This window comes from Streptomyces sp. NPDC091377, assembly GCF_044757045.1.
GTDB lineage: Bacteria > Actinomycetota > Actinomycetes > Streptomycetales > Streptomycetaceae > Streptomyces.
In genome coordinates this window covers 113892-171122 of sequence record NZ_JBIVUE010000015.1, presented here as the reverse complement: position 1 = coordinate 171122, position 57231 = coordinate 113892, and the positions used below count along the sequence as shown (strand labels likewise).

General features: G+C 74.6%; 45 protein-coding genes (2 of these 45 running past the window's edge). 13 read left to right on the top strand and 32 right to left on the bottom strand.

The features are described from left to right. From ACIQNG_RS28725 to ACIQNG_RS28715, 3 genes are all read left to right on the top strand, one after another. Positions 1-705, top strand: the 3' portion of a protein-coding gene (locus tag ACIQNG_RS28725) for a hypothetical protein (RefSeq protein WP_401489031.1). Its footprint begins 171 nt before the window's first position; 705 of the gene's 876 nt are visible here — the last part of the coding sequence; its start codon lies beyond the left edge, outside the window; the stop codon is at positions 703-705. 167 nt (positions 706-872) lie between these two features. Then, positions 873-2324 (top strand): carotenoid oxygenase family protein, encoded by a 1452-nt coding sequence (locus ACIQNG_RS28720; protein ID WP_401489029.1) that lies wholly within the window; start codon positions 873-875, stop codon positions 2322-2324. 68 nt (positions 2325-2392) lie between these two features. Continuing rightward, positions 2393-4852, top strand: coding sequence for an FUSC family protein (locus ACIQNG_RS28715; RefSeq protein WP_401489027.1), 2460 nt, complete (start codon positions 2393-2395; stop codon positions 4850-4852). Here the strand turns inward: ACIQNG_RS28715 and ACIQNG_RS28710 are convergent. The 4 genes from ACIQNG_RS28710 to ACIQNG_RS28695 all read right to left on the bottom strand — a co-directional run bounded on the left by ACIQNG_RS28710 (position 4806) and on the right by ACIQNG_RS28695 (position 7864). Then, a complete protein-coding gene (locus ACIQNG_RS28710) occupies positions 4806-5834 on the bottom strand; it encodes an NlpC/P60 family protein (RefSeq protein WP_401438279.1) in 1029 nt (342 codons plus the stop codon). The two genes, ACIQNG_RS28715 and ACIQNG_RS28710, sit on opposite strands and share 47 nt — an antisense overlap. Positions 5835-5948: 114 nt before the next feature. After that, complete coding sequence (locus tag ACIQNG_RS28705; RefSeq protein WP_401489026.1) at positions 5949-6977, bottom strand: M56 family metallopeptidase; 1029 nt, start codon at positions 6975-6977, stop codon at positions 5949-5951. Further along, the gene (locus tag ACIQNG_RS28700) at positions 6974-7342 is read right to left on the bottom strand and encodes a BlaI/MecI/CopY family transcriptional regulator (RefSeq protein WP_401438274.1); all 369 of its coding nucleotides are present in this window, start codon (positions 7340-7342) and stop codon (positions 6974-6976) included. Before ACIQNG_RS28700 ends, ACIQNG_RS28705 begins: the two co-directional genes overlap by 4 nt. 75 nt (positions 7343-7417) lie before the next feature. Further along, positions 7418-7864 (bottom strand): protein-tyrosine phosphatase family protein, encoded by a 447-nt coding sequence (locus ACIQNG_RS28695; RefSeq protein WP_401489025.1) that lies wholly within the window; start codon positions 7862-7864, stop codon positions 7418-7420. A gap of 111 nt (positions 7865-7975) precedes the next feature. Between ACIQNG_RS28695 and ACIQNG_RS28690 the strand changes: the two genes are divergently transcribed. Both ACIQNG_RS28690 and ACIQNG_RS28685 read left to right on the top strand, forming a co-directional pair. Continuing rightward, on the top strand, positions 7976-8407 hold the full coding sequence (locus ACIQNG_RS28690) for a hypothetical protein (protein WP_401489023.1): 432 nt from the start codon (positions 7976-7978) through the stop codon (positions 8405-8407). Between the two features lie 134 nt (positions 8408-8541). Then, positions 8542-9462: an ankyrin repeat domain-containing protein gene (locus tag ACIQNG_RS28685; RefSeq protein ID WP_401489021.1), complete on the top strand. Its 921-nt coding sequence runs from the start codon at positions 8542-8544 to the stop codon at positions 9460-9462. Between the two features lie 30 nt (positions 9463-9492). Here ACIQNG_RS28685 and ACIQNG_RS28680 read toward each other — a convergent pair whose 3' ends face one another. The 9 genes from ACIQNG_RS28680 to ACIQNG_RS28640 all read right to left on the bottom strand — a co-directional run bounded on the left by ACIQNG_RS28680 (position 9493) and on the right by ACIQNG_RS28640 (position 25808). After that, positions 9493-10908, bottom strand: coding sequence for a GAF domain-containing protein (locus ACIQNG_RS28680; RefSeq protein WP_401489019.1), 1416 nt, complete (start codon positions 10906-10908; stop codon positions 9493-9495). Between the two features lie 3 nt (positions 10909-10911). Further along, positions 10912-11949, bottom strand: coding sequence for a rod shape-determining protein (locus ACIQNG_RS28675; RefSeq protein ID WP_401438262.1), 1038 nt, complete (start codon positions 11947-11949; stop codon positions 10912-10914). Positions 11950-12177: 228 nt separating this feature from the next. Further along, the gene (locus ACIQNG_RS28670) at positions 12178-17025 is read right to left on the bottom strand and encodes an SAV_2336 N-terminal domain-related protein (RefSeq protein WP_401489017.1); all 4848 of its coding nucleotides are present in this window, start codon (positions 17023-17025) and stop codon (positions 12178-12180) included. Next, on the bottom strand, positions 17015-18058 hold the full coding sequence (locus tag ACIQNG_RS28665) for an AAA family ATPase (protein ID WP_401489015.1): 1044 nt from the start codon (positions 18056-18058) through the stop codon (positions 17015-17017). Before ACIQNG_RS28665 ends, ACIQNG_RS28670 begins: the two co-directional genes overlap by 11 nt. Before the next feature lie 58 nt (positions 18059-18116). Beyond that, a complete protein-coding gene (locus tag ACIQNG_RS28660) occupies positions 18117-19778 on the bottom strand; it encodes a trypsin-like peptidase domain-containing protein (protein WP_401489013.1) in 1662 nt (553 codons plus the stop codon). An 18-nt stretch (positions 19779-19796) separates the two neighbouring features. Beyond that, positions 19797-20222, bottom strand: coding sequence for a CU044_2847 family protein (locus ACIQNG_RS28655; protein ID WP_401489011.1), 426 nt, complete (start codon positions 20220-20222; stop codon positions 19797-19799). Positions 20223-20673: 451 nt separating this feature from the next. After that, positions 20674-22077, bottom strand: a complete 1404-nt coding sequence (locus ACIQNG_RS28650; RefSeq protein ID WP_401489009.1) for a carboxyl transferase domain-containing protein — start codon at positions 22075-22077, stop codon at positions 20674-20676. Then, entirely contained in the window at positions 22070-23515 is a 1446-nt protein-coding gene (locus ACIQNG_RS28645) for an acyl-CoA synthetase (protein WP_401489007.1), read from the bottom strand. Before ACIQNG_RS28645 ends, ACIQNG_RS28650 begins: the two co-directional genes overlap by 8 nt. A 160-nt stretch (positions 23516-23675) precedes the next feature. After that, positions 23676-25808, bottom strand: a complete 2133-nt coding sequence (locus ACIQNG_RS28640; protein ID WP_401489005.1) for a tetratricopeptide repeat protein — start codon at positions 25806-25808, stop codon at positions 23676-23678. Between the two features lie 341 nt (positions 25809-26149). Here ACIQNG_RS28640 and ACIQNG_RS28635 point away from each other — a divergent pair, with 341 nt between their 5' ends. Together ACIQNG_RS28635 and ACIQNG_RS28630 are read left to right on the top strand one after the other, a co-directional pair. Continuing rightward, the gene (locus tag ACIQNG_RS28635; protein WP_401489003.1) at positions 26150-26419 is read left to right on the top strand and encodes a hypothetical protein; all 270 of its coding nucleotides are present in this window, start codon (positions 26150-26152) and stop codon (positions 26417-26419) included. Next, the gene (locus ACIQNG_RS28630) at positions 26412-27023 is read left to right on the top strand and encodes a DUF6879 family protein (protein WP_401489002.1); all 612 of its coding nucleotides are present in this window, start codon (positions 26412-26414) and stop codon (positions 27021-27023) included. The genes ACIQNG_RS28635 and ACIQNG_RS28630 overlap by 8 nt, the downstream gene beginning before the upstream one ends. Positions 27024-27082: 59 nt before the next feature. Here the strand turns inward: ACIQNG_RS28630 and ACIQNG_RS28625 are convergent, their stop codons facing one another. Beyond that, a complete protein-coding gene (locus tag ACIQNG_RS28625; protein ID WP_401489093.1) occupies positions 27083-28198 on the bottom strand; it encodes a MerR family transcriptional regulator in 1116 nt (371 codons plus the stop codon). A gap of 158 nt (positions 28199-28356) precedes the next feature. On the opposite strand from ACIQNG_RS28625, the gene ACIQNG_RS28620 reads away from it, so the two are divergent. Continuing rightward, positions 28357-29226 carry a RimK family alpha-L-glutamate ligase gene (locus tag ACIQNG_RS28620; RefSeq protein WP_401489000.1) on the top strand — a complete coding sequence of 290 codons (870 nt, stop codon included), beginning with the start codon at positions 28357-28359 and terminating at the stop codon, positions 29224-29226. Between the two features lie 82 nt (positions 29227-29308). On the opposite strand, the gene ACIQNG_RS28615 is transcribed toward ACIQNG_RS28620, so the two are convergent. From ACIQNG_RS28615 to ACIQNG_RS28570, 10 genes are all read right to left on the bottom strand, one after another. After that, positions 29309-29971 carry a TOPRIM nucleotidyl transferase/hydrolase domain-containing protein gene (locus tag ACIQNG_RS28615; RefSeq protein ID WP_401488998.1) on the bottom strand — a complete coding sequence of 221 codons (663 nt, stop codon included), beginning with the start codon at positions 29969-29971 and terminating at the stop codon, positions 29309-29311. A 71-nt stretch (positions 29972-30042) separates the two neighbouring features. Continuing rightward, the gene (locus tag ACIQNG_RS28610) at positions 30043-30660 is read right to left on the bottom strand and encodes a hypothetical protein (RefSeq protein WP_401488996.1); all 618 of its coding nucleotides are present in this window, start codon (positions 30658-30660) and stop codon (positions 30043-30045) included. Continuing rightward, a complete protein-coding gene (locus tag ACIQNG_RS28605) occupies positions 30623-31468 on the bottom strand; it encodes an FkbM family methyltransferase (protein WP_401488994.1) in 846 nt (281 codons plus the stop codon). The genes ACIQNG_RS28610 and ACIQNG_RS28605 overlap by 38 nt, the downstream gene beginning before the upstream one ends. Beyond that, positions 31465-31692, bottom strand: a complete 228-nt coding sequence (locus ACIQNG_RS28600; RefSeq protein WP_401438233.1) for a Trm112 family protein — start codon at positions 31690-31692, stop codon at positions 31465-31467. Before ACIQNG_RS28600 ends, ACIQNG_RS28605 begins: the two co-directional genes overlap by 4 nt. Then, a complete protein-coding gene (locus ACIQNG_RS28595; protein ID WP_401488992.1) occupies positions 31689-32606 on the bottom strand; it encodes a hypothetical protein in 918 nt (305 codons plus the stop codon). The genes ACIQNG_RS28600 and ACIQNG_RS28595 overlap by 4 nt, the downstream gene beginning before the upstream one ends. Before the next feature lie 22 nt (positions 32607-32628). Next, positions 32629-33387 carry a class I SAM-dependent methyltransferase gene (locus ACIQNG_RS28590; protein ID WP_401488990.1) on the bottom strand — a complete coding sequence of 253 codons (759 nt, stop codon included), beginning with the start codon at positions 33385-33387 and terminating at the stop codon, positions 32629-32631. After that, a complete protein-coding gene (locus ACIQNG_RS28585; protein ID WP_401488989.1) occupies positions 33384-34640 on the bottom strand; it encodes a condensation protein in 1257 nt (418 codons plus the stop codon). Before ACIQNG_RS28585 ends, ACIQNG_RS28590 begins: the two co-directional genes overlap by 4 nt. Continuing rightward, the gene (locus tag ACIQNG_RS28580; RefSeq protein ID WP_401488987.1) at positions 34637-39385 is read right to left on the bottom strand and encodes an alpha-(1->3)-arabinofuranosyltransferase family protein; all 4749 of its coding nucleotides are present in this window, start codon (positions 39383-39385) and stop codon (positions 34637-34639) included. Before ACIQNG_RS28580 ends, ACIQNG_RS28585 begins: the two co-directional genes overlap by 4 nt. Further along, entirely contained in the window at positions 39382-40233 is an 852-nt protein-coding gene (locus tag ACIQNG_RS28575; protein ID WP_401488985.1) for a class I SAM-dependent methyltransferase, read from the bottom strand. Before ACIQNG_RS28575 ends, ACIQNG_RS28580 begins: the two co-directional genes overlap by 4 nt. Next, entirely contained in the window at positions 40217-41383 is a 1167-nt protein-coding gene (locus ACIQNG_RS28570) for a glycosyltransferase family 4 protein (protein ID WP_401438219.1), read from the bottom strand. Before ACIQNG_RS28570 ends, ACIQNG_RS28575 begins: the two co-directional genes overlap by 17 nt. Before the next feature lie 322 nt (positions 41384-41705). On the opposite strand from ACIQNG_RS28570, the gene ACIQNG_RS28565 reads away from it, so the two are divergent. Then, a complete protein-coding gene (locus ACIQNG_RS28565; RefSeq protein ID WP_401488983.1) occupies positions 41706-41858 on the top strand; it encodes a hypothetical protein in 153 nt (50 codons plus the stop codon). Positions 41859-41861: 3 nt separating this feature from the next. Next, positions 41862-43100 carry a helix-turn-helix domain-containing protein gene (locus tag ACIQNG_RS28560; RefSeq protein WP_401488982.1) on the top strand — a complete coding sequence of 413 codons (1239 nt, stop codon included), beginning with the start codon at positions 41862-41864 and terminating at the stop codon, positions 43098-43100. Positions 43101-43524: 424 nt separating this feature from the next. On the opposite strand, the gene ACIQNG_RS28555 is transcribed toward ACIQNG_RS28560, so the two are convergent. From ACIQNG_RS28555 to ACIQNG_RS28535, 5 genes are all read right to left on the bottom strand, one after another. Next, positions 43525-44919, bottom strand: coding sequence for an FAD-dependent oxidoreductase (locus ACIQNG_RS28555; protein WP_401488980.1), 1395 nt, complete (start codon positions 44917-44919; stop codon positions 43525-43527). Beyond that, entirely contained in the window at positions 44916-46187 is a 1272-nt protein-coding gene (locus ACIQNG_RS28550; protein WP_401488977.1) for an MAB_1171c family putative transporter, read from the bottom strand. The genes ACIQNG_RS28555 and ACIQNG_RS28550 overlap by 4 nt, the downstream gene beginning before the upstream one ends. After that, entirely contained in the window at positions 46184-46912 is a 729-nt protein-coding gene (locus ACIQNG_RS28545) for a toxin-antitoxin system, toxin component family protein (RefSeq protein WP_401488975.1), read from the bottom strand. The genes ACIQNG_RS28550 and ACIQNG_RS28545 overlap by 4 nt, the downstream gene beginning before the upstream one ends. 186 nt (positions 46913-47098) lie before the next feature. Continuing rightward, on the bottom strand, positions 47099-47686 hold the full coding sequence (locus ACIQNG_RS28540) for a helix-turn-helix domain-containing protein (RefSeq protein ID WP_401488973.1): 588 nt from the start codon (positions 47684-47686) through the stop codon (positions 47099-47101). A 61-nt stretch (positions 47687-47747) separates the two neighbouring features. Then, positions 47748-48974, bottom strand: coding sequence for a hypothetical protein (locus ACIQNG_RS28535; protein ID WP_401488971.1), 1227 nt, complete (start codon positions 48972-48974; stop codon positions 47748-47750). Between the two features lie 154 nt (positions 48975-49128). Here ACIQNG_RS28535 and ACIQNG_RS28530 point away from each other — a divergent pair, with 154 nt between their 5' ends. Then, the gene (locus ACIQNG_RS28530) at positions 49129-49587 is read left to right on the top strand and encodes an RrF2 family transcriptional regulator (RefSeq protein WP_401488969.1); all 459 of its coding nucleotides are present in this window, start codon (positions 49129-49131) and stop codon (positions 49585-49587) included. A gap of 18 nt (positions 49588-49605) precedes the next feature. Here the strand turns inward: ACIQNG_RS28530 and ACIQNG_RS28525 are convergent, their stop codons facing one another. Next, positions 49606-51030, bottom strand: coding sequence for an SMI1/KNR4 family protein (locus ACIQNG_RS28525; RefSeq protein WP_401488967.1), 1425 nt, complete (start codon positions 51028-51030; stop codon positions 49606-49608). Between the two features lie 125 nt (positions 51031-51155). Here ACIQNG_RS28525 and ACIQNG_RS28520 point away from each other — a divergent pair, with 125 nt between their 5' ends. Continuing rightward, positions 51156-51530 carry a PadR family transcriptional regulator gene (locus ACIQNG_RS28520; RefSeq protein ID WP_401438193.1) on the top strand — a complete coding sequence of 125 codons (375 nt, stop codon included), beginning with the start codon at positions 51156-51158 and terminating at the stop codon, positions 51528-51530. After that, positions 51527-52126 (top strand): HAAS signaling domain-containing protein, encoded by a 600-nt coding sequence (locus ACIQNG_RS28515; RefSeq protein ID WP_401488963.1) that lies wholly within the window; start codon positions 51527-51529, stop codon positions 52124-52126. Before ACIQNG_RS28520 ends, ACIQNG_RS28515 begins: the two co-directional genes overlap by 4 nt. 115 nt (positions 52127-52241) lie before the next feature. Here the strand turns inward: ACIQNG_RS28515 and ACIQNG_RS28510 are convergent, their stop codons facing one another. Then, on the bottom strand, positions 52242-52691 hold the full coding sequence (locus ACIQNG_RS28510) for a hypothetical protein (protein ID WP_401438188.1): 450 nt from the start codon (positions 52689-52691) through the stop codon (positions 52242-52244). 1 nt (position 52692) lies between these two features. Continuing rightward, on the bottom strand, positions 52693-57231 hold the 3' portion of the coding sequence (locus ACIQNG_RS28505) for a DNRLRE domain-containing protein (RefSeq protein ID WP_401488961.1). 81 nt of this gene lie beyond the right edge of the window; the window shows 4539 of its 4620 coding nt (coding positions 82-4620); the start codon falls outside the window, past its right edge; it ends in the stop codon at positions 52693-52695.

The window sequence follows — 57231 nt, the reverse complement described above, 5'->3', positions numbered from 1 at the left end:
GGGCTCCACGCCTCCCACGGCGGGCACACCCTCGACCTCAAGACACCCCGGCTCCCGGCCGGTGAGCGGGTCGCCCTGCGGTTCGGCGTCGTGGTCGACGCGACCGGGGGCCGCCTCACCTCGTACGAACAGCAGCACGGCAAGGAACTGCATCTGATCGTCGCCTCGCGCGATCTCACCGTCTACCGCCATCTCCACCCCGTGCGTGAAGCGGACGGGATCTGGTCGGCCTCACTGGAGGTGCCGAAGGCGGGGGAGTACCGGATCTTCGCCGACTTCAAGCCCGACGGCGGCGAGGCGCTCACCCTCGGTGCCGACCTGGTCGCGGAGGGCGCGGCGGAGCCGGCCGAGTTGCCGCCGGCCGGCGCCGTCGCCGAGGTGGACGGCTACGAGGTGCGTCTCGACGGGAAGCTCAGCCCGGGCCAGGCCGGGGAGCTGACCCTTACCGTGGGCCGCGACGGCACACCCGTCACCGACCTGGAGCCCTACCTCGGCGCCTACGGTCATCTCGTCGCCCTGCGCTCCGGTGACCTCGCCTATCTGCACGTCCACCCCAGCGGCGAGCCCGGCGACGGCCGGACCCTGCCCGGCCCGGAGATCTCTTTCCTGGCCACGGCACCCAGCGCGGGCGCCTACCGGCTCTTCCTGGACTTCCAGCACGAAGGCACGGTCCGCACCGCCGCCTTCACCGTCCAGGCCGGATAGGGCGACCGTCGCCCGGCCGGCCCGTGAGCCGATCCGCCGACCGCTCTCCACGCCGGTGACCCGGTCCGCGACGCCGGGACGATCCGGACGACAGACCCTGAGTGGCGGCCCGGCCGTCGCGGTACTTGACTGGCGGGGTACGGCTCACCCGGCGCCGGGAGGATCCCATGCCCGCACCCACCGCCGCCTTCGACCCGACCCGCGTGGCCCATCTCGGCGGACGGTTCGCCCCCGTCACCGAGGAGGTCGACGCGGTGGACCTGGAGGTCACCGGGGAACTCCCCGACGACCTCGACGGCGTCTACCTCCGCAACGGCCCCAACCCCCGCTTCACCCCGATCGGCAGCTATCTCTTCCCGATCGACGGCGACGGCATGATCCACGGGGTCTGGCTGTCCCAGGGCCGCGCCCGCTACCGCAACCGGTTCGTGCGCACCCCCGCCCTGGCCGCGGAGGAGCGGGCGGGACGGGCCCTGTGGGGCGGCCTGGAGTCCATGATCTCGCCCGGCGCGGACGACGGCGTACCGGACGACCTGGTGGGCACCCTGAAACCGCTGCCCGACATCAACGTCGTCCGGCACGCCGGGCGGCTGCTCGCCCTCGCCGAGTCCGACTGCCCGTTCCGGATGGGCGCGGACCTCGGCACCCTCGCCGAGGAGACCTTCGACGGGCAGTTGCCCGCCGGGATCACCGCCCACCCCAAGATCGACCCGGTCACCGGCGAACTGGCGTTGTTCTGCTACGCCCTCGAACCCCCGTATCTGACCTGGTCGCTCCTCGGCCCCGACGGCCGGCTGCGCCACGGCCCCACCCCCGTGACCGGCGCCGACGAGCCGCGGATGATCCATGACATGGCCCTCACCGGCCGTTACCTGGTCCTGGTGCTGGCGCCCGCCTGCTTCGACCTCGCCGCCGCCATGAACGGCGGCTCCTTCCTCGCCTGGCACCCCGACCGCGGCACCCGGATCGCCCTGGTCCCACGCGACGGCGGCCCCGTCCGGTGGGCCCACGACGACGCGTTCTGGGTCTGGCACACGGTGAACGCCTACGACCGGCCCGAGGACGGACAGGTCGTCCTCGACTACGTCCAGTGGCCCTCCCTCTCCCTCGGCGACACCGACTCCGACTCCGACCTCCACCGCCCCGACGCCGCCCGGCACGGACTGACCCGCGCCGTCATCGACCCGGTGGCGGGCACCGTACGCCGCACCGCGCTGGACGACGCCCGGGTGGAGTTCCCGCGCATCGACGACCGCTCCCTCGCCCGGCCCCACCGGCACCTCGCCGTCGCCGCCGACAGCGGCCGTCACCCCGGTCTGCTCTCCGGCGAGTACGACGCGCTGCGCTGGTACGACCTCGACGGCGGCGGCCACGCCACCGACGTGCTGTGGGACGCCGGGGACCTCTCCGTCGGGGAACCCGTCTTCGCGCCCAGCCCCGGCACGGACGGCACCGACCGCGGCCACTGGCTGACCTTCGCCACCGACCGCACCGACGGCGCCAGTTGGCTCCTCGTGCTGCCCGCAGGGGACCCCGGGCACGGGCCCGTCGCCCGGGTCCGCATCCCCGTCCGCGTCCCCCTCGGCCTGCACGGGAACTGGCTGCCCACCCAGGAATGACCCGCACCGGACCGCGCCCCCCGCGCCGGGACGGGGGCATGAACGGGGGCAGGAACGGGACGTCAGCCATGCCGAAGCCGCCGTCGCTGAGCGCGCTCCTCGGGGCGGGCCGCGGCGCGGTGCGCGTCACCGTGGCGGCCACCGTCGGCTTCTACTCGGCCCTCCACCTTTTCGACCGGCCCGTCGTCGCCGTCTACGCCCTCTTCGCCGCCGTCGCCTTCGGAGTGCTCTCCCCGCTGGCGGGCTCCGGGCGGCGCCGCGCCACCACCGTGCTGCTCGCCCTGCCGGCCGCCGCCGCCCTCATCGCGCTCGGCACCGCGCTCGCCGTGGCGACCTGGTCGGCCGCCGCCGGGATGCTGCTGGTGGCGTTCGCGCTCACCTTCGGCGCGGCCTGCGCGCCCCGGCCGGCCACCACCGTCCCCGCACTCCAGCTCTGCTACATCCTGGCCTGCTTCCCGCCCTACGCGCCGGACACCCTGCCCGACCGGCTGCTCGGCCTCGCCCTCGGCGCGGGCGCCCTCGCCCTGTGCGAACTGCTGCTCCTGCCACAGCCCCGGCAGCCCTCCTACGGCGACCGCCTCGCCGACGCCCTGGACCTCGCCGCCCGCGCGGCACGCCGACCGGCCCGCTCCGGCCCCGCGGACGCCGGAGCGGCCGTACGACTGCGGCGGGCCGGGCAGGAACTCCGGTTCTCGCGGCAGCCGGCCGGCAGCAGGCCCGCCGGGGCCGGACGGTCCGACCGCGCCCTGACCGAGGCCGGATCCGCGGCCCGCCGACTGCTCGACCAACTCGCCGCCCTCGCCGAACTCGCCCCGGCACCGGTGGACGTACCCTCCCGGAGCCTGCTCCACGGCATCGCGGCGAGCTGCGCCGACACGGCCGCAGCGCTGCGCGGCGAACGCCCCGCCCGCCCCGAGGCGATCGAGGAGATGACCGACCGCTTCCTGACCGAGCGCGCCGCCGCCCCGGACCGCCGGACGGGCAGCGCCGACAACACCCTGTACGCGCTGCTGCGCCACCGCTCGACCGTGCTGACCTGCGCCGTCGGGGCCGTCACCGTGAGCACCGCCGTCGCCCTCGCCGCCGACCGCCGCCGCTCGGCGCCCGGACTGCCGCGGGGGCAGTTCTGGTACGCCGGGATCTCGACGGCACGGCTCTGGTACGTGCGGGTCTCCGGCAACCTCACCCCGCGGTCCGTCGTCTTCCAGAACGCCGTCCGTACGGCCCTCGGACTGGCCCTCGCCCGGCTGGTGGCGGGCTCGCTCGACCTCACGCACGGCTTCTGGGTGCTGCTCTCCGTCCTCACCCTGGCCCGCACCACCGCCGGTGCCACCTGGTCCGCCGTCCGCTCGGCCGCCCTCGGCACCCTGCTCGGCGCGGTCGCCGCGGGCGCCCTGTTCGTCGGGGCGGGCGACTCGACCCGGGTCTACGACTATCTGCTGGTGCCGACCATGCTCGTGGCGTTCTCGGTCGGCCCGGTCGGCGGACCGGCGTGGGCGCAGGGGCTGTTCACCCTGGTCGTGTCGACCGCGTTCGCCCAACTCGACCCCGTGACCTGGCGCCTCGCCGAGGCCCGGCTGGTGGATGTGCTGACCGGCAGCGCGATCGGCCTGGTCTGCGGGCTGCTCGCCTGGCCGTCGGGCGCGAGAGCCGAGATCCGCCGGAGCGTCGCCGCGCTGCTCCGCACCGCCGGCCCCCTGGTACAAGCCACCGCCGAGTCCGTCACGGGGGCTGAGTCGGTCGCCGGGTCCGGGCCCCTCCCCGGGCCCCAGGCCGTCACCGGACCCGAGGCCGGCGGCAGTTCCGAGGCCGCACCTGGGCCCCGGGTCCCCACCGCGGCGCGGGCCGCCCCCACCGGCTCCCGGGCCGCTCCTGGTTCGCCGGTCGCCCCCGCCTCCGGGGCCGCCGCTCGTTCCCGGGCTGTCGCCACCGGCTCGGGGGTCGCCGCCACCGGCTCCCAGGCCGTCCTCCCCGGTCCGGGCGCCGTCACCGGCCCGCGCACCGGCGACCGGTCGGCTCCCTCGCGAGGGGTCGGGGTCGGGGTCCTGTGGCCGACCCTGCATCGGCTCCGGATCGCCGAGGCCGCCTACGCGCAGTACCGTGCCGAGCCCGTGCCCCACGAGGGTGACGGTGCCGACTGGCTCGCGGCCCTCAACTTCGGCTCCCGGCTGCTGATCGGCGCGTACTGGCTGCCGCCCCCCGAAGGGCCGCCGCCCTTCCCGGCCGCCGTACGGCACTGGTCCCGCGCGGCAGCCGACGAGATCGCGGCGGCCGGGGCCCGGGCCGCGCGGTCACCGGCCGACCGCCCCCGGATCCGGCTCGCCCCGCTGCCCTGGCCCGTCACCCCCGCCGTCCCGCCCGCGGCGCTCGCCCTGCTGGTCGACATGGACGTGTGGCTGCACGCCCTGGCCGCCGACCTCGACACCACCGGCGGGACGCACGGAGGGACGGACACCGAGGCCCAGGCGCCGCCGGAGCGGGTCAGGGGCGGGTCGCCGCGAAGTACGGCATCGAGTCCAGGTCGGTGATCTCCACGTTCTTGCCGGTGCGCGGGGCGTGGATGGCCTTGCCGTCACCGACGTACATGCCGTTGTGCTGGGTGTTGTTGTACCAGTAGATGATGTCGCCGGGCTGAAGGTCGGCACGGGCGACCTGACGGCCCGCGCTGTACTGCTGGTTCACCGTGCGCGGCAGCGAGACATCCGCGGCGGCCCAGGCGGCGCCGGTCAGTCCGGAGCAGTCGAAGGAGTCCGGGCCGGTCGAGCCCCACTCGTAGGGCTTGCCGAGCTGCGCGTACGCGAATTCGAGCGCCGTACGCGCCCGGCCGCTCGCCGGACCGCCGTACGTCGACTTCTCGTCGCTGCTGCCGGAGGCGCGGTCGGCCTTCTCCTCCTGCGCCTTCAACTCGGCGCGCTCCTCGGCGTCGAGGCTGTTGAGCAGCTTCTGGGCGTCGCGCAGCTTGCCCTGGATCTCGTCCTTCTTCTCGCTCATCCGCTCCTGGGCCTTGCGGGCGGCCTCCAGCTTGCCGACCGCCTCGGCCCGGGTCTGGGCCAGTTCGCGCTGCTTCTGCTGGAGGCTGCCGAGCAGCGTCATCTGCCGCTCGCTCGTGCGGTCCAGGAGCGCGGCCTGCTCCAGAAAGTCGTCGGGGTCGGCGGAGAGGAACAGCCGCACACTCGGGTCGAGTCCGCCGTCGCGGTACTGGGAGGCGGCGATCGGACCCATCTCGGCCCGTATCTCGTTGATCTCCTCCTGCTTCTCCGCCACCTGCTCCCGTGCCGTGTTGGCCTCCTTCTGGAGCTTGCCCTGCTTCTCCTGGGCCGCGTTGTACTCCTCGGTGCTGGCCTCCGAGTCGTGGTACAGCGCCTCGACGTCCTCGCGCACCTTCTCGACCGAGGGCTTCGGCTCGGCCTGGCTCTGGGCCGTGGACAGCAGGGAGAACGCCCCCGCCGAGGCGGCCAGCACGGCCAGCCGGGGACGGGACGGCGGCTTGGGGCGGCGGTGGGTTCCCATGCTGCGACAACTCCTCTGTCCGGTCCTATGCCTGAACAACTTAGTAGCTTCGTAGATGAGGCCGCAATCCCGGGCCCCGTACGGCCGCCGGGAGAGGAAGGACGTCCGGGGGCGTCAGCCGAGCGCCGGGGCCGGCACGCAGCCGAAGAGCAGCGGCAGCACCGGGACCAGCACGGCACCGGCGGCGACCGCGCCGCGCAGCGCGAGCGGGGGGCGGCGCTGCGGGGTGAGCACCCGGCGCAGCCGCAGCAGCGCGGTCGGACCGCCCAGCGCGAACGCCCCCGCCGGGACCGAACGGGCCGCCGCCATCTCGTACATCGCCGTGGCGAGCACCTCGCGGGAGTGCCGGCGCAGCGCCCGGTCGTCGGCGACCATCTCCAGCAGTACGACGGTCTGCTCCCGGGCGTGCCGGGCGAGCGGCAGCCACCGCAGGAGCCGGGCGAACGCCTCCGTCACGGCCAGCGCCAGATGGTGGCGGCCCGCGATGTGCGCCCGCTCGTGTTCCAGTACGGCCCTCAGCTGGACCGGCGTCAGCAGCCGCAGCGCGCCCGCGCTCACCACGATCCTCGGCCGGTGTCCGGGCAGACAGTACGCGGCGGGCCGGTCGTGCTCGACCACGGTGGCGGACAGCTGCGGGGCCCGGCGCCCCACCAGGTCCAGCACGCGGCGGTGCCGGGCGCGGGCCCGGTGGCCGCGCAGCACCTCGCGGGCGAAGCCGCCGAGCGCCAGCAGCAGCACCGAGCCGGGCAGTACGATCGCCAGCCGGTCGGCGATCGTGGGTTCGGCCACCCCGGCCACCCCGGTCACGTCAGCCACCTCGGCCACCCCGGTCACCGCGGCCACGTCAGCTACCCCGGCCACTTCAGCCAGCTCCGTCACCCCCGCCACGTCGGTCGGCCCGGTCAGTCCGGTCAGCCCGCAGGAGTGCAGCAGCCCGATCAGATCGGCGTGCAGATGCCCGGTGGGGTCGGCGAGATGGTGGGCCGCGAGGGCGACGGCGAGGGTGAACGACACGATCAGCCCGAGCCATACGGCCACCGCGAGGGCGGGCGCGCGATGCGGCCAGGCGCTGCGCAGCAGCAGCCGCGGGGCGAGGAGGCCCACGCCCGCCGCGTAACCGAGCAGCACCGGCGCCGCGTTCACGACCCGGCCCGCCGCCCCACCGTGCGCAGTGCCTCGCGCAGGGCGCTGATCTCGTCGGGATCCATCTGCTCCACGAAGTGGGTGAGCGCCACCGGGCGGTCCTCGCTCGCGCCGAGCGCGTCCTCCATCAGCGCCGCCGCGTACTGCTCCCGGCTGCGGACCGGGGTGTACACCCAGGCCCGGCCCTGTTTGCTGCGGTGCAGCCAGCCCTTGTTGTAGAGGATGTTCGCGACGGTCATCACGGTGGTGTAGGCGAGAGGGCGTTCCTCGTTGATGTCGTCCACGATCTCGCGCACCGTCGCCGGGCGCCGCCAGCGCCAGAGACGGTCCATGATCTCCGACTCCAGGTCACCCAGCCGCCGCATGCTCCCGCTCCCTCTCCACCCCGCAGACACGCAGGCGCCATAGTAGAGCGCGCGGTGCGAGGGCGGGGCGCGCTGTCAGAAGCGGCCGACGAATCGGCCGACGTAGCGGCGCTGCCACGGGGTCTCCACGGCGCGCGGGGAGTAGTGGGCGCGGACGTAGGCGACCGCCTCCCCGGCGGGGACCCCGTCGAGCACGGCGAGGCAGGCGAGCGCGGTGCCGGTACGGCCCACCCCGCCGCCGCAGGCCACCTCCACCCGCTCGGACCCGGCGCGGGTCCACGCCTCGCGCAGCGCCTCGGCGGCGGCCTCCCGGTCGGCCGGGAGGCGGAAGTCCGGCCAGCGCACCCAGATGCTGTCCCAGTCGACGGGCGGCGGCCGGCGGCCGAGAAGGTGGAGGGCGAAGGCGGGGCGAGGGCCCTCCGGGAGCGGCTTGCGCAGCCCGCGCCCGCGCACCAGCCGGCCGGAGGGCAGCCGCAGGACACCCGTCGCCAGGGCGTCCCAGAAGGGAGTGGTCTCGGTCATGGGGCGAGCCTAGGGCGGTCGGCGGGCGGGCGGCGGACGTTCGCCCAGGGCTGATCGCGCCGGGCGGGCGGACGGTTGAACGCCGTCCCGGGTACGTCCGTATGAGTCGGCATGTCGCTGGGTGAGCGGATGCGTCGAGGACGGCTCGCGCTGGTCGCGGGGGTGGGCGCGGTCGCGCTGGCCACGGCCTGTAACGCCGGTGCGGGGGAGCGGGCGGACGAGCCGGCCGCGCCCGAGGTGTCGGCGGCCCCCGAGGCCGGGGTGATGGCCCCCGCCAAGGTGGAGGTGATCGCCGCGCTGACCGGGTGCGAACCGAAGATCCGTATCGACGCGGAGGAGTTGCGGCAGGGCGTCTGCCACACCGGACCGGCGGACTATCTGATCACGACCTTCCCGGAGGAACGCCTCAAGGAGACCTGGCTGGACTCCGCGAGGGTGTACGGCGGGAGATATCTGGTCGGCACCCGATGGGTGGTCAGCGCGCGGGCGGAGACGCTCGACGGGTTGCGGGACAGGCTCGGCGGAAGCGTCCGTGAGCTGTGACGCGCCCCGGCCCGCGGGCATCCCTGGACGGTCGGTCCCCCGACGGCCGGCCGGAGCGGTGGCACGTGTCGCCCTCCGGCCGTTCCTGTGACGGGGTTCGATCCGGGAACGTTCGGGTGGGAGGCTGGGTCTCCATGACGACCTTGAACTCCCGTGACCCGCTGGCCGTGGCGGTCACCGAGGCGATCCGCACCGGCGATCTGGCGGCGCTGCGCGCCCTGCTCGCCGAGCACCCCGCACTGGCGTCCGCCGGCATCACCGAGTCCGAGGACCAGGACCGCGCCGGTACCCGCACCCTGCTGCACCTGGTCACCGACTGGCCCGGTCACTACCCGCGCGGCCCCGAGGTCATCGCCACGCTGGTGGCGGCCGGGGCCGATCCCGGCGCCCGGTTCGTGGGCGCGCACGCCGAGACCCCGCTGCACTGGGCGGCGAGCAGCAACGACGTCCCGGCGATCGACGCGCTGCTCAAGGCCGGGGCCGACATCGAGGCGCCGGGCGCGGTGCTCGGCGGCGGCTCCCCGCTCGCCGACGCCTGCGGGTTCGGGCAGTGGCGGGCGGCCCGGCGGCTGGTCGAGCACGGGGCGCACGTCCGGCTGGACGACGCCGCCGCGCTCGGCCTCCTGGACCGGGTCCGGGCGTACGTCGACCAGGACCCGCCCTCCGCCGACGCGCTCGACCTCGCCTTCTGGCACGCCTGCCACGGCGGGCAGGTGGCCGTGGCCCGCTATCTCCACGGGCTCGGCGCCGACCTGGACCGGGTCGGCCCCGACGAGCGGACGCCGCTGGACATCGCCCGCCACCAGGACGCCGACGAGGTGGTGGCCTGGCTCGTGGGGGAGGGGGCCAGGGCGACGAGACGCAGGCCCGCGCCGAGGACCGAGGAGCCGGCCGACCCGGACGGCGGTACGGAACACGCCGAGCACGTCGAGCACGTCGAAGACGCCGAGGACGCCGAGGACGCCGAGGACGCCGAGCACGTCGAGCAGGCCGAGCAGGCCGAGCAGGCCGAGCAGGCCGAGCACGTCGAAGACGCCGAAGAGGCGGCCGGGTAGGCACCGGCGGGGTGGGTGTGGCGGGCCGGGTCACAGCGGGGCCTGCCACCTCACCGTCGTACCGGCCCGCGGGCCCCGGGCGGGGGCGGGGCCGTCGTCGTACACCGTCAGGCTGACGCTCGACCGGCCGTCCGGGAGCCGGGTCGTCGTGTCGACGCCGATGTCGACCCGGGTGACGGACCGGCGGCGGACGATGGCGCCAAGGGCGCCGCGCAGCGCGGTGAGGAGCCGGGCGGCGGTGGGCTCGGGGACCCGGGAGTCGACCGGCCCTGTGAAGCGCACCGAGGGCTGGAAGCCGAGGCGGGCCGCCGCGGTCGCCGTCTCGCGCAGGACCCGGCCGCGCAGGGTCGCCGGGGCCTCGGTCGGGGGCTGCTGAAGGGCGTAGATGGTGGTGCGGACCTCCTGGATCGTGGACTGGAGTTCGTCCACCGCCCGGCCGAGGGTGGCGTGCACGTCCGGCTCGTCCGGTGCCCTGCGCTGGGTGGACTCCAGCATCATCGCCGTCGCGAACAGCCGCTGGACCACGAGGTCGTGCAGATCGCGGGCGATACGGTCGCGGTCCTCGTACACCGCGAGACGCTCGCGGCGGTGCCGGGTGTCGGCGAGCACCAGGGCGACCGCGGCCTGGGAGGCGAACTGGGTCGCCAGCAGCTTCTCCACGTCCGTGTACGGCCGGCCGCCCCGGCGGCGGGGCAGGGCGAGGGTGCCGATCAGCCGGCCCCCGGACTGGAGCGGCAGCATCATGCTGGGGCCGAAGCGGTGGCGGACGTGGGTGGTCATCCGGGGGTCGGTCGCCGAGTCGTCGATGTAGACCGGCTCGCCGCCCAGGAGTTGGACCAGGACCGGGCTGCCCGGCGCGATCGTCGTCCCCACGATGTCCCCCGGGTCGGCCCGGGTGGAGGCGGTGACGATCTCCATGCCGCCCTCCTCGGTGGGCTGGAGGATCACCCCGGCGGCGGCGTCGGCGAGGAGCCGGGCGCGTTCGGCGACCGTCGTCAGGGCGTCGTCCGCGCTCTCCCCGGTGAGCAGCGCGTTGGTGACCGCCGCCGAGCCCTCGATCCACCGCTCGCGCTGCCGGGCCGCCTCGTACAGCCGGGCGTTGCCGATCGCGATGCCCGCCTGCACCGCCAGCAGCCGCAGCAGTTCCTCGTCCCCGGCGGTGAACGGGCCGCCGCCCTGCTTGCCGGACAGCCGCAGCCGGCCGAAGAGTTCGCCCTCGACATGGACGGGGACGTCCAGGGTGCCCGCCCCGGCGGGCGGTTCGGCGGTACGGATCTCCCGCAGCCCGTCCCGCGCCGGGTCGGTCATCGCGAGCGCGGCGTACCGGGCGCCGGTCACCTCGGCGGCCCCCGCCACCAGATGCTGGAGGGTGGTGCCGAGGTCGAGGTCGGCGCCGACGCCGATGACCGCGTCCAGCAGGGGGGACGGCAGCGGCTCGGCCGCCATGGCTCAGCCGCCCAGCGGGTCCAGTGCCAGCGGCTGGATCTGGCCCTCCAGCATCATGCCGAGCCCCTGCACGGCGCAGATGTCGGGCCGCTCGGCGATGTGCACCGGCATCCCGGTGGCCTGCCGCAGCATCTGGTCCAGGCCCGGCAGCAGCGCCGACCCGCCGACCATCATGATCCCCCGGTCCGCGAGGTCGGCCACCAGATCCGGCGGGCAGTCCCGCAGCACCTTGCCGATGCCGTCGAGGATCGCCGTCAGCGGGGTCTGGATGGCGTCCCGCACGGCAGCCGTGTCCACCTGGACGCTGCGGGCCAGGCCGGTGGCGACGTCCCGCCCGTGGATCTCGGTGGACGTCGGCCCCTGCGCGGTCAGCCCGTTGCCGGACAGGGCGAGTTGCAGCGGTCGTACGGACTGGCTGGGCAGCATCAGTTCGTGGGCGTGCCGCAGATGCTGCACGATGGCGTGGTCCACGGCCTCGCCGCCCACCGGGATCCGCTCGGCGGTGACGATGGAGCCCAGCGACAGCACCGCGACCTGGGTGGCCGCCGCCCCGCACACCAGCACCATCGTCGCCTCGGGCTGCTCGACGGGCAGTCCGCAGCCGACGGCGGCGGCGATGAGGGTGTCGACCAGTTCCACGCGCCGGGCGCCGAGGCCGACGAGGGTCTCGATCGTGGCGCGCTGGGCGAGCGGGTCCGAGTCGTGCGGGGTGCAGGCCGCCGCGCGCAGCCGGGGTTTGCGCCGCAGGGTACGGCGGACCTTGTCGCCGAGCAGATGCCGCAGCATCCGCTGGGCCATCTCGATGTCCACCACCGTGCCGCCGGACACCGGGCGCACCACCCGGATGTAGTGCGGGGTGCGGCCCGTCATCTTCTCCGCGAACTCCCCGACCGCGATCAGCGCGCCGGTCCGGGTGTTCACGGCGGCGGCGGACGGCTGGTCCACGACGAGCCCGTCGCCCTTGACGTAGACCCGTGTGCGCGCGGCGCCGAGATCGACGGCGAAGTGGCAGCGGCGCAGCGCCTCCAGACTGGCGGTCATGGCGGATCCTCCCGAGAGCACGGACCGGGCCGCCGGACGGCGGGCCTCTGTTCGCATCGTGCGGTCGGGGCGGGGGCGGCGCCCTTTGTGGGGGGCCGGGTGGGGGGCCGCTGAACGGGCTATTCGTCGTACTTAGCGGGCTCGGGGCGGGCCCCGGGGGCAGGGCGGTTCGGGCGGGTTCGGGTGGGCTTGGGTGGGCTTGCGTGGGCCCGGCTCGCTGATGCGGTGTCACAGACCGCGGGCGGCTTCGAGGAGGGTCGTCATGCCGAGGTCGAGGAAGGGCGCGCCCTCTATCAGCGCCGCCGTCTGCTCGGCCTTAGTGGAGCCGATGACCAGGCAGCGCTCCGGGGGGACCCCCAGCCGGGCGATGGCGCGGTTCAGGAGGGTCGGGTCCGGGGGCAGCGGGGTGCCGCCGGTGTCCCGGCCGTGGACCCCGCCGGTGATCAGCCCCAGCAGCCGCAGCCCGTCGAGGTGGGACTCGGCGGGCTGCGGAGCCGTGCCGGTGACCACGGCCAGCTTCAGCCCCTTGCGGGCGAGGGTGCGGACGCAGGCCACGGCGTCGGGGTAGGGCTTGGCGCCCCGCAGGGCGGCGGCCTCCAGTCCGGCGAGGCGCAGGTGCAGTATCTGGGCGTAGGGGGTGCGGTGGAACGTCCGCAGCAGATCCTGGGGGTGCGGTCGCCCGTCCCGGGTGTGCTCGGCGTCCGCGCGGGGCAGCGGGGCCCCGCCGAGCGCGTCGTCCGGGTTCCGCAACTCGGTGATCAGCCCCACCAGTTCACGGACGGCCCCGGCCTGTTCGCTGCCGCTGTAGAGCCGGGTGAGGGTCCCCTCGAAGCCGAGGACCACGGCGTCCACCCGGCGCAGCGCCTCCACGGCGGTGCGCAGCGGCCCCGAGAGATGGAGGGAGACGTCCCAGCGCACCTCGCAGCCGGGGACGCTGGACGCGGTGAGCGCCTCCACGAGCCCCGTGGTCGTGGGGACGGCCCGGTCCGCCTGCTGCCGCAGCACCTCGGCCAGCCGGGAGCGGAGGGCCGCGTCGACATCGACGCCGGGGTCCCGGACGACATGCCCGGGAACCCGGATCCGCCATGACGCCGCGCCCCGCGCGGTGAGGGCGTCCCGTCCCCGCGCCGGGCGGACGGTCTCCTGGAGCACCGTCCGCCGCTCGCTCAGATCGACCTCGTAGTAGCCCCCGGCGTCGTGGAACACCGTCCGTGTCACCGCCGACGGCTCCGGCAGATACGGCGGGTAGGGGTACGGGCCCCGCACGGCGGGCAGCGGCGGCACGGGCTCCGGGAGGGTGTACAGGAGGGCGCCCCGGGACGCGTCGAGGTGTTCCCGCATCGTCTGCGGGATGACGACGATGCCATGGGCGCCGGTGGGGTCCAGGGCGGTGCGGGCCGCGTCCCACTCCTCCGGGCCCACGCCGTGGACCAGGCACAGCCGGGTCCCGCCCAGCTCCTGGAGGAGGTCGTGGAAGCCGTCGATCGCGGTCAGGAGCACCTCGGGTACGGGGGTGCCGGGACCGGCCGGGAAGGACCAGCCCTCGGTGTGCGCGCGCACCGGGAAGCGGGCCGGGCTGTGGCCGCCCGACGCGAGCAGCCGGGTGAGGGCGCGGCCGAGGAAGGCGTGGGCGTCCGGGTCCGGGGGGTCGTCCGCGAACTCGACGACGATCGTGGCGGCGTCCGACCCGCCGGGCCGCTCCGGTTCCACCGGCCCGTCTCGCTCCTCCGTCTCCTGCGCCTCCTCCGCCTCCTCCGCCTCCTGCGCCTCCTCCGTCCCCTCTGCTCTCTCCGCCCTTTCCGCCGTCTCCGCCCTTTCCGCCCTTTCCGGCCTTTCCGGCCTCTCCGCCCTCTCCGCCCTCTCCGTCTCCTCCGTCTCCTCCGGGAACAGGCTCTCCGGCACCTCGTCGTTCGGCAGGGGGCGTTCCACCGCGTCTGCGTCCTCGGCCTCGGCCTCGTCCTCGGCCTCGAAACGGGAGAACGAGGTGTCCTCGTGGGTGAAGGGATCGTCCTCGGGCGGGCCGCTGCCCCGTTCCGCCTCGTACGGGCCGGGCTGGGGCTGGCCCATGTCCTCGCGGAGTTCATGGCCGAGCGAGAGGAGGTCGGGGCTCCGGCCGCCGGAGAGTTCGTACTCCTCCACTATGTCGAGCGCCTCCTGGAGCAGACCCGAGCGGCGCAGGGCGATCAGATACAGCCGCCGGAAGTCCTCGCGGGCCGGGTGGGAACGGACCAGCCGGCCCAGGTCCTCGGTGGCGCTGTCCAGGTCGTTCAGGTCGAGGTCGAGTTCCGCGCGGGTGCGGCACAGGGCGAGCCGGAGCTGGAGCAGCCGGGTGCGGGCGGTCTCGGCGGCCGGTCCCGGGACACCGTCGAGCGGGGTCTCGCCGCGCCACAGGCCGAGCGCCTCGGCGATCTGCGCGCGGGCCGTCGCCAGGTCGCCCGCCGCGCGGGTCTGCTCGGCCCGCCGTACGAGATCCTCGCACCGGACGACATCCACCCGGTCCTCGCTGGTGTGCAGGGCGTAGCCGTCGGCGCGGGTGGCGACGGCGGCGGTGGGGGCGAGCGCGGTACGCAGCCGGGAGGCCGCGGCGCCGAGGGCGGACAGGGCGTTTTTCGGCTCGTCGGCCGTGTGCCACATGCCCCAGCGCAGTTCGTCGTGGGTGACCGTGCGGCCGGGCTTGAGCAGCAGCATGGCGAGCATGGCCCGGAGGTCGGCAGGCAGGTCGGGGTCGGGGCCGCCGGTGCCGGGGTCGACGCGCAGGGGGCCGAGGAGGCGGTAGTCGCGGGGCCGGTGGCCGCGGCGCGCGGTGTCCCGCGACGCCGGGTCCCGGAGCCGTTCCCGTCCCCGCACCTGGTCGGCCAGTGACGCGGACAGCAGCAGGGTGAGGGTGTCGGCGTACCGGTCCCGCAGCACGGGCGGCAGATGGCGCAGCGCGCCCGGTTCGACGGGGGACTGGACCCGGGGTGTCCCGGACGCCAGGTGCAGCAGCGTCCGGCCCAGCGCCCGCAGATCATCCGAGCGCCCGGCCGGGCCCGAGCTGCGGCCCGGCTGGTACAGGCTGAGCTTGGCGGTGCCGTCGGGCAGCAGCACCACCCGGGACATGCCGACCGAGCCGTGGGACACCCCGGCGCCGTGCAGGGCGGCGAGCCCGCCGGCCAGCTCGGCGCCGAGCCGGACCAGCAGCGGGACGGGCAGCAGGTAGCCGTTGGGCGCGGCCAGGGTGTTGAGCCCGAGGCCGTCGAGCTGCTCCATGACGACGTACCGGGTCTGATCCTCCACACCGAAGTCGAGGACGGCCGTCAGATTCGGGTGCCGCAGCCCTTGGAGCCGCTCGGCGTCCCGCAGGAAGGCATCCGTGCGGGAGCCCACGGCGGTCTTGCTGTGCAGCCGCAGTGCCACCGTCCGCCCGGTCTCGGTGTCCTCCGCCTGCCACAGCGCGCCCGTGACACTGATCCGCCGCACCGGCCGGTAGCGGCGCCGCAGTCCGCGCGGCAGCGACAGCGGCCCGGCGAGCTGGCGGACGCTGTCCTGGCTGACGGTGGCGAACGCCTCCCCGTCCGTCGTCGTCGGGGTGCCGTCCGCCGCCGGGGTCGACGCGGTGAACTCGCCCGGCGCCCGGCCCGCCCGGCTGTCGATCAGCCCGCCCACCCGGTCCAGCAGCTCGGTCGTCCGGCCCCGGGCGGTGCGCGGCAGCCCGCGCAGCAGCACCTCCCGCACCCCCGGCCGGAACGCGTACGAGCCGGGCGGCCCGGCGGTGGCCGTCAGCAGCCCGCCGAGGATCACCTCGGCGAGGTGCTGGGGGCGCGGCTCGGGTTCCAGGGCCGCCTGGACCAGTCGCATCACCGGCAGTTCGGGGCGACCCACCGCCACATGCCCGGCCAGCCGGAACGCCTGCGGCGACGCCGACGCGCGGAAACGCAGCACCAGTTCCTCCGGGCTGAGCCGGGCCAGGTCCGTGCCGCCGGCGCCGTCGGGCGGGGTGCGGCCGAGGAGCGCCACCGCCGCCGGGTACGCGGTGCCGCCGGGCGCCGCCACCAGCGCCGCCCAGTTCGCCAGCCAGCCCGGCTCCGGCTCCAGCACCGGCAGCGGGAACGCGCCGTCGACCACCTCCGGGTCCGGGGCGTCGTACGGGGTGAAGGCCAGGGTCGTCGCCGGGGCCGCCGGGTGGGGCGCGGTGAGGCGGCCGGGTGTGGTCGGCAGGGCCGTGTCCCGCCACAGGTGCTCCGGGAGCGGCTGGATCACGGCGAGCGGCATCCGCCGCGCCCAGCGGCGCAGGGTCGGGTACCAGCGGTCGGCGGCCGGGCCCTTGCGCCACTGGGGGCCCGTGCAGTCGCTGATGAGCAGGGTGACGGTCCGTCCGTCGGCGGGGGCGTGCGCGGCATGGCCCCGGACCGTGCCGTCGGGTTCGGCGCGGTGCAGGGTGACCGTGCGGAAGACCCCGGACTGGGCGAGCGCGCTGTGCAGTTCGCGTACGAGGGGCCGCCACACCGGCATCGTGGGGCCGGTGTCGTGCACCAGGTGCAGCCGCAGCCAGCGTTCCCGGGCGGGGCGCAGCACCGGCAGCCACCAGCGGGGGTCGGCGTCGAGCCGGGCGATGCGCTCGGCGGTGGCCCGCTCGTCCAGTTCCCGGCCCTCCGGGGCGTCGGCCCACCGCTTCAGCGGACGCAGTGCCCGTTGCAGTCCGAGCGGATGCCGCAGCATCGGGGGCGCCGGGGCGAGCAGCGAGGCGTGCCGGGGGCCGGTCGCGGCCGGGGTGGACGCGGGAGCGGGGAGGTGGAGCGGGGCCCGTGGGGGCGCGGGCTTCTCCGGCCGCCCCGGGGGCCCCGGCCGCTCGGGGGCGGGGGGTGGCGCCGGGGGCGGGGCGGTGTCCCGGACGGGGGGTCGCGGGGTGGGCGGCGGTGGTTCGCCTTCCGCCGCGCCGGGCTCCTGCTGCCGCCGCTCGGGTTCCATGTGCCCGGCGAGCCAGAGCAGTTCGGCCAGTTCGCGCGGGGCCGGGCGGTCGCCGGAGGACGCCTCGGCCAGCAGGGCGGCGAGACGGGAGAGCGGTGACGGGTCGTGGCCCGGTGGCTCAGAAGGCATCGGCCTGTGGATCCCGGCCCAGATACGGCATCAGCCGCTCGGCCAGTTCGTCGAGCGACTCGGTGCCCAGGTCAGAGGCGCGGGCCAGGTAGATGGCGTTGAGGAGCTGATCGGTGGCGAGGTCGCCGCCGCCCACCCGGGACAGGAACCGCTCGATCAGCTGCTGCGCGTACGCGTCGGGGGCCCCGAGGTGTGCGCGGACGATGTCCGCGAGATGCCGGTCGTCGGGCTGCCGCAGCCGCAGGGTGACACAGCGGCGCAGGAACGCGGGCGGGAACTCGCGCTCACCGTTGCTGGTCAGCACCACGAACGGGAACGCGGCGCAGCGCACCCGCCCCCGCTGGACGGGCACCCGCGCGTCGGTGCCGTCGGCGAGGACCTGGGCGGTGGGGGTGTCCCGGGCGGCCCGTACCAGCTCGGGGATCTCGTACTGGCCCTCCTCCAGCACGTTCAGCAGGTCGTTGGGGAGGTCGAGGTCGCTCTTGTCGATCTCGTCGATCAGCAGGGCGCGGGGGGTGGCGTGGGGCAGGAGCGCGGTGCCGAGCGGGCCGAGCCGCAGATGGTTCTCGACGTCCGTCCCCGGGGTGTCCGTCGCGGGGGCGTGGCGCTGCTCCGGGGCGGACACGGCCACCGCCCGCCGGGCCGCGTACAGCCGGGACAGCGGGTCGTACTGGTAGAGCCCGTCGTGCAGGGTGCTGCGGCTGGTGATGTTCCAGCGCAGGACCGGGCCGAGCCGCAGCTCCCGGGCGACCGCGTACGCCAGTGAGGACTTGCCGGTGCCGGGCGGTCCGGTGACCAGCAGCGGGCGGCGCAGATAGAGCGCCGCGTTGACCAGTTGCACGGTCTCCGGGGTGGCCTGGTAGGTCTCGGCGCGGTGGGTGCGGTCGGGGGAGCCCGCCGAGGGGTCCTCGGCCTCGTCCGGCGCGTCGAGCAGCGGGCCGCCGTCGAAGGCCCGCCACGGCGGCGGCGGGGGCAGCTTCCCGATGCCGTCGTGCGGCGCGTTCGTACCGGTGTAGACGGGCCACAGGGGCATGGGTCCTTCGTCCTCTTCCTCGCTCGGTCCCCGGCGGTCGGCCGGGTCGGTCTCTCGTTCAGGCCACCGGTGAGTGGCGGCTGGCGGCCGGTTCGGGGAAGCAGCGCGGGTCGTCCCAGAGCAACTGGACGTCGTACGCCCAGTGCCGGTCCGGCCGGTCGGCCGCCTCCGCCGTCTCCCGCAGGTCGAGCACATGGCGGGGGAGCTGCGCGGGCGGCACCTGGGCGACGGAGTCGGCGACCTCGGCCAGGAACGCCCCGCCCTCGCAGGGTCCCGGGTGGCGTATGCCGGTGCAGCCCGCCCTCGGCCACAGCAGCACCGGCACGGGGGCGTTGAGGCCCGCGTCGAAGTGCTCCTTGGCCGCGTCGGGCGCGGTGGCGTACGCGGCCAGGCCGGTGTCCCGGTCCCGCAGCCGTTTGCGCAGGCTCGGCGGGTGCTCGGGGGTGTCGCAGGCGACGGGGTGCGCGGCGGTGCCGTCCTCGCCGTCGAGCCGCTGCCACTTCTTGGCGAGCTGGTGGCGCAGCCGCCCGCTGCGGTGCCGGGCGCGGTCGGCCACCACCAGCGGGTAGGCGGAGCCCAGCGGGGTGGGGTCGTCGTCGCTGCACGCCCAGCGGGCCACCGGCTCGTTCAGCCACTCACGGGGCAGGACGAAGGTGACCAGTTCCTCGGCGTCCGGCGCGAGCTGGGTGAACGCCTCGTCGATACGCTGTTGGACGAACGTCCGCACCTGCCCCCGCGGCAGCCGGTGGGCGCCCACCGGGCGGCGGTGTCCGTCGCGGTAGGCGAAGACCTCCACGGTGACCTGGTCGGCGCCGGCCCCGCTGTGCCCGATCTCCACGACGATCGGCGACCAGGTGCCCGGGGTGCGGGGCGCGGCCGGGGGCGCGGGCCTGAGCAGCGCCTCCAGCCGGTCCGCGAACCGGGTCACCGCCTGCGCGTCCGGCACCTCCAGCTGGACGTACGCCGCCGCCCGCGCCAGCGAGTCGAAGCCGTCCGGGGGCAGGGGCGGCCCGAAGTCCCCGACCGCGTCCACGTACAACTGGTCCGGGCGGTACGGCAGTGCGGCCCGTTCCGCCTCGCGCACCAGGGTGTACAGACGCCGCCGGGTCCCGGTGTCGTGGCCCTCGGTGGGGACCAGTTCGCCCAGCTCGGCCCAGTAGCGGGCCATCACCTCGACGGGCAGCATCCGGCCCACCCGGACGTCCCGGGCGCCGGCGACCGCCGTGACCATCCCGACCACCGTGCCGTCGGCCCGGGCCACCGCCGCCCCGCTGAATCCGGCGGCGAGCGGCTGGCCGTGCGCGGTGAGGGCCTCCAACTGCACCCACTCGTCGGAGATCAGCGGGCCCGGCAGTGCCCGGTAGGAGGCGAGCATGCCCTCGTCGTGGCCCTTGGGGAAGCCGTAGGCGACCAGTTCGGGGCTGCCGTGCTCGGCGCCCGGCGGGGCGAACGCGGCGGGCGTCTGCGGCACTTCGCGGTCCAGTTCCAGCACGGCCAGGTCGCCGGGGTCGGCGGCGCCGCCCCGCCAGCCGCCGTGCACGGCCACGGACGCGGTGATGCCGCCGAGGTCCCGGCGGCCCGGGAAACTCACCGTCACCCCGGTCATCTCACTGGCCTGTACGACATGAGCGCAGGTCAGCAGGTGCCGCGCGGAGACCAGGAAGCCCGCGCCGACCTCTCGGCCGCACTCGATCCTGGCGTGCCAGGCGGTGTTCCTCATACCGTCCTCGCGCCGCCTTCACGCCTGCCCGGCGGACGGCCCGCGCCCGGCGTCCGCGTGCGGTCCCGCCCCCGGCGCTCCGGTGTCCTGCCCGCTGTCCTGCGCCGGGTCCCGCCCGGCGTCCCGTGCCGTCCCCGGTGACCAGCTGAGCCGCACCACGAGATGGCCCTCGGCCGCCCCCTTGGCGATCACCGCGCCGGTCTCCGCGCTCAGCTTCACCCCGAACTCCAGCTCCACCGCGTCGGGTCGCAGCGCCCCGTCGCGGAACACCCGCAGCGCCGACTCGGCCGCCGCCCGCACCCCGCCGAGGGCGCTCTCGAAGGTGCGGGCGGCCTGGGCGGGGCCGTCACCGCGGGAGATGAGCCGCGCGCCGGGGTCGTCGTCCGCGCTCTCCACGACGACCAGCGCGCCGTCCTCCGTCTTGAACTCCAGCAGACTGTCCATGCGCCGCTCGCTCCCCCGTGGTCCAGGTGTCCTGCCGAACTCCATTCTTACGGAGCGGACTTGCGGATGTCGCGTCAATGTGGCGGGACCCGCCGTCACGGGGCGGGGGCGGGGGCGGGGCGGCGGACGGGCCGCGCAACGCGGACGGCGCCGCCCCCCTGGGACGGGGAGGCGGCGCCGCGGGCTCTTCGGACCGTCAGACCAGCCAGCCGACGAAGTGGATGAGGCCGGCGAGGATGTCGGTGAGAAGGTTCATGATCGTGCTTTCTCCTTGCGGTGGCGCCAGGGGTGCGTGGAGCACCCTTGGCACGGTGATGGGACCTGCGCTCCGTCACGGTCTGCAGCCCGTCGCTCGCGCACCGTAAGTATCGTCAATCACATGAGTCGAATGCCACCTCACGGGTGACGATCACCTGTTCCAGGGAACACCTGCTCGTTTGTTCGGTCCCGCTCAAACGGGGGCTGGCCCGCCTGGCTCCGCCTCCACCGCCTCGGCCAGCCCCAGCTCCGCCAAGTCCTGCGGCCGGAGCCGGAGTTGATCCGCCGTGGCCCGTGTCTCCGCCGGTCCCCGCTTCAGGATCTGCGCGGCCAGTTCGGGCGCGATGACCGAGAAGTAGCCGTCCGGGACGACATAGGTGCGCTCGGGCGCCGCCAGCGCCAGTGCCCCGCCCGAACCGCCCTCCCCGATCACCAGCGTGGTCACCAGCGTACGCGCGGCGGCCACCGCCTCGAACACCTCCGCGATGGCCGCGCCCGCTCCCTGCCGCTCCGCCTCCGCGTCGTTCGCCGCGCCCGGTGTGTCCACCAGCGTCAGCACCGGGACGCCCAGCCTTCCCGCGAGCCGGATCAGCCGGGCCGCGGTGCGGTAACCGGCGGGCCGGGTCGCCGCCCCGGTCTGCGCCGCGTACGCGACCGTACGGCCGTCGTGCGCGCCGAAGCCGCACAGCATGCCCTCCGGGTCGGTGCCGCCACAGCGGTCCCCGCTGATCGCCGCCCGCTCGGTGAAGTAGGCGTCCAGATAGCGCCCGGCCCGCGGACGCCCGGCAGCACGGGCCCGCACCACCGCCTCCCACCCGGTGGCGGGCAGACCGCCGGCGCCGAGCGGGACGGGCGGGGGAGCGGGCGGAAGGCACGGGGCGCAGGGCGTGTCGTGCTCGGCGGACGAGGGCGAGGGACGCCGGGAGGACGGTCCCAGCAGGCGCAGCCAGCGCCCGAGGACCGCGCGCAGGGCGTCCGGCGCCACGACGGCGTCCGCCGCTCCCGCCGCCACCTGGGCCTCGGCCGTGTACGCCGCCGGATCCGCGTCCGGTGGACGCACCCGCGAGCCCGCGAAGCCGACCTGGGCGCCCGGCAGCGCCAGGATCACGTCGGCGCCCGCGCCCAGCGTGGCCCAGCCGCCGCCGGTCGTCGGATCGCGCAGCACCGCGATCTGGGGCAGCCCGGCGGCCCGGGTCAGCACCGACTGCCGGGCCACCCGCTGGAGTTGGCTGAGCGCGACCATCCCCTCCTGCATCCGGCTCCCGCCCGTCGCGATCAGCGGTACGACGGGCAGCCGGTGCGCCCGCGCGTACGTGTACGCCGCCTCCAGCCGGTCCCCGGTCCGCGCGCCGAGCGAGCCCCCGAGGAACCCGAACTCGAAGGCGATCAGCACGGCCGGGGTGCCCTCGACGCGCCCGGTGCCGCAGACGACGGACTCGTCCTCGCCGGTACGGGCCGCCGCGCGGGCGCGGGAGGCGTCGTAGCCGTGCCAGGCGAGCGGCCCGTCGGGGCCGTACTCCCGCATGACCGACGCGAGTTCGGTGAAGTCGTCGGTGACGAGGGCGAGGAAGGCACGGGCGGACAGCCGGTCAGCCATCGGGGAGGGCCCGCTTCAGGATCTTGCCCATGTCGTTGCGGGGCAGGGCGTCGAGCCGGCGGATCACCCGGGGGCGCTTGTGCGGGGCGAGCCGGCGGGCCACGTGGTCGGCCAACTCCTCGTCGGCGGGCGGCGCCCCGGGGTCCGCCGGGACGATCCAGGCGACGATCCGCTCCCCCAGGTCGGGGTCCGGCTCCCCGGTGACGGCGGCCTCCCGCACTCCCGGATGCTCCAGCAGCGCGTTCTCGATCTCCCCGGCGCCGATCTTGTAGCCGCCGCTCTTGATGAGGTCGGTGGCCTTGCGGCCGACGATGCGCACATAGCCGTCGGGGTCGCGTACGGCCATGTCGCCGGTGCGGAACCAGCCGTCGGCGGTGAAGGCGTCGGCGGTGGCGTCGGGCCGGTTGAGGTACTCCGTGAAGAGATTCGGCCCGCGCAGCTGGATCTCCCCGACGCTCTCCCCGTCGAACGCCGCGACCGGCGCCCCGTCGTCCCCCGCCAGCCGCAGCTCCACGCCGGGCAGCGGTACGCCGACGGTGCCGGGGCGGGCCTCGCCGTCCGCCCGCACGCTGGTGTTCATCAGCGTCTCCGTCATGCCGTACCGCTCGATCACCCGGCGGCCGGTCGCGGCGGCGATCCGCTCGTGGTCGTGGACGGGCAGCGCGGCCGAACCGGAGACCAGCAGCCGGGCCCCGGCGAGCGCCTTCACCAGCGCCGGGTCGCCGGGGAGGGCCTCGGCGATCCGGTGGTACATCGTCGGCACCCCGAACAGCATCGTCGCGCCGCCGCCCAGCTCGCGCGCGACACCCGCCGTGTCGAACCGCCCGAGGTGCCGCACCGAACCGCCGCGCCGCAACGGGCCGAGGATGCCGAGGACCAGCCCGTGCACATGGAACAGCGGCAGCGCGTGCACCAGCACGTCCGCGTCCGTCCACTGCCAGGCGTCGGCCAGGGCGTCCAGGGTGGCGGAGACGGCCCGGCGGGACAGGACCGCGCCCTTGGGCGGCCCGGTGGTGCCGGAGGTGTAGACGATCAGCGCGGGCGCGGAGTCATCGGCGGAGTCCTCCGGCGCGGGCCCCTCCGCCCGCACGTCGACCTCGATACGCGGCACCCCGTCGAGCGCGGCGGGAAGCGGGGCGCCGGGCGCGGTGAGGACGGCGTCCGGGGCGCTGTCGCCCAGGATGTGCCCCAGCTCTCGCTCACCCGACCGGGGGTTCAGCGGTACGGCGGTGACCCCCGCGCCGAGCACCCCCACGACCGCGACGGCGGTCTCCAACTCCGAGGTGGCCCAGACGGCGACCCGCCGCGCCCCACGCACCCGCACGGCGACGGCCCCCGCGGCGGCGGCGAGCCCGCCATAACCGAGAGCCCGCTCACCGAACCGCACGGCGGGCCGATCGGCGGAAGCCTGGACGAGGGCCGGGAAGAGTGAGGACACGTGTCGTACTCCTTGGTTCGTCGTGCTGCGGTTCGTCGTGCTGCGGTTCGTCGTGCTGCGGTTCGTCGTGCTGCGGTTCGTCTGGTGCGGTGCCCGGCTGTCGGGCCGTGTCGTCCGCTCGTTCCGCAACGTACCCCCCTCACCCGGGCTGAGCCACGCCCTACGCCTCGCCCCCCGACGTGAACTCACGCAGCAGTGCCCGGCTCGCGACCGTGAAGGGATGGTCCGGGCCGAGGCCGCGTTCCCGCCGGGCCAGGACATCCGTCATCACCTCGATCGCCGTGTCCACGTGGCCGCGTGCGGCCTGGGTCCGGGCGTGGAGTTGCCGGGCCGCGAGCGCGATCGGGTAGTCGGGTCCGAAGCGTCGCCCGTACCCCTCCGTGACCAGCCCGATCTCCTCGTCGGCCTCGTCGAGGCGGCCCAACTGGTACAGCGCCCAGGCGTGGTTGTGGTGCGCTCCCAGCGTCACCGTGTGGTCGGGGCCCAGATGACGGGCACATTCCGACGGCAGGGCCAGGAGCCCACCGTGGTCCTCGGCGGCGGCCTCCGCGGCGGGCAGCAGGACCAGCAGGCTGGAGCGGGAGCGCAGCGTCAGGGGATGGGTCGGCCCCAGGGCTCTGCTCCGGCCGGCGATCGTGGCCCGGAGCCGGGCAACGGCCGCGTCCCGGCTGCCCAGATTTCCGAGCACCAGTTGAAGGCCGTGACCGCTGTCCAAGGTGTCCGGATCATCCGTCCCGAACCGCTGCTCCTGAACCGCGCGAACCCTTTCGAGTAACTCCTCGGCCTCGTCGTACCGGCCCAGCCGGAACAGCGCGCGACCGGCCCGGGAACGGGCTGCCAGCACGAGACGGTGCTCCTCGCCCAGCCTGCGCTCGGCCAGGTCCGCCGCGGTTCGGGCCGTCTCCCAGGCGGACAGGTACTCCCCGGTGCGGTGCAGGGCGACGGACAGCCGGGTCACCACGGCCAGGGCGTCGGCCAGGGGACGCGGGTCGTGGACGCGTCGTAGCAGGGCGAGCCCGTGCGGCACCAGCAGCCCGAGCAGTGGATCGTACGGGCCCGCGTCGGGGACCACGGCGACGGCCCGGTCCAGGAGGCGCACAGCGGTCGCGTCGAGGGCGGGCAACCGGTCCGGCGGAGTCGCCGTCGCGACGCTGTCGAGCAGCACCCCGTGGCTCTGTGCGCACCGCTCCCCGACGTCCACCAGCTCCGTCAGCGATTGGTCGAGCAGTGCCCTCAGCGCGGTCTCGCATCGGGCGCGGGGCAGGACGCCACTGATCTCGGCTCGGTTGAGCAAGGACAACGGCAGTGGTTCGGGGGCGAAGCGGGACAGCAGTCTCAGCAGGGCGGTCGCCTCCGGCAGACCTCGGGCCTCGAAGGCGTCGAGAGTCAGTTGCCACGTCAGGCCGACCAGGTGCCGTGGGTCCTCCTCCGACAGGGCATCGGCTCCCTGGTCGATGAGTCCGACCCGTTCCTCGTCGTCCAAGTGGCGCCCGTACGTCTCCATCGTCCATGGATCGAGCACCTGTTGGGAGAGGAAACCGCCGGCCAGGGTGAGGGCGAGCGGCAACCGGCCGAGGCGTTCCGCGATCTCCGCCGCCTGCTCCCGTGTGCCACTGTGCGGGGCGAGGTCGCACAGCACTCGCGCCGCGTCGTCGCGCGGCAGTACCCCGATGTGTTGCAGCTCGGCCCCCGGCCACCAGCGGGGAGCGGAGCGGCGGGTCGTCACCACGACCGTGCCGCCCCGACTGGTGCGCAGCCAACTGCCGTCCCGGAGGATCTCGGGGTGGTCGGCGTTGTCCAGGACCAGCAGCCAGGGCTCCGCGGAGCGGTCGAGGTACTGCCAGACCAGGTCCGCGGCCGGGCGCAGTCCGTTGCGGGCGGCGAGCAGTTCGCCGTCGTCGGCTCCCCGGTCGGCCGCGACGGCGAGCATTCCGGCGCGCAGGCTCGCGCGGTCGGCGGCGCTGACCCAGAGACCGACCCTGCCGTACGCGCCGACGGCCTGCTGGAAGAGTGTGTAGGCGACCGCGGTCTTGCCGCAGCCGCCCATGCCGTACAGCACGTACACCTGTCCGCCGCGCCCCGCACGCACACTCGCCCGCAGGCGTTCCAGCACCTCGAAGCGGTCCCGCAGTACAGCGGGGGGCCTGCCCACCGCCGGTCGGCGCACCGAGTCGGGTCCGAGGGACGTGTTCGCCTCGTCGCCGTAGTGGTGGTGCTCGCTGATGTGCTGGTCGCCCGACGCTTGATACACACGGCCACGGTCCTCGGCGTGGCCGTCCATGTCGCCTGTCATCGCTCTGTGATGTGCTGGTCGCGCCCCGCCTGATGGATCCGGGCCCGGCCGGACCCGGTGGCGTGCAAGGTGACCGGTGTGACTCCAGCGCTCTGCGCGAGGAGAGCCGTCTGCGGGTCCACAGTTCCCCCTGACCGGAATTTACGAATGTTCGGACTATATGCCGAACTATCGAATACCCTTCCTGTCCTGCGACTATGTATGGTCGCACCCTTGAGTCGGAGGGGACAACAAGGGACCAGCCCCTGCTTCACCTCCACCGCGTCCGTTTATGGCATATCCGCTCGATGCGCTGAGTGTTACGGTGGTGACCTCTGGCCCAACCGAGGGGGCGGGTGGTCATGACCAGGCCATGGGAAGCCGATCCGGCCACGACATTCAAGCGGCGACTGGGGAAATCCCCGCAGGAGCTGGGCAATACGACCGATAATCCTGACTGCCCCGATATCTGGGAGTTGGAGAACGGGGACATCGCAGTCGTGGGCCGGGATCTCACCGGCTCCCTGGGCGAGAAGCTGCCACCAGGGGTCTCCGTAGGCGCGGACGAACGGCTCGTAGTCATCCCGAGGAACATGTTGATCGCGGCGAAACCGGATATCCCGAATGTTTGATTCCTTCCCGCTCGGCGTTTCGGAACGCATGGATCGCTCCGCGTACCACGCGGACTTCCGGCGGGCCTACTCAGCCGGAATTGAGTACCTGAACAAGCTGGAACGAGGGCAGAATTTCAAGGAGCGCGGATTCGCCAGTTGGGAAGCCTTCGCCGCCGGCGAATGGGACCAGGCGATCTCACTCGTCCAGGAGAAGCGCGATGTCTACGCCGAGCAGTTCCGCGAGGCGGCACGGCTGAACATTCTGCAACGCCGCCTGCGTGTGGTGGAATTCCCCGTCACCCCGTATGTGCAATGGGAGTTTTTCGTGCTGCGTCTGCGCGTGGAGCTGGGTGACAACATCAGGGTGCTCGATGCGCGGAAGATCTCGGACATCGAGAAGGATCGCCCGGTACCGGAGGTCGTGATCCTCGGGGACGCCGCCATGTACGAGGTGCTCTACGACGACGACGGGAATGCGATGGGAGCGCGTCGCTTCTCCGACCCCGCACTGATCCAGGAGACATCCGCCGGGTTCGACGCGTTGTACGAGCGCGGGGACGACTTCCACGACTTCTTCGACCGGGAGATCGCCCCTTTGGCTCCGCCCGCGACCGCCTACTGAGTCGAGCGTCTCTCCCCACCACGGGGAAGAGGTTCGTTTCGCGGCGGCCCCGACCGTGCTCAGTCGACCGGTGTCGTCGTCACCTCCGCCACCACGCAGCTCACATTGTCCGGGCCGCCTGCCTCGTTGGCGGTGGTGACCAGGGTGTGGACGGCGGACTGGGGGGTCGCGGCGGTGGTGAGGGTCGTGCGGATGACGGCGTCCGGGACGACGGTGGACAGGCCGTCGGAGCACAGGAGGTAGCGGTCGCCGGGGTGGGCGTCGTGGAGGTGGAGGTCGGGGGCGGTGGTGGGGCCGGTGCCGGTGAGGGAGTTGAGGAGCAGGGCGCGCTGGGGGTGGCTGGTGGCCTCCTCCGGGGTCAGTCGGCCCTCGTCGACCATCGACTGGACGACGGTGTGGTCGTGGGTGATCCGGAACAGCCCGCCGTCGCGCAGCAGATACGCCCGCGAGTCCCCGATGTGGACGAGGGCGAGCTGGGAGCCGGTCCAGAGCATCGCGGTCAGGGTGGTCCCCGCGTCGGGCGCCTCCTGGGCCTCCTGGGCCTCGGTGGCGTTCTGGACGGCTACCGAGGCGTCCCGTACCGCCGTCTCCAGCAGGTTGAGCACCTCGCCCGCGGGGACCGCGGACTCCTCCAGTCCCTCCAGTTCCTTCAGGGTCTCCACGGCCGCCGTGCTCGCCGGGCCGCCCGTCGGGCCGTAGCCGTCGGCGACCGCGAGCAGCCGGGTCCCGGCGTACGCGGTGTCCTGGTTGGCGGGGCGTACCCGGCCCCGGTCGGAGTGGGCGGCGTAGCGCAGGGCGAGAGGGGTGCGAGGGGAGGTCATGGTGAGGTCCTTCCGGGGTCGGGTCCTGGGTCGGGTCAGGAGGTGGTCCACCAGGAAGGCCGCCAGGTCGCGCCGCTCGGCCGTCTCCGCCTCGACCCGCGCCCAGAACGCCCGGATCTCCCGTGCCGCGTCGGCCGCCGGCAGGTCGCCCACCTCACGGATCCGCGCGAGCGGCATCCCGAGTCGGCGCAGCCAGGCCACGAGGCGGGCGCGTTCGAGCTGGGTGGGCGCGTAGTACCGGTAGCCGGTCTCCGGGTCGACCCGGGCGGGACGCAGCAGATCGAGTGCGTCGTACAGTCGCAACGCCTTCGGCGACAGCCGGGACGCCCTGGCGAACGCCCCGATCGTCAGCATGTGCTCCACCTGGATCCTCCTCCGCTTCCACACCCGATGCTCACGCCTGCCCGAGGGTGAAGGTCAAGCACGGTCCGGCCCCGTGGATTCTCGGATGCCTCCCCGTCCCCGGGTTGTTAGCCTGCCCGCTGTTGTTCCTGGTCTAGGAGGGGGCCTTCGTGGCTCGGATTGCGCTTGTCACCAGTCGTCCCGGGGCCGACGTCGTGGCCGATCCCGATCTGCCGGTGCTGCTGGAGGCCCTGCGGGCGGCGGGCGCCGAGGCGCAGGGTGTCGCATGGGACGACCCGGACGTGGACTGGGGCGGGTTCGATCTCGCCGTCATCCGCTCCACCTGGGACTACAGCTGGCGCGCGGCGGAGTTCCTCGACTGGGCCGAGCGCTGCGGGCGGGCCACCCGGCTGGCCAACCCGGCGCAGATCGTGCGCTGGAACGTCGACAAGCGGTACCTGGGAGACCTCGCCGCCGCCGGGATACCCACCGTCCCGACCCGCTACCTCGCCCCCGGCGAGCCCGCCGACCTGCCGGACGGGCACGAGTACGTCGTCAAGCCGACCTCCGGCGCGGGTGCCCGGCTCGCCGCCCGCTACACCCCCGACCGGCACGCCACCGCCGTACGCCAACTGGAGCGCATGCACGCCGACGGCTTCACGGCGATGATCCAGCCGTACGTCGACGCCATCGACACCACCGGCGAACGCGCCCTGGTCTTCTACGGCGGCACCCTGCGCCACGCCATCCGCAAGGGCCCGGTCCTCGCCCGGGGTACCGCCTACGACGAGCGCAAGGTCCCGCACCCGGGCGTGGAGCCCTGGACGCCGACCGGCGCCGAGCGCACCCTCGCCGAGCGGGCGCTGGCCGCCGTGCCTGGCGCTTCCGGGCTGCTGTACGCCCGGGTCGACCTCGTGGACGGGGCCGACGGGGAGCCCTGTGTGATGGAGCTGGAGCTGGTGGAGCCGCATCTCTTCCTCGATCTGCACCCCGGCTCGGTCGAGCCGATCGCCGCGGCGATGCTGGCCGCCGCGCGCTGACCGCACGCCGCACGCCGCGCGCTCACCGCACGCCGGTCGTCGCACGCCGCCCCCGCCCCCCGCCCCCCGGTCGCCGGGGTTCTCAGACGCGGGCCAGCAAGCGGTCCAGCGGGCGCGGCACCCGGTCCAGGGACAGACGGTCCACCATGGCGTGCGCGTAGAGCGTCTTGCGGCCCGCGTGGGTGCCCATGAAGCGGCGCAACTGGTGGTCGACCGGGCGTCCGCGCTGGGCGGGCTGCCCCTGGAAGGTGTGGAAGGGGCGGCTCTCGCCCTGCGCGTCGATCACCTCGACCACACCGTCGGCGCCCAGCGCCCGGATCAGCTCGTCCTCCAGGTCGGCGACGCACAGCTCGAACCCGAGCGCCTCCAGCCCGTCCCGGGTGAGCCCCGTACCCAGCCCCACCCGTTCCAGATGGCGCCGGAAGTGCCGTTCCTCGCCGAGGTCGCACAGCCCGGCCAGCGGCAGCCCCAGTCCGGGCGGACCGCACACGTCCAGGAAGCGGCCGATGTTGGTGGCGCCGCCCATCGGGACCACCACGACACCCTCCGCGTCGAGGTCACGGCCGTGGCGCGCGGCCAGCGCCGCCAGCGCGGCCCGATCACTGGTCCCCTCGACCAGCACGACGGTCCGTACCCCGTCCGACAGCTCCCGGGCCCGTACGGCGGCCTCGCCCGTACCCGCGCCGGTACCGCCCACCGCCCAGGCGATCAGCGCCTGCCGGAATCCTCCCGACCCGTCGTTCACCGGACGACCTCACTTCCCCCGGCCATCGTGGCACGCCCGCGACCCCGCCCGCACACGGGTTTCCCGCCCCGTCAGTCCGTCACCGCCGTCCGCTGCAACAACCCCCACGTGAACTCCGCGACCACCGCCCGCGGCGCCCCCTCCGCGTCCGGCGCCGTGAAGGCCAGGCCCCAGCGGGTGGGGGCGGTGCCCTCCAGGGGGCGGGCCGGGGCGAAGGCGCGGGCCGCCTCGTCGACCGTGCAGGACCAGGGGGTGAGGTCGGCCAGGGTGCGCAGCGCGGGGGCGGGGGCGCCGGGGGCGCGGACCAGCCACTCGTTCCAGACCGCCCGCCGCGGGCCGACCAGCACCTCGAAGCGCAGGTCGGGCCAGAGCGGCAGCGGCCACTGCCACGCCTCGCAGTCCAGGTCGCCGACCCGGCGGGCGGTCGTCGTCTCCGGGACGCCCAGCACCGAGCGGTAGCGGGCCGCGGCCGGCCGCGAGCGGGCGGAACGGGCCATCGCCTGCCAGCGCTTGTTGGCCTCCCGCATCCGGGCGAGCGGGACCCCCAGCGCACGGCGGGCGTCCTCCACCAGGTCCGGATTGTGGTCGGCCATCCGGCGCAGCAGCACGAGCTGGAGGTCCAGCGGGGTGAAACGGCCGGGGGAGGGGCCGTCAGCGGCGGGGGCGGTATCCGAGGACATACAGTCCATCGTCGCGTACGCCGTGACCGCCCGGTCGGCGGCCGTGCGGCAGGAACAGCACCGAGTTCACATACCGCCGCCGGTGCCGGAAGGGCAGCACCCGGCGCAGCAGCCCCTCGGACGCCAGATGCGCCGTGCCCGCCTGGTGGCTCTCCAGCGGGAAGCCGGACAGCGGCACCCAGTGGTCGCCGGGCAGCACCCAGCCCTCGTAGCCGAGCAGCCGCAGATACGTCACGACCGGTCCCACCGGCTGGATCCGGGACTCCAGTTCCACCAGCAGGGCGGGGTGGTCGCGGGTGAGCAGGGCGGTCGCGCCGCGCAGGACGGCCAGTTCACCGCCGTCGACATCGATCTTGACGAAGCCGACGTCCCGCAGCCCCAGACCGTCCAGGGCGACACAGGGCACCCGCACCGCGTGGGCGTGGACGTCCCGGCGGACCAGCGAGGACAGCCCGCGGTCGCCGCGGTCCCCGGCGGGCAGCCAGAGCCGGGCCGTGCCGGGGCCGTCGGAGGCGGCGGCCTGGACCACCCGGACATTGGGCGGGACCGAGTCCGACAGCAGCCGGGCCAGTCTCGGTACGGGCTCCACCGTCACCACCCGCCGGGCGCGGGCGCTCAGCCGCAGGGTCCAGGGGCCGTACCAGCCGCCGACGTCCACCGCCGTGCCGCAGTCCGCCGGGCACATGTCGGCGATCCGGGCCAGTTCGGGTTCGAAGCGCGGATAGACGGCCCGGGCCGTCGCCGCCACCAGCCGGTCGGGCAGCCGGGCGGCGATCCGCGCGGCCAGGGTGGGGGACCCGGCGTCACCGCCCGTCACGAGGCCATCCGCTTCAGGAGCCGCTCGTGTTCCTCCTCCGCCACCTGTTCCCCCGAGGACGGCAGGAGTTGAGGGACGCCGTCCAGGATCGGATAGCGGCGGCGCAGCCTCGGGTTGTAGAGGGACTCCGCCGGTCCGGGCGGCTCCTCCGGGGGCAGCAGATGCAGGGGCCCTTTGTCGAGCGGACAGGCGAGGATCCTCAGCAGCGGGTCGTCGGGTTTCACGGGGGAGTCAACTCCTTGGCACCGATGGGGGGAGGGGGCGCGCTGTCGTGCTTGGGCATAGTCAGCAGCACGGTGACGGCCAGACAGGTCCCGGCGATCCGCAGCCCGAGCCGCAGCGGGTCGGCGGGCAGCGCCTCACCGAACGTCGGCGTGCCGAGCACGACGGTGTACAGGCAGGTCACGGTCGTGCACACGGGCACGATCAGCGAGGCCCGGCAGCGCTGGAGCGCCGCCTGTGACATCACCAGGCCGAACGCGCCGGTGAACAGCAGCAGATACGGGTACGGGGAGCGCAGTACGCCGGTGACGGCGGCGCCGACGCCGTCCGCCGTGAGGTCGGTGTCGAGATAGCCGGAGACGCCCTTGATGGCGAGCGAGCTGACGCCGTAGAGCAGTCCGACCGCCACCCCGTACTCGACGCCGGTCGTCGGCAGCCGGTGGCGGTGTCCGGCGCCGCGCTCGGCGGAGCGGTACAGCCACACCCCGGCCGCGAGCGACGGGACGCACACCAGCAGCACCAGCGGATACGGGGCGTCCCGGCCCACCGTGTCGGCGGACTCGTCCAGCGACAGGACGACCATCAGCAGCGCCGCCAGGATCGCCGCCAGCGCGTACCGCTCCCGGCCGCTGGTGCGCTCGCCCAGCAGCCGGGAGGACAGCAGCACCAGCAGCACCAGACCGGAGACGAAGATGCCCTGCGCGGCGGCGATCGGCAGCGTCCGGTACACCAGCAGCTGGGCCCCGAAACCGGCGGCCAGCGCCACCGACCCGGCGATCCACAGGGGGCTGCCCAGCACCAGCCGCAGCAGCCGCGCCGGGCGTCGGACACTGACCTCGGGCAGCGCCCCCAGCGCCCGTTTCTCCAGCACGAAACCCGTGCTGTACAGCACGTTCGCCAACAGGGCCGCGGCCACTCCCCACCACATGGCCGGGCCCCTACGTCCGCCGGGCGTGCAGCAGCAGGATGGAGGCGAGGGACGGCCGGGCGCAGGCCAGCCGGTCCAGCGGGCGCAGCGGACGCGGCACCCCGTGGAAGGGCGCCCCCGCGAGACGGACCACCTCGAAGCCGGACGCGGCGACGAACTCCCGCAGCGCGCGGGCGGTGTACAGCCGCAGATGCCCCACCACCTCCGAGCCGGGCCGTCCGTGGATGCCGCGCAGGCTCACCTCGGAGAACACCGGCTGCACCCCGGCGAGCAGCAGCCCCCGGTTGTACCAGGCGGCCAGGTTCGGGGTGGACAGCATCAGATGGCCGCCGGGGCGCAGCACCCGCCGCAGTTCGTCCAGCGCCGCGTCCGGGTCGACGAGATGCTCGACGACCTCGCTGAACAGGACGGCGTCGGCGGCGCCGCTGCGGATCGGGAGACCGCCGTCGGTGAGTTCGCCGCGCACCACGTACGGCAGCCGGGCGCGGGCCCGGACGAGCGCGTCCTGGGACCAGTCGACGCCGACGATGCGGTGGCCGGGCAGCAGCGGGGCGGCGGTGGCGGCGGCGGTGCCGTCGCCGCAGCCGATGTCGAGGACCGTGCGGCCCGTCGTCCCGGCCAGGGCGGCGGCCAGCATCCGGGCCTGGCGCAGGGAGCGGGCGGTGCCGGAGGCGACCGGGACGGCCGGGTTCTCGTAGAAGTCACGCAGCCCGCGCGCGGGCGCGGTGGTGGAGCCGGTGGTGGAGGTGGTGGAGGTGGGATGGGTCATGGTCCGGCCTCCGTGGTCCGGAGGTGCTGTGCGAAGAGGTCCTTGAGGCGTTCGCCGTCGGCGTCCCCGAGCAGGGCGCGCGACCAGCGCAGGGCCAGATGCAGCCGGCCCGCCGTGGACGCGGTGGTGACGGTCAGCCCGCGGGGCATCCGCGCGGGCGCCGAGAACCACACCGCCTGCGCGCGGCCCGCCTCACCGCCGAAGTCCAGCGGGTACGGGATCCGCCCGATGTTGCTCAGCAGCGTCGTGGACGTCCAGGGCGCCGCCGCGGTGCGCAGGGTGCGGGTGAGCGCGGCCCGCCAGGCGACCGGTACGACCGGGGCGGTGAGCAGGGCCGCGCCGTGTCCGAGCTGCGGACGGGGTACGGCTTTCAGGGCGCGGGTGCGGGCGGCCGTACGGCGCAGCAGCTCCGGCAGGTCGTCGGTGGTCAGCTCGGCCGGGGCGAAGGGGACCTCGACCAGGCGGGTGCCGTTGCCGATGGGCATGGTCGCGTCGCGGGGGCGGTCGTCCACCGGCATGGTGATGCGCAGCGGGCGCGGGGCGGCGCCGCGCTCCCGGTTCCACTCGGTGAGCGTCAGCGCCGTCGCCACCATCAGCTGGTCGTTCACCGTGTACGGCGATCCCTTCGGCCGGTGCGGGAGCGGCAGTTCGGCGAGGAGCATCCCGTTGCCGGGCGCGTTCTCGGGCGTACCGGCCGCGACCCTGGCCGGGCGGGCCCACCCGGAGGGCGTCCCGGCCGGCGGGTCGGTGTCCTGCGGCGGCCGGGTCGGCGGCGCGGCGGGCGCGTTGTCCGCACCGCCGTACAACTCCGCGGCCGTGGCCAGGATCCGCAGACAGGCGGGCCCGTCGAGCGCGGTGTGGTTGACGGTGAGGACGAGGGCGGTACGGCCCTCCCCGGCCAGGTCGGCGATCACCTCCGACCGGATCGGCGGCGACGCCGACAGCGGCGGCGTCCGCTCCAGGGACCGCCGCCGTGCCGCGCGCAGCGCGTCCCCGCCCGGCTCCGGGAAGGACACCACCTCGACGTCCGGGTCCGCCGTCAGCTCCCACTCGTAGCGGCGCCGGTACCAGGGCCCCGCCGCCTCGCGCATCAGGATGCGCGGGTGGCGGCGGAGTGCCTCGGTGAACGCCGCGCGCAGCCGGGCCCGGTCCAGCGGCCCGGGGAGATGGACCTCGATGTGGACCGTCTCCGGCTCCTCCTCCTGGACACAGTGGCGGGCGATCTCGTCCACCACCGGGAAGGGGATCGTCATGCCCGATCGTCCTCCCACTCCCCGACCCGCCGCCGCCCCGGCCCCCGTGCGGACAGAGTCCCCCCGGAGTCCGCAGCCCCGGACGCCCCCGCCCCGGCCCCCGTCTCGGCAGCACCCGCACCCGATCCATCGCCCGCCGCACGCGCACCCGTCCCGGCGGCAGCCGTAGCCGCGCCTGATCCGGCGCCCGTGTCAGCCTTCGGACCGGTGCCTGTGCCGGCACCCGAATCGGCGCCCACGCCACCACCCGGCCCCGCACCCGGCCTCGACCCAGGACCCGCACCCGGCCCCGAGCCCGGACCCGCACCCGGCCCCGAGCCCGGCCCCGAGCCCGGACCCGCACCCGGCCCCGAGCCCGGCCCCGAGCCCGGACCCGCACCCGGCCCCGACCCAGGACCCGCACCCGGCCCCGAGCCCGGACCCGAGCCCGGACCCGCACCCGGCCCCGCACCCGGCCCCGACCCAGGACCCGCTCCCGGCCCCGAGCCCGGCCCAACACGCGCCCCCGCGCCGGGCCCCGCGCCGGGCCACGTACCCGCACCCGGAACTCCCGCCCCCGGAACTCCCGCACCCGGACCCCCCGCTCCCCCCGGTGCCACCGTCGGCAGTATCGCCGTCGGTTCCTCCGGGCGGGCGTCGCCGGCCCGCTCCCGTACGCTCACCAGTGCCGCGAACAGGCCGATCAGGGCGAGGAGTTGGGCCACCGGGCCGAAGGCGCCGTCGCCGTCGGCCACCGGCCGGCCCGCGCCCGTCGCGGCCACCACACCCGCCGCGGCGAGGGAGCCGAAGGCGATCGGCACGAGGAGGGTGTGCCGTCGGTGGGCGAGCAGGGCCAGCGCCGGGACCAGCAGGGCGAACCAGCCCGCGACGACCACGCCGACCAGCGTCAGCGCGACCGTGCCCAGCCACAGCCCGGGCAGCGGCGGGACCGGCTGCGGGGCGTCGGTGTTGGGCTCGCGGCGCCGCCACAGCGCCAGTCCGATCAGCGCCGCGAGGCCCGCGCCGCTGCCGATGAGCGCGGCGTCGTACGTGGTGGACGGCGCGTAGGACAGCTTCACCGTGCCGCCCTCGCCCGCCGGGACCAGCCAGCCCTGCTGCCAGCCGTCGAGCCGGACCGGACTCAGCTCCTTGCCGTTCAGCGTGGCCTTCCAGCCGTCGTTGAAGTTCTCGTACGTCGACACGTACGAGGCGTCGCCGGAGCCGACGGCCAGTTCGCGGCGGTCGCCGAGCCAGTCGCGGATCTCGATCTGACGGCCGGTGGCGGCGGCCGGCTCGGCCGTACCGCGGGTGAAGGTGAGGTCGGTCAGGACCAGGGCGCCCGAGTCGCCGGACAGCACCCGGTGCTCACCGGCGGACAGGTCGACGCGGTTGTCGTCCAGGCCGCACAGCGTCACCTCGACGGGCCGCCGCTCGGTCAGATCGGCCACCGTGCCCTGGACGGAGGTCTCGTACAGCTGGCCGTCGACCGCGACCACGGGCCCCTTGCCGCACGGCAGCTCGAAGGCGCGGTCGGCCTTGGGCTGCGGGGTGCGGTACGCGTCCAGCGCCGGGACGTACGCCTCGGTCAGCCCGACCGGCAGTTGCAGATCCTCGTCCACCAGCGGGTTGTGCAGGGTGACGGGCGCGGTCGCGGTGATGGTGATGTCCAGCCGGTCCGTGGTGATCGCCGGGAAACGCACCCAGCCGTTCTCGTCCACGGACGCGACCGCCGCGCCGTCGGGGGAGCTGATGCTGACCTCGGTGGGCCGGGTGGTCAGACCGCCCGCCCCGGGCAGCACCAGTTCATCGATCTCCTGCTTGCCCTTCCAGCTCAGCCGGATCGTCGAGCTGTCCCCGGCGATCCACGCGGTGGTCAGGTCGCCGTCCGTCAGATTGCGGGCGGACAGACCGACGCCGAGCCGGGCGGTGGAGTCGGCGGTGGCGGTGATCCGGTCGGCCTGGTCGGGCGCGATCTCGTAGAGCAGCCGGTCGAGTTGCTCACCGGGCACCGCGACCGCGCCGGCCTTGATCTCGTACGTGTCGGCCGAGCCGGTCGAGAAGACCCGGTTCAGGCCCCCCTCCGAGCCGGTCGGGGACATCCCGGCCGGGTCGGCGGAGCGGTGCAGGGAGACGAGTTCGTTGGGCGCCCCGCTCTTCCCGGCGTCCTTCGGCAGCGCCAGCATCCGCGTCACCGTCACGTCCGGCAGATCGATCTCGGAGAAGCCCGCCCCGAGCAGCCCCGGCCGCCGCTCCACCGAGTCGACGATCGTCAGCCGCATCCAACGCGTCTCGCCCGCGGGCGCCTTGACGGACTGGGTGGCCCCGTTGGGCCGCAGGAAACTGGTCGCCGAGCCGCGCTCGGTCTCCACCCGCACCCGGGTCGGCGCCGAGCGCACACTCTCCTGCGGCAGCGGCGTCACCCGGAACGACTTCGGCATGTCGTAGGAGTCGGTGAACCCGATCCGCAGCCACTCACCGTCCGCCGAGTCCGCCGAACCCTCGGTCCACGCGGTGTCCGGGTTCCGGTCGAAGGCGTTGACCGGGTCGAACTGCGGCAGATGGAAGAACCAGCTGCCGTACGACGACGCGCTCACCGACTTCGCCCCGCGCAGCCGGGCCACCGTCTGATGGTCGATGCCCCGCATCGGCAGGATCTGCTTCGGCTCCTCGCCCGCGTCCTGATAGGCGTCCGGCGCGTTGCGCTCGTCCCGCGTGTACGTGTACGAGGTGTTGGCGCCCACCAGCCCGAACCGGGTGTCGGCCCGCCGCAACCCGTCACCGGTGACCTGCAACGACGGCGACCCGACCCCGGGGTGGGCGTCACCGGTCAGCACCCCGGCCCGGCCGCGCAGCTCGGACGCCACCGGCAGCAGCGCCTCGGGCCCGCCGGACACCGTCGCCGTGTCGGCGGCCGGCATCAGCCCCGCCTGCCCCGGCCGGGGCACGCTCTGGTCGGCGGGCCGGTAGATCTCCACCGCCCGCTGACGCGGGTACAGGCCCTCCACCGCCAGCGGGGTGCCCTCGGCGATCACGCCACCGGTCATCAGCGGCCCGAGCCCCTTCACCCGCTCGTACCCGGACTCCTCAAGGGTCCGCTTGACGGTGTGGGTGGGGGTGTAGCCGACCTGGTCGGGGTCGAGGTCGTTGCGGACGACGACGTAGAAGACCCCGGCGCGGCTCAGATAGTCCGCGAGACCCGGCACCTCCACGCCCGTGCGCAGCGCGCTCTCCACCGCGTCCATGGCCCGCCGGTTGCCCGCCTGCCCGAACGGCACATAGTCCCGCTGCCCCCAGCGTGAATCGGCGACCACGTCGAGCGGCTGGTCGATGGGCGAGCCCCAGGTGTAGACGCCGTGCGCGGTCGCCGGGACGACCAGGGCGCGCGAGTCCGGCGAGTACTCCTCCAGATAGTCGGCCGTGGCCTGCCAGTACTTGGGGATCTCCTGGAACGAGCCCGGGTTCAGGATCGACCCGTTGAGATACGGCCACACCAGCCCCGGCAGCACCAGCACCGCCGCGACCAGCGGTACGAACGAACGGCCGCGCACCGCACGGGCCCCGCGCGGCTCCGCCGCCACCGCCACCAGATGGACGAGCCCCAGCACCAGCGCCAGCGCGAGCCCCGTCTGGAACTTGTAGATGTTGCGGAACGGAGCCAGCCAGCCGTCCAGCCAGCCCTGCACGCTCTCGTGGAAGGGGGCGCCGAACGAACCGCCGTACCCGGCGAGCAGCACCAGCGCGCACACCAGCACGGTCAGCACCAGCCAGCGTCGCTCCGGCATGTCCCGCCGGGCCAGCCCGGCAAGTCCGAGCCCGGCCGCCAGCGCCGAACAGACGATCACCAGCACGGACGCGGCCACCGCCCAGCCGGCGGGCAGCCACGCCTCACCGAGGTGCAGATACGCCACCCAGTTCCCGGCGCCGCGCAGCGCCTCCGTGGCCGCCATGGTGTCGGTCGTGGTCCGGGCGTTCTCGATGTACGGGAGGAAGTTCTCGCCGTACATGCCGAGCAGCAGCAGCGGGATCCACCACCAGGCGGTCGCCACGATCATGCCGGGCAGCCACCAGGCGATCAGCTTGCGCTGCCGCGGCCCCGGTGGCCGGGACAGCAGGAACAGTCCTACGGGCAGCAGCGACGCCAGGGTGGAGGCCGCGTTCACCCCGCCCATGAACGGCACGAACAGCACGGACCGCAGCGCGGCCACCCGGGCGCTGTACCGTTCGTCGGCCAGCGGCAGCAGCACCCACGGCAGGAACGCGCCGGGCAGCGCGGCGGCCGACGTCGAACCGACGACGACGGTGAACACCGGCCACAGCGCGTACACCATGGCCCCGAGCAGCCGGGTGGTCGGGTTGCCGACGCCGAGCCGCTCGGCGAGCCGCAGCGCACCCCAGAAGGCGGCGGTCACGACGAGCGACAGCCACAGCCGTTCGGCCAGCCACACGGGCAGTTCCACGAGCCGGGCCAGCCAGTGGAACGGCAGCATCGGCCAGAGATAGCCGACGTACTGGTCCTGGATGCCGCCGAACCCGCTGCGGTCGTGCCACAACTGCCCGAGGTCGCCGAGGAACTTGCCCGGGTCCACCGTGACACCGAGCTTGGTGTCGAAGGTCTGCCGTCCGGGCCGGACAGCGAGGAACAGCACCAGTGCCACGGCCCAGAAACCCAGCAGCCAGCGCCGCGAGCGCGGGCCCTCCGGGGGGCCCGCGCTCGTCGCTGTGGTGGGAACGGCTGCCGGAGGAGGGGCTTGGACCGTGGTCGTCATGTGGGACACCGCCGGAGGATGAGGAGGAGATTCCAGGTGGCGAACTCACGGAGCACCGGGATCCTGACGATCCACTCCGTGAGGAAGGGCCAGTAGCGGGAGCGCGCCGCGACCACCGTCACGTCGTCACGGGCGCGCACCTGCCGGAGGGTGGGACCGATGTGCACGGCGAACAGGTTCTCGCCGAGGGTGTGTTTGGCGGGCTTCCCGGCCCGCCGCCGGTAGCGGGCACGGGCCCGCTCGGCACCGAAGTAGTGCCAGGGCGCCCACTCGTGGCCGCCCCACGGGGACAGCCAGTTGGTGAACGACACGTAGATCAGCCCGCCGGGCCGGGTGACCCGGGCCAGCTCGCTGAGGAAGGTCTGGGGGTCGGCGACATGCTCCAGCACATTGGAGGTGAAGGTGACGTCCGCGACCCCGTCGGCCAGCGGCAGCAGATACCCGTCCGCGACCACGGCCCCGTCCGGCGGCCGGTCGCCCAGCTCGGCCGGGTCCGGCTCGAACAGGAACGCCTCCGCGCCCCGCCGCCGGAACTCCTCGGTGAAGTACCCGCTGCCCCCGCCGACATCGACGACGACCCGCCCCGCCAGCTCCCCGACGTACCGCTCGACCTGGTCGACCGCGTCACGGGCAAGCAGCGCGTAGCAGCTCTCGGGGTCGCTCTGCTCCCCCATGAACGCGCGGAACAGCGCGACGGACCGCCGCAGAGACGGGTCTTTCGGACGCCGGGGGGACGGTGGGCCCGTCCGGGGGCGCGGCGCGGTGCCGTCCGCGGTCGCGCCGCGTGGGCGCGCGGAACCGCGACGGCGCCGCGCCCCACCGACGACGGCTTCATCTTCCGGACGCATGACCCCGATCCCCTTGCTGAACCGCCTCGGTGGCAACCCCCCGAAACTCACGGACCGTCCGCTCCCACCGGTACCGCGCGGCCAGTGCCCCCGCCGCGGCCCCCATCACTTCCCGCCGCTCCCGTGCCAGCGCCAGCGCGCACCAGGCCGCCGCGAACGACGACTCCCCGCGGGCCAGCACCCCGGTCTCGCCGTCCCGCACGGAGTCCCGCAGCCCGGGTACGTCGAAGGCGACGGTCGGGGTCTCGCGGGCCGCGGCCTCGGTGACCACCAGCCCCCACCCCTCCACGGCGGAGGGATGCAGCAGCAGCCAGGCCGCGCACAGCAGCCGGTGCTTCTCGGCCTCGGAGACATGCCCGGTGAAGACGACGCCGGGTCCGGCCATGCGTTCCAGCCGGTCCCGCTCGGGCCCCTCGCCGACGATCACCAGCTTGCCGCCGGTCACCGGACGCACCCGTTCCCACAGCCGCAGCAGCAGATCGATCCGCTTGTACTCGACCAGTCGCCCGACGGCCAGGAACATCGGCTCGGGGGAGCGTCCGGTGAGCGGCGCGGGTTCCTCGACGCCGTTGTGCACGACCCGGATCCGGTCCCGCTCCACGCCGAGCCCGTGCAGCGCCTGCGCGGTGGACGGGGAGACGGCGACCAGCAGGTTCTGGTGGCGGCCTCCCGCCAGCGCCCAGTGCTCCAGGCGCCGCCCGAGCCGGGCGGCGGGGGCGAGGGGGCCGCCGAAGCGCATGCCCCACAGCTCGCTGTGCACATGGTTGACCAGGCACAGCGTCGGCCCGCGATGCCACAGCGGGGCCAGGTAGGGCATGCCGTTGCAGACCTCCACCAGCAGGTCGGTCTCGCCGACCTGGCGGGCGAAGACGGACCGGGCGCGCAGATAGTGGCCGTAGGCGCCGCCCGCCGACACCACGCGGTAGTCGCGGTAGGCGGCCGGGCCGCCGCAGACCAGGGTGACCTGGTGGCCGAGCCGGGTCAGTCCTTCGGCCAGCCGGTCGACCAGCAGCTCGGAGCCGCCGGCGGCCGGGTTGTCGAGGTCACGATGGGCGAGGAAGGTGATACGGCGCGGCACCGGGAGCGGCGCCGGGGGGTGCTGCGGCCGGGGCGGCGCGGCCCGCAGCGGGGACGGCACGTGCTGGGGCATCGGTGCTCCAACTCGTCTCGGGGTGCGGAAATCGATGGGGAGTCTGTGCGAGGGCGGTGCTGGGACGGTGGTCGAGCCGGGCGGGGACGGTGGTCGAGCCGGGCTGGGGGTGGGCCGGGGTGGGAGTGGACAGTTTTCGCTTACACGTTCCGTACGGCTACTCACCGAGATGACAATTTCGGGGTCCCGGGGAGCTGACGTCACGTCATTTCATGAGCGTTGCGTGGTGCCGCCCCTTGACGGCACGTTCACACCCATCAACACTGGCTCCGACAAGGCAGGGGTGGGACGACCTCAGAAGACCAGAGAGGCTGACCCTGCGATGTCCAGACTGACCGCAGCCGCAGTGACCGTCGTGGCCGCCGCCGCACTCGCCGTGGGCGCCGCCCTCGGCGTCGTCGCGCTGCTCGAAGCCACGCCCGACCAACCCAACACCCCGCTCATCACCTACGAGCAGGCCGGTCAGGGGAGCTGAGCCGTGACGCCGCACCCGGCCGCCGCCACCGTTCCCCCTCGCTCCGCCTGGCACGACGTCCCGCGCTTCCAGGTGCGCCGCTTCGCGTCGATCGCCCTCGCCGAGGCCCCCGGTCTCGCCGAGGACATCATGCGGGAGATCCGCCGCGAGTACCCGCACCTGCCCGTCGTGCTGGACGAGAACGGCGAGCCGATGGCGCTGGTCGGGATCCGCCGGGCCATCGAGGTCTTCGTCCAGCACCTGGAGCGGTCCGAGGGCCGCCCCACCGTGCCGCCCGGGGTCTTCCACGACTTCGGCCGGGGCGAGGGCTACGGCGGGCGCAGCCTGGACTCGCTCCAGGCCATCTACCGGATGGGGGTACGGCTCGCCTGGCGCCGCTTCGCCGACATCGGCCAGCGCGTGGAGATCCCGCCGCCCGCGATGTACGAACTCGTCGACGCGGGCTACGAGTATCTGGACGGGCTGGTCGACCAATCCGTACGGGGCTACGCCGAGGCCGCCGCCCGGGAGGCGGGGGAGCGGCTGCGACTCCAGCGGCGGCTCATGGAACTGCTGCTGGCCGAGCGGCACCTGGGCGACCCGACCGAGGGGCTCACCGAGCGAGCGGCCCGGATCGGCTGGTCGCTGCCGGAGAAGGTGGCCGTCGGGGTGCTGCTGCGCCCCGCACGCGAGGCCGTCGCGCCCGCCGTCCCGCAGGCGGTGCTGCTGGACATGGAGTACGAGCAGCCGCGCATGGTCGTCCCCGAGCCGACCGCCGCAGGCCGTCCCGAACTGCTGCACCGCGCGCTGGCCGGCTGGGCGGGCGCGATCGGGCCGCCGGTGGCGCTGGCCGACGCCGCGAAGTCGCTGCGCTGGGCGGAGGCGGCCGTACGGCTCATGGAGCGCGGGCTGCTGCCGGCCGGAGAGGTGCTGTTCTGCACCGAGCACACCGAGGCCCTGGTCCTGCTCCAGCCCGAGGAACTGCTGGACGACCTCGCCCTGCGCTGTCTCGCCCCGCTCGCCCACTGCGGCCCCACCCACGGCCGCCGCCTCGCGGAGACCCTGCTGGCCTGGCTGGAGACCCGGGGCGGCGCCCCCGAGGTCGCGACCCGCCTCGGCGTCCACCCGCAGACCGTCCGCTACCGGCTCCGCCAGATCCGTGAGCTGTGGGGCGACGAGATAGACGACTCCGACCGCCGCTTCGAACTGGAACTGGTCCTACGGGCCCAACGCCTACGGGGCCGCCTGGGAGAAGCGGGCTAACCCCTCCCCCACAGCCCCGAGACCACCCCCGTCCACCCGGCACGTCGGGCGAACGCGCTTGACGCCGGGGAGCCGGTCGGCGACGGCAATGGCGCCGGATGGCCCCGGGCCGCGGACCGCCGGGGACCGGATCGCCCCGGGCCGCGGACCGCCGGGGAGAGGCCCCATGACCGGCCGGGCCCTGCCCGACGGTTCTCGCCCGGCGCGTGAGGCCACGCCTGTACGGGCGTGGCACCGGGCCCGCCCCGTGCGAGGGTCTCGCCCAGCGCGTCGGGAGCACGCGCCTGACGCCGTGGGGGCGGTCGGCGGGCCCTGGCCACGGACCGCCGGGCCCCACGACCGGCCCGCCCCGTCCGAGGGGTTCTCGCCCGGCGCGTGAGGTCGTCCACGTGCACGGTGGGTGGTCGGTGGGGTGCCCGGGGGGTTACAGCAGGCCCGCCGCCTTTCGTTCTTCGGTGGTCAGCGGGGGCATGCCCAGTGGGGGGCGGAGGGGGCCCATGGCTGCCGCGAGGAGGATGTCCGGGGCGAGGAGGGATTCGGCGCGGCGTTCCAGGGACATCACGTCGGTCACCCGGCGGGCCACCCGGCCGTTGCCGGTCGCGGTGTACATCAGACGGCCCACGTACGCGGCCAGCAGCCGGTCACGGCGGCCGGGGCCCGCCTCCGTGGCGCCCGGGTAGAACACGTCCTGGCCGATCGCGAGAGCCCAGGCGGCGGCGACCGGGCGGGCGATGGCCCGCTGGGCCCGGCGGGCCAGTCCGGGACGGCCCCAGCCGTGCTCGCGCACCGCCCCGCCCAGGGCGGTGGCACCGCGCGCCGCCACCGACATGCCCTGCCCGTACACGGGGTTGAAGGCGGCGACCGCGTCCCCGAGGACCACGAAGTTCTCGGGCCACACCGGCAGCCGCTCGTAGAAGTGCCGCCGGTTCACGGTGGAGCGCGAGTACGCGATGTCGGTGAGCGGCTCGGCGTGCTCCAGCAGTTCCGCGATGACCGGATGGCGCAGTTCCTCGCGCGCGTAGCGCATGAAGTCGCCGGGGTCGGTGGTGGGTTCGCCGCCCCGGGTGCCGTAGAGGGTGACGAGCCAGTGGCCGTTCTCCACGGGCATCAGCACCCCGCCGCGCCCGGGCCGCCCGGTGGAGGGGACGGGCTGCACATTGACGACGGGGAAACGTTCCTGTGCCCCCTCCGGCGCGCGGTGGAGCCGGGTCGCGTACGCGAATCCGGCGTCGACCTCCCGCACGGCCGGCGCGGGCAGCCCGAGCGCGGTGAGCCAGTGCGGGGCCCGGGAGGCGAGCCCGGTGGCGTCCACCACCAAGGGCGCGGCGAGGGTGTACGCGCCGGACCCGTCGAGCGGGCGCAGCCGTACGCCCGTCACGGCGGTGCGGGTGCCGGTGAGCCCGAGCACCTCGGTCCGTCCGGCCACCTCGATCCGCCGGTCGGCGAGGACCAGCTCGCGCACGGTGGCGTCCAGCAGGTCCCGGGTGCACAGCAGCATGAACTGGGACTCGTCCCAGCGTCGGAACCAGCCGTGCGGCGACAGCGCGACCATGTCCGTGGTGACCGGCAGCCGGTGCGCGCCGCCCGCCAGCAGCCGGGCGGTGAGCCCGGGCAGCAGCGCTTCCAGGGCGCGGGCGCCGCCGGACCACAGCTGGTGGACGTGCCGGGCCTGCGGCACACCACGCCGCGGCCGTGGCCCGTCGGGCAGGGTGTCCCGTTCGACGACGGTGACACGGCCGGCGCGGCCGGCCAGGACCCGGGCCGCGAGCAGCCCGGCCAGGGAGCCGCCGAGGACGACGGCTCCGGGTCTCTCACTCATGTGCGGGCACGCTCTTCGTTCGGGGCCGGACGGTCGGTGGCACCGACCGTGGCCGTGGCCCGCGCCCGGACGGCGGCCAGGACTTCGGGACGGCGCAGGGCGCGGGAGACGGCGCCGATCCCGTGGAGCAGGTCGGTAGTGTCCGGGGGCCCGTCCCCGGTGGCCCGTTCGGGCCGGCCGCGGGCCGCGACGGCGGCCTGTACGGCGAGGGCGGCGGCGATCGCCTTGGCGTGGGCCGGTTCATGGCCCAGGGCGAGCGCGGCGTCGTACCAGCGGCGGCGGCTCTCCTCGTCGAGCCGGCCGGTGAGGGGGAGCAGCGCGTCGCGGATGAAGGTCTCCCGGCGGATCAGCCGCAGTTCGGGCGTGGCGCGCACCAGGCGCGGGACGCCGGAGCCGTTGACGGTGCGCATCAGGGCGTACAGCGGGCGCAGTTCGCGGTGGGCGAGCCGGATCCGCCAGCGGTCGTGGAGGTACTGGCCGGCGTGCGGCAGGATGAAGCCGACCGCTATGAGGATGGCGGACAGACTCGCCACCGGCGGTGCCAGGTCGGTGCTGAGCCAGTCGAGGTCGTGGCCGGTCCAGCGGGACGCCACGGCGGTCAGTTTGGCACCGTCGTAGCCGAGGTTCAGCAGATAGCCGAGGCCCAGGCACTTCAGTCCCCAGCGCAGCCAGGCGTCCAGTCCGTCGGTGCGCACCCACTCCCAGATCAGCTTGCTGGTGATGACCACGGCCCCGCAGTGCGCGATGAGGTAGAGCAGGATCACCTCGCGCATGAAGGGGGTGGTCGCGTAGTGGGTGTCGAGGTCGCGCAGCCGTTCCTCGGGCACGTCGGCGAGGAGGAAGAGCAGCCACAGCGCGCCGATCACCGCGGAGTAGCCGCTGATGACCCAGCGCATGGCCCGGCGGGTCTCGGCGGTCCGTTCGGACAGCCCGTTGCGCCACGCGATGATCAGCAGCAGACAGGAGGCGCTGAACGCCATGAGCAGCGAATAGCACCAGGGGGCGGCGATGTTGGGGACGCCGGTGGTCCGGTTGACCCACGCGATGGTGGAGGGCGCCGCGAAGACGAAGACGCAGCAGGCCAGCGCCAGCAGTCCGCCGACCGAGCGCAGCAGCGGGTCGCGCCACAGCCGGACGATGGTGGGCAGCTTGATGGCCAGCGCGACCGTCAGCACCGCCGCCGGGATCCACAGCGGGATGTAGAACCGGCTCAGGAGTTCCCCGGGGTCGTCCAGGCCGAGCAGGGCGGTCCGGGGCTCGGGGGTCACGGGCGGGTTCCTCTGCGACCGCGGTAGTTCAGCGACCGCTGGAGCGGATCCAGCGGGGTGTCCTGGGCGGGCGCGGACAGCAGCGGGCGGAAGGCGGCGGCGAGCCGGTGCCCGAAGTCGTCGGCCTCGGCCTCGTCCTCGCGGCGGGAGCCGTCCCGGGCGGCGACGGGGGTGCCGCCGTGCTCCAGGGAGCCGGAGAGGCCGGAGGCCAGCGCGAGATCCCGCCAGCGGCACCCCCCGTCCGCGCGGTCGCCCGCCCCGGGCCGGCGCCCAGGAGCCGACCCGTGTCCGGGAGCGGACCCGAGCCCGGGAGCGGACCCGAGCCCGGGAGCCGACCCGTGTCCGTGCGCATGTCCGTGCCCGTGCGCATGTCCGTGCCCGGCGTGCAGATGCCACAGTTCGTGTCCGAGGATGACGAGTTGCTGGCACTCCTCGGCCCGTTCCTCCACGATGACCAGGTCGAAGTCCTCGAACTCCACCCACAGGCCGGTCACTTCGATCTCGTCCGGGAAGCGTTCGAAGCGCAGCTCGACGGGGCGTCCGTCGCGCAGCGCGGTCATCCCCTCGCACAACGCCCGGCACAGGTCGCGCACATCGCCGATCTGCCGTCCCCGGGCGGTGAGCGCGGCGTCCAGGTCGGCGGTGAGGGACCGCATGGCGGTGCCGCGTCGCGAACGTCGCAGCATGGTGGTGATCCACGCCGGCTCTCTGCGCGCGCCGTCCATCGTGTCCCCTCCTCCTTCACTGCCCGACGGGCGGTTTCGAGCGTAGCGGCGGCGGCGGTGCGCGTCATGCGCTCCGCCGGGACCGGGCCCCTTGGTTCAATCCGGAACGATCATGTCCGATCCCTGCCCCGCCCAGGGCCCCTTCATGACTCCTTCACGTCCGGTCGGCTTCACGTCGGGTCGGCTTCACGTCCGGTCGGCGCGGGCCCGCAGGTGCGCCCGCTCGCCCTGCCGGCCGAACAGCACCAGGACCTCCACCGTCCGGTCGTCGGCCGAGCCCAGCCAGTGCGGCACCCGGGTGTCGAACTCGGCCGCCTCGCCCGCCGTCAGCACCAGATCCCGGTCGCCGAGCAGCAGCCGCAGCCGTCCGGACAGGACGTGGACCCGCTCGAACCCCTCGTGCGTCGTCCGCTCGGTCCCGGCTTCGGCGGCGTCGGGCCGCGGCGGGATCAGCAGCTTGTGCGCGGCGATCCCGCCGGGCCGGCTGAGCGGCACATGGGTCATACCGTGCCGGGTGGCCGGTCTCAGATGGATCCGGGGGTCGCCGGTGCGGGGCGCCCCGACCAGGTCGTCCAGCGGCACCCGGTACAGCTCGGCGAGCGCCAGCAGCAGTTCCAGCGTCAGTCTGCGGGTCCCTCCCTCCAGCCGTGACAGGGTGCTCTCGCTGATCCCGGTCCGCCCGGCCAGCCCGGCCAGTGTCATCCCGCGCCGCCGCCGCAGTTCCCGCAGCCGGGGCCCTACGGCGTCCAGCACGTCCTTCCTCGCGGTGCTCATGCCCCTCAGCCTGCGCAAGGCGCGTACCCCGCGGCAACCGGGAAGGGGCCGGGGCCGCCGCTCAGCGCTCGATCCTCAGCTGGGCGGGCGGCGACGGATACATCGACGTCGTGCCCACCGCCCAGTAGTCGGAGGCCGTTCCGGGCACGGTCACCAGGGAGTTCATCAGGACCGGGGTCGAGGCGACCGGGCCGCGTTCGCTCACCCAGCCGGTGCCGTTCCAGCGCAGGTGGTGGGCCCGGGTCTGGTCCCAGAAGTCCCAGCCGGCGATCCGGTCGGGGCCGCCCTGTCCGTCGTCCGTGATCGCGGTGAGCATGCCGACGGTGAAGGGCGCGGCGACGTACTGCCAGGAGGCGCCGTCCCCGTGCAGCAGGGTGACACCGGGCGGTTTGCCGGGCGGGCCGCCGACCCCGTACGAGAATCCGGTGAGCCAGATGTCGTGGTGGCCGACCGGGAGGAGGTCGGTGACGGCGGCCCGGATCCCGGGCGGCGTGGGCAGTTCGGTCCACGCCGTGCCGTTCCACCGGCCCACGAACTGGTCGCAGAACACCCACACCTGGCCGTCCGGCCCGATCCGCAGCCCGGTCGGGGTCGCGGTGGTGGCGCCCGGCGGCGGGTCGGTCCAGCTCAGCCCGCCCCCGCCCCCGCCGGAGTCGCCGTGCAGCAGCACGGACCCGCCGGGGCCCCGGCCGGACACCCACAGGTCACCGGCCGGGCCCACGGCGACGGCGGTCAGGGAGACGCCCGGCTGTCCCTTACCGGGGAAGGCCAGTTGCTGCCAGGTGGTGCCGTCCCAGCCCAGCAGGTGCGAGCCGCCGGAGGTGTCGCTCGCGACGGCGCGGGCGGTGGTGGCGGACGTACCGGCGACGGACCGGAGGTGGCCGGTCAGGGCGAGGTGCCCGAGGCCGGTGCGGGTCCAGGAACTCCCGTCCCACACCAGGGCCAGCGGCACCCCCCGGGTGCTGCCGTTGCGCCCCTCCTCGCCGACGGCCCAGGCGAGCGAGGCGCTCGCGGCGGCCACGTCCACGAGGTGCGCGGCCGGGGTGCCGGTCGGGGCGGTGACGGCCTGCCAGGTGCGCGGGGCGCCGGTGGCGCGGTCGGGACCGGCGACCCCGCCCGCTCCCGAGCCCGCTCCCGAGCCCGCTCCCGAGCCCGCTCCCGGGCCCGCGTCCGGGCCGACCCCCGGGCCCGCGTCCGACCCCGCCCAGGGTTCCGCGCTCGCGGACCGCAGCCCCGACGCGGCGAGCCCCGCCCCCGCGACCCCCGTGATGAACGTCCGTCTTCGCACGGCCGATCCCCTCCCTCCGCGACAACCTCGTGAACACCGCCCGTGGCCCCCGTGGCGGGGCGCCGTCCACCAGCCTGCCCAAGAAGGTGACGCGCGGGGACGACTGTTTCCGGCCAGTCCCGGGCCGGTACGGTCCGCACCCCACAATGGGCGCATGAGGATCTCGGCACGGGCGGACTACGCGGTACGGGCGGTACTGGAACTCGCCGTACGGACGGGCGGCGACCCGGTGAAGGCGGAGTCGATCGCCGCCGCGCAGGACATCCCGCACAAGTTCCTGGAGGGCATCCTCGGCGATCTGCGGCGCGGCGGCATCGTGGACAGCAGGCGTGGCGGGGGCGGCGGTTACCGGCTCGCGCGCGCCGCGACCGACATCACCGTGGCCGATGTGATCCGTACGGTGGACGGTCCCATCGTGTCGGTACGGGGGGAGCGCCCGACCACGCTCACCTACACCGGGTCCGCCGAACCCCTGCTGCCGCTGTGGATCGCGCTGCGGGCCAATGTCCGGAAGATCCTGGAGGGGGTCACGGTCGCCGACATCGCGGCGTCGAGCCTGCCGGAGCCGGTACGGGACCTGGCCGCGGACCCGGCGTCATGGGTCAACCCGTGACACCCCACCCGCTGCCCGTCACCCCCGGACGGTCAACCCGGTGACGTCCCCCTCCAGCCGGGTCCGGACGATCGGCGGGCGCCCCCAGAGGCCCAGGATCTCGTTGGCCAGTTCGACCAGCGGCAGCGGGTCCTCGTCGCCGTACGCGTGGAGGGAGGCGGCCGACAGGGTCTTCGGTACGGCGCCCGCCGCGAGCAGCGTCCGCCAGTCCTGCGGGCTCAGCCGCAGGAACTCCAGGTGCTTCAGCCTGCCGATCTCCACCGGGTCGGCCAGCGTGCCCGGGTAGGCGGACAGGGTGCGCAGCCGGGGGAGGTCCAGCACCGGGGCGAGGCTCATCGGCCCGTCCTCCCAGACGCCGAGGGACAGCACCTCCAACGCGGGGTGGGCGGCGGCGGCCACCCCCGGCACGCCGCTCGTGTTGACGTGGGCCACCACCGGACGCTCGGCGTCCGGGCCCCGGCGGCGTGACGAGCGGTCGGCGAGGCGCTCGTGGACCAGGTCGGTCAGCGAGTCCGCGATCAGGTCGGCGCCGATGCTGGTCTCATGGCTGATCCGGACGACCTGGCCCAGATGTCCGGCGGGGCCCGGGGTGAGATCGACCGCGAGCCGGTCGCCGCCGCCGTTGTCGCCGAAGACCAGCCAGCCCGGCGAGCCCACGAGGCCCTGCACCGCGTCGTCGGGCCGGGTGATCACGGCCTCGGCCGCCGCGTGCGCCCACAGAGTCATCCGGGTCGAGGGGACGGCGACGTACATCTCGCTCGGCGGGAACAGTTCGCAGCCGACCGCCTCCGCCTCCCGGTCCATGGACTCGAAGTCGTCGTCGTGGTCCTCCCAACGGGCCCGGGTGACCCGGTACAGGGCCTTCAACTCCTCGGGCAGGGGCACCCCGAGGCGCTCCCGCGCCTCCGCCAGCTCCGCCTCCGTGGCGCCCTTCGCGTCCGGGAGCCGCTCCCGCAGGACGCGTTCCAGCGCGGCCGGGTCCGCCGTCGGCGCCGGGCCCAGACCCGTCCCCGGTTCCGGCGCCCGCCGCCACGGTTCCGGCAGCGCGCCCTCGACCAGCAGCAGCCCGCCCGGGGCGGCCCCGCCCGAGCCCGACTCGACGGCCGGGCTGCGGGCCAGCAGCTTCAGCACGGCCCGGCCGTCGGGCCGGATCCGGGTGGTAAAGGTGATGTCGTCCAGCCCCGCCTCCGCGAGCGCGGTGCGCACCCGCTGGATGGCGTCGTACTCCTCCTGGGCGTCCTCGACCTGGGCGGCCCGTCCTCCCGTGGGCCGAGGCGACCGGACCGGCACGCTCCACCCGCCCTGCCCGATCCGCCCGGCCACCTGGCCGCCCGGCGCCGCGAACTTCTCCGCGTTCGCGTCCCACAGGACCCGTAGCAGGGGCTCCCAGGTGGCGAAGGCATGGAGGGCGGACGGCGGTGAGGGCTGCGCGGGAGTCGACATGGGGATGATCGTACAAATCGGCGGGCGGTGGAACTCCGGTGTCGGCGCGGGAGCTTCTCGTACGCCCTGCGGGGTCCGCACCCCCGCTTTCCCTTCCACTTGCTCGACCAGGTATCTTGCATCGCATGGAACCAGGTGATTCGACCAAGCAGGCCCGGGCAGCCGCCCAGCTGCGCAAGGGTGTCCTGGAGTACTGCGTCCTCGCCCTGATGCGGGACCGCCCGCGCTACGGCGTGGAACTGCTCCACGCCCTGGAGGACTCGGGTGCGCTGGCCACCAGTCAGGGCACGGTCTACCCGCTGCTCTCCCGGCTGCGCCGCGACGACCTGGTGACCACCACCTGGCAGGAGTCCGCCTCCGGGCCGCCCCGCCGCTACTACGCGCTCACCGACAGCGGCCGGGCCGCGCTCGACGAGTTCACCCGCGTCTGGCCCGGCTTCCGTGACGCCGTCGACGCCTTTCTGACCACCCCCCACCCCGTGACCGGAGACCTCGCATGAAGACCTCTGCCGACCTCGCGCACGACTACCTCTCGGCCGTCGGACGCGAGACCTCCGCGCTCCCCGCCGACCGCCGCCAGGAACTCCTCGCCGACCTCGCCGAACACATAGAGGTGACCCGCGCCGAACGCCCCGACCTCGCGATCGGCGAGATCCTGGCCGGACTGGGGGACCCCCGTACGATCGCGGCGACCGCGCTGGCCGAGGCGGGGAGCGGCACCGTCGGCGCCCCGGCCCGGACGGGCGACGCCGCTGCGCCCGCCCGGCGCGGCACCGTGCACCCGCTGGTCCCGCTGCTGCTGCTCACCGTCCCGTACCTCGCCGCGACACTGCTCCCCGACCTGACCGCCGTACAGGTCTGCAGCACCTTGTTCCGGCTCGTCGGCGCGGTGCTGCTCTGCACCTCGGTGCACTGGGTCGCCCCGCAGAAGATCACCGGCGTACTGGTCACCGTCGGGCTGACCCTCGCCATCAGCGTCTGGAACCTCTCCAGCGACCGGCCGGTCGGCCCCACCCCGGCCGTCGTCGCCAACCTGGCGGCGCTCGCCCTGCTGGCCGGCACGTCGGCGTGGCTCTGGCGGGTCCGCCGCGTCTGACCCAGGCCGGAGGGCCGACGCACAGCGCCCGCCCTTCCGGTCGGGCCGGGCGGGCGGGCGCGTCGTGCGGGGCGCTCAGTCCTGGATGTGGGCGCTCAGTTCTGGAGTTGGGCGCTCAGTTCTGGAGCTTCATCCCCTCGGGGGAGGTGAGTCCCTTCTCGTGATGGGCGCGGAACGTCGCCGTCCACACGGTGGGCGGGCACGAGGCGCCGTTGGGGTGCTGCTCGGTCAACTCGGCCCGGGTGCTGTCCTCCACCACCGTGTCACCGCTCTTCGCGGAGGTCACGGTGAGCCGTACCGGCACGGTGGCCGCGCCGATGTCGTCGGGGAGCCGGACGGTCAGCGAGGCGACGGGGTCAGCGGGGTCGCCCGACGACCGTTCCTCGCAGGTGCCGTCCACGCACACCCGGATCTTCACCGCGTCCTGGCCGCCGAAGTCGGCGGGCCGCCACACCGTGGACACCTGGGAGTCCGCGTCGGCCTGGGTGCACGGTGGGTCCTGGCCGAAGACCGAGCATCCGGTCAGGGCCGTCACCAGCAGCGCGGTGAGCAGCGCTCGACGCATGTCAGTACCTCGCCACGGTGCCGGGGAAGGCGCTGTTGGCCAGCCCGATGTCGGTGAAGTACAGCCAGCACGGGTCGAAGAGACCGCCGCTGTTGTCGCCGCCGCCACCGCCGCCACCGGAGATGATGCCCTTGGCGAAGGCGCGACCGCTGCCGTCGACGGTGTACACCGGGCCGCCCGAGTCACCCTTGACGGTGCAGGAGCCGGACGTCTTCTTGGCCACGACCATGTTCCTGGCCGTCGTACCTCCCGAGTAGTGGACGGTCACCTGGGTGTCCGTCACCTTCCAGCCGCACTTCTCACCGGTCATCATGCCGCCCGTGCAGACCTTGTCGCCGCTCTGCGCCCAGCGCCGCCAGTAGTCGTGGACGGGGCGCGACGAACTGGAGGTCTTGCCGCCCTTGTAGATCCGGGCCGACGCGGGGCTGTCGCCGGTCATCCGGTACAGCGACAGGTCACCCGAGTAGTAGCCCTGACCCGCGAGCTTCACCGAGCCGTGCCCGTTCTTCCAGTTGTCCCGGACGACGGGGCCGATGTAGTCCTTCTTACTGGGGTTGAGGATCGCACCGTTGCCGGTGGTGCAGTGGCCCGCGGTCACCGTGTACCACTTGCCGCTGTACCTCCAGGCGAAGCCGGCCGTGCACCAGGTCGCCGAACTGGTGGTGAGCTGCGAGTAGATGCGCGCTCCGCCGTAGTAGGGCGAGGTGTCGTTGGAGCGGTTCGCCTGCGGGTCCAGCGCGTCGACGCCGGGGGTGACCTGTACGGCCACGGCGTCCGTTCCGTACCGTTCGCCCAGGGCCGTGACCAGCGCCGGGGCGGCTGTCTCGGTCTGGACGACGACCCGGTTGTGCACCGCGTCCACGGACGCCACGCGCAACCCGCCCACCCCGGGCAGTTCGGCTTCCGTCAGCTGAAGGACCTCGTCGCGTACGGACTCCAGCGCGGTGACGCTGTGCTTCACCACCTCGGTGCGTGGGGCGACCTCCTCGGTGACGGTCGGCCCGGACGGGGCGGGAGCCGGCTCCGTGGTGTCCTCCGGCATGGCGAAGGACTCCTCGCCGGTGGACTCCTCGACCCCGTCGGCGGGCGGTGCCGGAGTCTCCGTCTCGACGGTCTCGGTGTCCGGCTTGCTGCCGTCCTCCGTGTCCTCGGCGGGCAGTCCGCTGCCCTCGTCGGCCGGGACCTGCGTCACCTGGATCGGCGCGGACGCCGCGTCGGCCGAGGCCGCCTGCGTGACCGGCGCGACCAGATCACCGGTGGCCGGGTCGACGTAGGGCGGGGCGAAGGTGTCGGGGTGGTGCGCGGCGCGGGTCTCGGCCTGCTCCAGGGCGTAGGCCCGGGCCGGTTGCGACTCCGGGACGGTGTCGTCCGCCCCGCCGTCGATGACCTCGACCCGGTCGACGATCACCGAGACCGGTTCGGCCTCCGGCGGACCGTACGGGCCGCCGAAGCGGGCCCCGATCTGCCGGCCCCCGCTGCCGGACAGGGACGAGGTGTCCCACACCAGCTTGGGCGCCGAGCCGTCGGTGAGCGGCACCGGCCAGGTCACGGCGGTGCCGTCGCCACGGGTGACCTGGGCGGCCGGAACGACCTGCCACGGGTCGGCGGACGAGGTCCGCTGGAGGAAGGTGACCCCGGTCAGCGAGGCGGGCGCGCTGACCGCGAGGTCGGCCGAACCGACGAGCACCTCGCCGTCGGCGGGCGCGGTCACGGCCGCCCGTCCGACATGGAAGGCCCGCTCGGTCTCGGCCGAGACGTTGCCCGCCCGGTCGGTCGCGGTGACCACCAGCCGGTGGCTGCCCTCGGTGGCCGGGGTGACCGGCAGCGCCACCGGGCCACCGCTGGTGGTGACGGTCTGCGCGGTGCCGCCGTCGATCCGGTACGTCAGGGTACGGGTGTCGGCGGCGTCCGGTGCCAGGGTGAACGTGCCCGTCACCTGCGCGCCGCCCGCCCAGGCGTCCGACGGGTAGGCCGTCGACGTCACGGTCGGGGCGCCGGGCGCGGTGGTGTCGACGGAGAAGCGGTAGTGCGAGGTCGCCCCGCCCACGCCGTTGCTGTCGACACCGCGCACATGCAGGTACCAGGTGCCCTCGGCACGGGTCGTCGTGTACGAGGTGTCGGTGGTCTCGGCGGTGCTGTCCGGCACGGTGTCACCGGTGTCGTCCACGACGACGCTGTACCCGGCGGAGGCGCCGGCGGGCGCGGTCCAGGTCGCCCCGAAGGTGCCGCTCCGGTACGCGCTCGTCTGGTCGGGATGGGTGGTGGAGCTGACCACCGGGCTCGGCGGCAGCGTCGTGTCGACCCGGAACGGCAGATGGGCGGCGCCGGACGACCAGTTGCCCGCCTGGTCCTTGGCCCGCACGTGGAGGTACCAGGTGCCGTCCGCGTCGACGGTGGTGGTGAACTTCGTCGACGTCTGGACGGTGCCGCCGGTGGGCGGCAGGGTGTCGGGGGCGCGGTCCACGCTGACGACGTAACCGGCGACGCCGGACAGGTCGGCGGGCGCCGACCAGCTGAAGGACGCGGTGCGTTCGGCGTACGCGCTGGTCGTCACCGGGTGCGTCGAGGAGACCAGGCCGCCGGGCGCGCCGGGGGCGGTGGTGTCCACGTTGAAGCCGCGGTGCCGGGTCGGCGACCACAGACCGGCCTTGTCCTTGGCCGCCGCGTGCACCCACCAGGTTCCGTCGGTGCGCCCGGACCAGTTCACGTCGGCCGTGGTCTGCGTGACGGTGGTACCGGCGGCCGTCGTCGGGTTCTGGTCGAGCTTGACCGCGTATCCGCTGATCCCGGAGGCGTCGGTGGCGGCGAGCGCGCCCGCGAAGGCGGTGGCGTTGTACCAGGCCGACGCCGAGGGGTGGCTGGTGGTGGTGAGGGTGGGGACGGGCGGGGGCGTGGTGTCGACGGTGAACGTCTGCCACCCCGACCACGCGCCGGTGTCGGTGCCGTCGGACGCCCTGGCCCGCCACTTGTAGCCACCGGGCGTCAGCGCGGCGGCCGTTCGGGTCGCCACCGCCCCGGAGGCCACGGCGGCGGAGGTGCCGGACTGAAGAGCCGCGGTGCCGTTCGCCGCCCAGACCTCGAAGGTCAGGGTGAGCTGCTGGCCGTCGGCGTCGGTGGCCTTCGCGGACAGCGTGGGCGTGGTGTCCGAGGTGTAGCTCCCCGACGCCGGGGAGACGGCCGCCGCCGTCGCGGGCCGGGAGTTGTAGGTGACGGTCAGGGAGGGCTCGTAGGCGGCGTTGTGCGCGCCGTCCGTCTGGTTCGCCGAGTGGTAGCGGCGCCAGGTGAGCGGGTCCGTCTCGTCCACGGCCGCGATCCGCACCCCGTGGTTGGGCTGGCCGTCGGCCCAGGACTGCACGATCCCGTCGATGTCCCAGGAGACGTGTCCGGCCGGGCAGGAGGTGTTGTACCCCTTGGCCGCGGTGGAGGTGACGGCGCCGGTCGTGGTGGTCGTGGGCTGCGCCGCCCAGGTGAGGGCCGAAGGGTCCCAGGCCGAGGTGATACGGCGTACCTGGTTGCCGGAGTTGGTGGTGTCGCAGGTGGACGCGTAGTACGAGTACAGGCGCAGGTCGGTGTCCACGACGCGCTTGCCCGCGTACTTCGCGGTGTCGAACTTCAGGTACGAGCGGGCCTTCTCGGTGCCGTTGTAGGTACCGGACTTCAGCTCGGTCGAGCCGCGCTGGGAGGTGAGGTAGTCGTCGTACTGGACCCAGGTGTCGGTCACCGGACCGAGCAGGGAGTCCGTCGGGTCGATGGTGACCGGGTACCGCAGACCGGGGTCGGCGAGGAACGCCGGGTCGGGCTCCAGGACCAGGACCTGGCCGCCGGTGTCCGCGTCCCGCTCGATCGTGACGTCGATGGCGGCCAGGTCCTCGGGCTCACCGGAAGCGGCCTTCTCGCCCGTGCCCCACATGACCGGCAGGGGCGCGGTGGCCACCGCGCGGCCACTGCTGTCGTTCCAGCGCAGCCGTTCGTCCGAGGTCTCCTGCAAGGTGAGGCCGTCGGCCGACACGGGCAGCCGGTAACGGACCGGGCCGTCGGGCCGCTGGTGCAGGAGAACGGAGTGGGAGAATCCTTCCTTCAGGGCGGTGACCACGAGATCGCCGCCCTCGACCGCGCCGGGGTAGACCGCGGTCGGTCCGTCCAGCCGGGGCTCGGGCAGCGTGCCGGGCCAGTCCAGACCGAGCGTGTGACGGCCGCGGGTGACCTCGGCCAGCGGTTCGCCCGTGCCGCCGCCGGAGAAGGTGATGTCGGCGGCGGCGGTCTTCGGCCGCACCACACCGTCCTCGGCGACGAGGGTGGTGTCGACGGGCCGCCAGCCGCCGTCGGGCTGCTTGACCCGGATCGGACCGGTGTGGGTCTCGACGGTGGTGGTGCCGTCGGCGTTGGCCCAGGTGGTGGTCGAATCGGTGCGCTCGGACACGATCTCGGCCCGGGCACCGCCGCTGCCTTGCCCCACCGCGGGCGTCGCGGGCGCCGGATCGGCGTCCCCGGCGAACGCGGGATCCTTGAACAGGGGCAGCGGAGCACATACGAGAGCGGC

Excerpts from the sequence above, each read along its gene's own strand:
- ACIQNG_RS28680 (WP_401489019.1), bottom strand. The coding sequence starts at position 10,908 with ATGGCGGCCGAGCCGCTGCCGTCCCCCCTGCTGGACGCGGTCATCGGC.
- ACIQNG_RS28635 (WP_401489003.1), top strand. The coding sequence starts at position 26,150 with ATGACCAGGCCATGGGAAGCCGATCCGGCCACGACATTCAAGCGGCGA.
- ACIQNG_RS28630 (WP_401489002.1), top strand. The coding sequence starts at position 26,412 with ATGTTTGATTCCTTCCCGCTCGGCGTTTCGGAACGCATGGATCGCTCC.
- ACIQNG_RS28690 (WP_401489023.1), top strand. The coding sequence starts at position 7,976 with ATGTCGCTGGGTGAGCGGATGCGTCGAGGACGGCTCGCGCTGGTCGCG.
- ACIQNG_RS28660 (WP_401489013.1), bottom strand. The coding sequence starts at position 19,778 with ATGAGGAACACCGCCTGGCACGCCAGGATCGAGTGCGGCCGAGAGGTC.
- ACIQNG_RS28610 (WP_401488996.1), bottom strand. The coding sequence starts at position 30,660 with ATGGACTGTATGTCCTCGGATACCGCCCCCGCCGCTGACGGCCCCTCC.
- ACIQNG_RS28695 (WP_401489025.1), bottom strand. The coding sequence starts at position 7,864 with ATGACCGAGACCACTCCCTTCTGGGACGCCCTGGCGACGGGTGTCCTG.
- ACIQNG_RS28525 (WP_401488967.1), bottom strand. The coding sequence starts at position 51,030 with ATGTCGACTCCCGCGCAGCCCTCACCGCCGTCCGCCCTCCATGCCTTC.
- ACIQNG_RS28675 (WP_401438262.1), bottom strand. The coding sequence starts at position 11,949 with ATGACCGCCAGTCTGGAGGCGCTGCGCCGCTGCCACTTCGCCGTCGAT.
- ACIQNG_RS28685 (WP_401489021.1), top strand. The coding sequence starts at position 8,542 with ATGACGACCTTGAACTCCCGTGACCCGCTGGCCGTGGCGGTCACCGAG.
- ACIQNG_RS28545 (WP_401488975.1), bottom strand. The coding sequence starts at position 46,912 with ATGGACGGCGCGCGCAGAGAGCCGGCGTGGATCACCACCATGCTGCGA.
- ACIQNG_RS28640 (WP_401489005.1), bottom strand. The coding sequence starts at position 25,808 with ATGACAGGCGACATGGACGGCCACGCCGAGGACCGTGGCCGTGTGTAT.
- ACIQNG_RS28565 (WP_401488983.1), top strand. The coding sequence starts at position 41,706 with ATGTCCAGACTGACCGCAGCCGCAGTGACCGTCGTGGCCGCCGCCGCA.
- ACIQNG_RS28720 (WP_401489029.1), top strand. The coding sequence starts at position 873 with ATGCCCGCACCCACCGCCGCCTTCGACCCGACCCGCGTGGCCCATCTC.
- ACIQNG_RS28590 (WP_401488990.1), bottom strand. The coding sequence starts at position 33,387 with ATGACCCATCCCACCTCCACCACCTCCACCACCGGCTCCACCACCGCG.
- ACIQNG_RS28555 (WP_401488980.1), bottom strand. The coding sequence starts at position 44,919 with ATGAGTGAGAGACCCGGAGCCGTCGTCCTCGGCGGCTCCCTGGCCGGG.
- ACIQNG_RS28700 (WP_401438274.1), bottom strand. The coding sequence starts at position 7,342 with ATGCGGCGGCTGGGTGACCTGGAGTCGGAGATCATGGACCGTCTCTGG.
- ACIQNG_RS28655 (WP_401489011.1), bottom strand. The coding sequence starts at position 20,222 with ATGGACAGTCTGCTGGAGTTCAAGACGGAGGACGGCGCGCTGGTCGTC.
- ACIQNG_RS28520 (WP_401438193.1), top strand. The coding sequence starts at position 51,156 with ATGGAACCAGGTGATTCGACCAAGCAGGCCCGGGCAGCCGCCCAGCTG.
- ACIQNG_RS28510 (WP_401438188.1), bottom strand. The coding sequence starts at position 52,691 with ATGCGTCGAGCGCTGCTCACCGCGCTGCTGGTGACGGCCCTGACCGGA.
- ACIQNG_RS28665 (WP_401489015.1), bottom strand. The coding sequence starts at position 18,058 with ATGCCCCTGTGGCCCGTCTACACCGGTACGAACGCGCCGCACGACGGC.
- ACIQNG_RS28715 (WP_401489027.1), top strand. The coding sequence starts at position 2,393 with ATGCCGAAGCCGCCGTCGCTGAGCGCGCTCCTCGGGGCGGGCCGCGGC.
- ACIQNG_RS28515 (WP_401488963.1), top strand. The coding sequence starts at position 51,527 with ATGAAGACCTCTGCCGACCTCGCGCACGACTACCTCTCGGCCGTCGGA.
- ACIQNG_RS28585 (WP_401488989.1), bottom strand. The coding sequence starts at position 34,640 with ATGACGATCCCCTTCCCGGTGGTGGACGAGATCGCCCGCCACTGTGTC.
- ACIQNG_RS28710 (WP_401438279.1), bottom strand. The coding sequence starts at position 5,834 with ATGGGAACCCACCGCCGCCCCAAGCCGCCGTCCCGTCCCCGGCTGGCC.
- ACIQNG_RS28580 (WP_401488987.1), bottom strand. The coding sequence starts at position 39,385 with ATGACGACCACGGTCCAAGCCCCTCCTCCGGCAGCCGTTCCCACCACA.
- ACIQNG_RS28670 (WP_401489017.1), bottom strand. The coding sequence starts at position 17,025 with ATGCCTTCTGAGCCACCGGGCCACGACCCGTCACCGCTCTCCCGTCTC.
- ACIQNG_RS28650 (WP_401489009.1), bottom strand. The coding sequence starts at position 22,077 with ATGGCTGACCGGCTGTCCGCCCGTGCCTTCCTCGCCCTCGTCACCGAC.
- ACIQNG_RS28530 (WP_401488969.1), top strand. The coding sequence starts at position 49,129 with ATGAGGATCTCGGCACGGGCGGACTACGCGGTACGGGCGGTACTGGAA.
- ACIQNG_RS28625 (WP_401489093.1), bottom strand. The coding sequence starts at position 28,198 with ATGCTGACGATCGGGGCGTTCGCCAGGGCGTCCCGGCTGTCGCCGAAG.
- ACIQNG_RS28570 (WP_401438219.1), bottom strand. The coding sequence starts at position 41,383 with ATGCCCCAGCACGTGCCGTCCCCGCTGCGGGCCGCGCCGCCCCGGCCG.
- ACIQNG_RS28540 (WP_401488973.1), bottom strand. The coding sequence starts at position 47,686 with ATGAGCACCGCGAGGAAGGACGTGCTGGACGCCGTAGGGCCCCGGCTG.
- ACIQNG_RS28575 (WP_401488985.1), bottom strand. The coding sequence starts at position 40,233 with ATGCGTCCGGAAGATGAAGCCGTCGTCGGTGGGGCGCGGCGCCGTCGC.